Below are 56,629 nucleotides of genomic sequence, written 5' to 3' on the forward strand. Positions count from 1 at the left end.
CCCGCCGCACCCCCTGCCGGGCTGCGGGCCGTCCTTCCGGGCGCCCTCGTCGCGATGGCCGTGTCGGCCCTCTGCCTGGCATTCACCGCCTGGTCGCCGACGTTCCCGGTGCTGCTGGTGGCCATCGGCGCCGGTCTCCTCGCGCGGATGCTGCACCTGGTGCACCCCGTGCTCGAGCCGGGCCTGGCCTGGACGGCGCGCCACGTGCTGCGCGCCGGCGTCGTGCTGCTCGGCTTGCAGGTCTCCGGCGCGGAGGTGCTGTCGCTGGGCGCCGGCGAGTTGCTGGTGCTGGGGGTGACGGTGGCCGTCACGTTCAGCGCCACGCGCTGGCTCGGGCGGCGGTTGGGGGTGGGCCGTGCGCTGAGCCTGCTGATCGCCACCGGCTTCTCCATCTGCGGCGCCGCGGCCGTCGCCGCGATGAGCCCCGTGGCCGACGCGGACGAGGACGACGTGGCCACCGCCGTCGCACTGGTGACCCTCTACGGCAGCCTCGCGATCGTGCTGATCCCCGTGCTGTCCCACCTGGTGGGGCTCGACGAGAGGACTGCGGGGCTGTGGGCGGGCATGTCCGTGCACGAGGTCGCGCAGGTCGTGGCGGCCGCGGGGGCGATCTCCGCCGTCGCGCTCACCGTCGCAGTCGTCGCCAAGCTGGCCCGCGTGGTGCTGCTCGCCCCGCTCGTCGCGGTCGTCGGGCTGCAGCACCGGCGCAGCGGCGCCACGACCACCGGCAAGCGGCCCCCGGTGATCCCCCTGTTCGTCGTGGGCTTCCTCATCGCCGTCGTGATCCGGTCCACCGGGCTGCTGCCCGACGGTGTGGCGTCGATGGCGCGCACCGCGACCACGCTGGCCCTCGGCGCGGCGATGGTGGCGCTCGGCAGCCAGGTGCGCATCGGCAAGCTGGTGCGCGGCGGCGGACGGGCGCTAGCCCTGGGAGGCGTCGCCACGGCGATCGCGATGTCCGTGAGCCTGGGCGGGCTGCTGCTCATCGGCTGAGCCGAGGGGCCGCCGCCCTGGGCAGGCGCCGACGCCGACGCCGACGCGGGCGCTGGCGTCGGCGCAGGCCAGCGGTCTGCGGGGCTCCCGGGGCGCCGCTCGTAGCGCGGGCAGGCGCCGCTGGCTGGCAGAATTCCCGCATGACCTCACCCGCGCTCGTCGTCGCCGCGGCCATCGTCGACGACCTCGACTCGCCCCGGCGCCTCCTCGCCGCGCGCCGCTCGGCGCCGACGAGCCTCGCCGGCCGCTGGGAGTTCCCCGGCGGCAAGGTCGAGCCCGGCGAGTCGCCCGAGAACGGGCTGCACCGCGAGCTGCGCGAGGAGCTCGGGGTCCGGGTCGAGCTCGGGCCCGAGGTGCCCGGCCCGGATGACGGCGCCTGGCCGCTGTCGCCCGCCTACGCGATGCGCCTGTGGCTCGCCGAGGTCACGCACGGCACCCCCGAGCCGCTGATCGAGCATGACGAGCTGCGTTGGCTGCCCATCGGGCAGTGGCTCTCCGTCCCCTGGCTGGACGCCGACGTCCACATCGTGAAGTCGTTGATGTCGGTCATCACCCGCGTCTGACGCGCTGCTGGGCGGCCCACACCTCGCCTCGCGTGGCGCGACGGCCCATCCGGGGTCACTGTCGAAGGACGCCGTCTCCACCCGGCCTGTGGGTGGGCGCGGCGGCCGGCCCCGGGGGGTCCAGGGCCGTGCGATGAGGGGGTGTTCGGCTGTGGCGACTGCATATGACCCGTTCCAGGAGATGGACCGGCTCGTCGGCCAGATGTTCGGCAGTGCCCGGGCAGCGGCGACGATGCCGATGGATCTCTACCACTCCGGTGATCACTACGTGCTGCTCGTCGACCTGCCGGGCGCCGATCCGGGCACCATCGACGTGAGTGTGGAGGACCGGACGCTGACCATCAGGGCGCAGCGCACCCCCCGCACCGACACCGACGTCCAGTGGCTCGCCCGGGAGCGGCCGAGCGGCACCTACGCCCGGCAGCTCACCGTCAGCCGTGGCCTCGACCTGCAGAACATCACGGCGACCTACGCCGACGGCGTGCTCGCGCTCACCATCCCCGTCGCGGAGTCGGCCAAGCCGCGCCGCGTCGAGGTGCAGCGGGGTGGGCATGAGGGGCACCCGACCATCGAGACGTCGACATCGACATCGACGGGCGCCAGCGCCTCCTCAGGCGGCCAGTACCCGTCGTCGACGGAGGGGACGTCCGGATCGGCCTGACGCGCGCCTGGCGATCAACCCGCACGACAGCGTGGGCCCCGTCCGAGGAGGACGGGGCCCACGCCCACGCGTTTCCGGGCTCGCCCGGCCAGTCAGGTCCGCTGGGTCAGAGCGTCGCGCGCACCGTCCGGGTCGCGGCGAGGATGCTCTCCAGGGAGGGCGTGACCTCGGCGTAGCGGCGGGTCTTGAGGCCGCAGTCCGGGTTGACCCACAACTGGTCGACGGCGATGGACTTGACCGCCGCCTCCAGCAGCTCGGTGACCTCTGCCTCGCCGGGAACCCGCGGCGAGTGGATGTCGTAGACGCCCGGGCCCACCGCGCGCGGGTAGCCGGCGTCGGCGATGTCGGCCAGGATCTCCATCTTCGAGCGGGCGGCCTCGATGGACGTCACGTCGGCGTCCAGGCCGTCGATGGCGCCGATGACCTCGCCGAACTCCGAGTAGCACAGGTGCGTGTGGATCTGCGTGTCCGGGCGGACCCCTGAGGTCGCCAGCCGGAACGAGCGCACCGACCAGTCGAGGTACGCGGCGTGGTCGGCCGCGCGCAGCGGGAGCAGCTCGCGCAGCGCCGGCTCGTCGACCTGCACGATGGCGATGCCCGCCGACTCCAGGTCCGCGATCTCGTCCCGCAGGGCCAGCGCGACCTGGTTGGCGGTGTCGCCCAGCGGCTGGTCGTCCCGCACGAACGACCACGCGAGGATCGTCACCGGGCCGGTGAGCATGCCCTTGACCGGCTTGCTCGTGAGCGACTGCGTGTACTGCGTCCAGCCCACCGTGATGGGCGCCGGGCGCGACACGTCGCCCCACAGGATCGACGGGCGCGTGCAGCGTGAGCCGTAGGACTGCACCCAGCCGTTCTGCGTCACGGCGAACCCGTCGAGGTTCTCCGCGAAGTACTGCACCATGTCGTTGCGCTCGGGCTCGCCGTGCACCAGCACGTCCAGGCCGATGGACTCCTGCAGCTCGACGACGCGGCGGATCTCCGCGCGCATCTCCTCCTCGTACTGCTCGGTGCTGAGCTCCCCGCGGTCGTGCGCCGCGCGGGCCTTGCGGATGTCGGGGGTCTGCGGGAACGAGCCGATGGTCGTGGTGGGCAGCGGCGGGAGCTGCAGGCGGTCCGCCTGGGCGGCCTTGCGGTCGGCGAAGTCGCCACGGCGGAACGCGTCCTCGTCGAGGGCCGCCACGCGCTCGCGGACCTCGGGGCGGACGACGCCGGGGGCGTTGCGCCGGGTGGCGAGCGCGGCGTCGGCGGCGAGGATCTGGTCCTTCACCGCGAGGCCGCCCTCGGTGAGGCCGGTGGCGAGCGTCGCGATCTCGGTGACCTTCTGGTCGGCGAAGGCGAGCCACGAGCGCAGCGTCGGGTCGAGCGCCGGCTCGTCCTCGACGTCATGCGGCACGTGGAACAGCGACGTGGACGTGCCGGCGGCGATGGTGGCCTCTGGGCCGACGGCCGCGCGCAGCGCCTCGAGGCGGTCGAGGGCGGCGCCCAGGTCGGCGCGCCACACGTTGTGGCCGTCGATGACGCCGCCGACGACGACCTTGCCCGCCAGGCCCGGCACGTCCTCGGCGGGGAGCCCGCCGCGCACCAGGTCGAGCGCGATGCCGTCGACGTCCGTGGCGGCCAGCAGCGGCAGCGCCTCGTCGAGGTCGCCGTAGGGCGCGGCCACGAGGATCGCGGGGCGCTCGTCGGCGGGGATCTGCGTGGCCAGCGCGCGGTACGCCTCGGCGACCGCAGCGTGCAGCCGCTCGGTGGGGACGTCCACGGAGTCGGAGACGAGGGCGGGCTCGTCGAGCTGCACCCAGGTGGCGCCGGCCGCGCGCAGCTCGCGCAGCAGCGTGGCGTACACGGGCAGCACGTCGGCGAGCCGGTCGATGGGGGAGAAGCCCTCCGGGGAGCCCTCGGTCGCCTTCGCCAGCGCCAGGTAGGTCACCGGGCCGACGATGACGGGCCGGGTCAGCACGCCGTCGGCGAGGCCCTCCGCGAACTCGCGCACCGGGCGGTCGCTCGCGTAGCGGAACTCCGTCTCGGGGCCGATCTCGGGCACCAGGTAGTGGTAGTTCGTGTCGAACCACTTGGTCATCTCGAGCGGCAGGTCCTCGCCGCGGCCGCGCGCCACCGTCGAGTACCCGGCCAGGTCGAGGCGCCCGTCGGCGTCGGCCAGGTCCGCGAACCGGGCCGGCACGGCGCCCAGCAGGGCCGTCGCGTCGAGCACCTGGTCGTAGAACGAGAAGGCGGACGGGATGGCTGGCACGTCGGTGCGCAGCCCCAACTCGGCCAGGCGGGCGCGGGTGCGGCGGCGCAGGTCGGCCGCGACGGCCTCGACCTCGGCGGCGTCGGAGCGTCCGGCCCAGAAGGCCTCGATGGCCCTCTTGAGCTCGCGGCGCGGCCCGATGCGCGGGTAGCCGAGGACGGTGCCGGCCGGGAACTCCGGCGTGGCGGTCGTGTCGTTCGTGGTCATGCTCAGCCCCTCGAGGTCTGGTGATCGGCTTGGGTGGGGGTGACCTGCGGCGCGCCGGCAGCCGGTCGGGCGAGGGGGCCTGGGGTGGCCCCGCCGCCGAGATGTGCGCCCTCGAGCAGGTCGAGCGCGGCGTGGTGGGTGTTGAACGTGTAGATGTGGACGCCCGGCGCCCCGCCGTCGAGCACGGCGTTCACCAGGTCGACGCCCGCGCGGATGCCGATGCGGTGGCGCGCGACCTCGTCGTCGACGGACTCCAGCCGGGCCAGCAGGTCGCGCGGGACCTGCACGCCGGTGAGCGCCTCGAGCCGCATCAGGCGGCCCGGGTCGGTGGTGGGGATGATGCCGGGGATGATCGGGATGGTGACGCCGGCCCGTCGGGCCTCCGCGACCATGCCCAGGTAGGACGCCGGGTCGTAGAACACCTGCGAGATGGCGAAGTCGGCGCCGGCGCACTGCTTGTCGAGCAGCGCGGCGATGTCCTGCTCGCGGGTGCTGCCCACGGGCGCGTTGCCGCGGGGGAACGCCGCGACGGCCACCGACAGCGGGCGGACGGTGGCCCGCACGGCCTGCGCGGGGCTCTGGGCGCGGCGCCGGGCCTCGATCTGCCGCAGCAGCGCGACCAGCTCGGCCGCGGTGCGCAGCCCGTCGGGGTGGGGATGCCAGCCGGACTGGTCGGACGGCGGGTCGCCGCGCAGGGCGAGGAAGGAGCGCACGCCCTCGTCGAGGAACTCCTCGACGACCTCGACGACCTCCGCGCGGGAGGTGCCGACGCAGGTCAGGTGCGCGATGGGGTTCAGGGCCGTCTCGCGGAGCAGGCGGCGCACCAGTCGGCGGGTGGTGTCACGGGTCTTGCCCTCGACGCCGTAGGTCACGGAGACGAAGTCGGGGCGGGCCGAGCTCAGCGCCTGGATGGTCTCCCAGAGCCGGGGCGCGGCGTCGGGGTTGCGCGGCGGGTAGAGCTCGAACGAGACCGTGGGGCGGTCCATGAGCGCGAGGTGCTCGCGCGTCGCGACCTCGATCGGGTCGTCGTTCCAGGCCGCGGCGCTCATCGGGGCCACCGGCGGCCCGGGCGCGGCGCAGCCGCGGGACGACAACGATCCATGCAGGTCATGGTCAGCTCCATCGACCCTGGCGGAAGCACCCACACCCGCGATGAACGAGGGGGGTTGCTGCGGCGTCGTCGAGCCAGGTCTCTCGGCCGCTCTGGATGGTGACGCAATGCTAGGCCCATACCGCCATATGGGCAATAGTTCTCACGGATCGAGATTCAGCGGTAGCGGGCCGGCCGCTTCGGACGAGTCGTCCCGCTACCTCCTGATTATCGCGCGCCACACGGCTTCGCGGCAGGCCCCTGGAATCGATGAAGATCGATGCGCGCCTTGTGCCTGCGCGCTGACCGGCGCGAACATAGAGCCATGTCGATACGTCCCTCTGCCCTGTTCGTCTGCGTGCACAACGCCGGCCGCTCCCAGATGGCCGCCGGATACCTGCGCGCGCTGTCGGGCGGGGCGGTGGAAGTCCGCTCCGCGGGCTCCGCGCCGGCGGACCAGATCAACGCCGTCGCCGTCGAGGCCATGCTCGAAGACGGCGTCGACATCCGCTCCGAGCAGCCCAAGGTCCTCACCACCGACGCGGTGCAGGCCTCCGACGTCGTCATCACCATGGGCTGCGGCGACGCGTGCCCGATCTTCCCCGGCAAGCGTTACGAGGACTGGGCCCTAGCGGACCCGGCCGGCCAGGGCATCGAGGCGGTGCGCCCCATCCGCGACGAGATCCGCGCGCGCGTGCTCACACTGCTCGACGAGTTGGGCGTCGAGCCAGCGCGCTGACGCTCACCGCCGGTCCGTGGACGCGCTCAGGCGCCCCACCGGTCATCCTGGATTGAGGCGTCCTGTGTGAGCTCGGCGTTGGGCTCTGCTGGCGCCGCGGCGGCCTGCTTGTGCGCACGCCTCCCAGCGCGCCCCTGGCCAGGCAGCGTCTCGATGAATGGGGTGACGACCCTGCCGCCGCTGCGCCGAGTGCTCGCAAGACCCTCCCGCGTCTGTTGGGCGACGGCGGCGATGTTCGTCGCGACTGCGCCTGCCAAGAAGTCGGCGTCGGGCGAGTCAGTCTCTTCGGCAGCCTGCGCGAACGCTGGCGGGATCGTCGTGGCGAGGTCGTCGACCCAGTCGACCACCTGCGCGACCGGTAGGCCGAGCGCCCGGGCGAACTTCTCCCAGTTGCCCAGCTCGACGTCTCCGAAGCGGCGCTCCCCTCCGATCGACATGGCCCCCTTGGGGTAGCGGAGGCGGCCTGCCGCGTCGGGGATCAACCCGGTGGCGACGTCGTACAGCGGCGCCAGGGTGGCGCTGCCCCCGATCAGGAGCAGCCCGTAGTTCTTGCCGTGGGCGTCAGGCGCCCCCAGGATCTGGTTGGCGATCACCGCGCGAGCGAACCTCTCGATCGAGGCGGCATCGGCGGCAGTGCGCAGCAGGTCGGCGATCCGCTGCGCGCCCGGACCGCCGTCAGACTCGTACTTGCGGCTGGGGTCCATGCCGTGGGCTTGAACCACGTCCTCCTGGTGAATCCGGATCGTGGCCCCGGACGCTGCGGTGCGCCGGTCGAACCGGGTCACCACGATCGCGTCCTGATCCTCGAAAGCCAGGTAGTGGGTCTCGGCGATCTCCAGCCCGACCAAGGCAAGCGCGCGCATGCTGACGTGCTCGGACAGCGCCTGGGCGCGGATCCTGCCGATTCCGGGCTTGACGATGTGGGTGGAGGGCGCGCTTCCGTCGGCGAAGGCCCATCCGTCCGGAGTGCGAGCGAGGGTGAACTTGGACTGGGCGCCCGCCAGGCTCCAATGCGCATCGTCGTCGTCCTGCCACGCGGCGTCGTCGTGGCGGATGCGGCGCAGCTTGTCGGCGATCGCGGCGTCACTTGCGGGCGTCAGCTCGCCTGGGCGGTTGATGGCGTCGTCAATAGCGTCCTCGGAGGTGAAGACGGCTCCCCCAGGGACGTCCAGCCCCACGTGGGCGATCAAGCCGAGCGTGTTGCCGGTGCGCACCCCCGCCTTGCGTGCCCACCGCTGGCGCACCTCTGCGTGGTCGGGCAGGAGCCCTCTCAGGTACGCCTCGACGGCCCGGCCGCTGTAGGGGGTGGCGCTGACCGGCATGGACAGCGACAGGGGCGTGGGGTTCTCGTGGATGCGGTACTCGGGGAGGTACTCCAGCCTGGTGCGTTCGCCGTCACGGTCGATGACGCCGGCCACCTGCCCGTACAGCGCGAACGCGAGCCTCATGAGTCTTCCAGCAGATCGGACAGGGCCTGCTCGGCGGAGGGTGTGCGGTGGTCGACCAGGCTCAGGGCGGCGTCCAGTGCGCGCATCACGGCCAGCACCCGGTTCAGCTCGGCGCGAGGGCGGCGGCCGCGCTCGATGTCGATCACGAAGCCGCGGGAGACGCCGGCGCGGTCGGCGAGCTGCGCCTGCGTCAGGCCGGCGCGGGCGCGCCGGTCACGCAACGCGGCGCCCAGCTCGATCTCATTCCGGACAGGCCTCATGAATGTCACAGTACTACGACAAGAGCACATGTCGCGGTGCTGCGACAATCCAAGTTGTCGCGGTAGTACGACACAGGATGGCAGGTGTAGTCGTGCCGCGGGCTACCGGGCCAGCACCACCGGGCAGGTTGCCAGGTGGTCGTCCACCAGCCCGCACGCCTGCATCGCCGCGTAGGCGGTGGTCGGGCCGATGAAGCGGAAGCCCAGCGACTTGAGCTCCCGGGCCAGGGCGCGCGACTCAGGCGTCACCGCCGGGACGTCCTCCCACGTGGCGGGCCGCACATGCGCCGAGCGGTCCGGGGCGTGCGACCAGAAGACCTCGTCGAGCGACCGGCCCTGCTCCGCCAGGGCGAGCACCGCCCGTGCGTTGGCGATGGTCGCCTCGACCTTGGCCCGGTTCCGGATGATCCCCGCGTCGGCGAGCAGCCGCGCCACATCGGACTCGTCGTACCGGGCCACAGCCGCCGCGTCGAAGTCGGCGAACGCCGCCCGGAACGCCGGACGCTTGCGCAGCACTGTGATCCATGCCAGGCCGGACTGGAAGCTCTCGAGGGCGATCCGCTCGAACAGGTCCCGGTCGCCGTGCACCGGGCGGCCCCACTCGGTGTCGTGGTACTCCTCGTACAGCGGGTTCCCGTCGCCGAAGCAGCGGGCGGCAGCCGGTGCGAGGGGTGCGGCTGTCAGCGGGGCGGCTTCGGCGTCGGACGGCATGGGGTCATTGTGCTGCTGTCGGCTGACATGCCGGACCGGTCGCTGCGCCCCGCTCAGGACGTCCGGCGGCGGCCGATCTTGGGCGCGGCGGCAGGTGTGCGCTGGCGCGGGACCTCGAACCACGAGTGCGGCGAGCCCGCCGGGACGCTGGCCAGGCCCTGGTGCACCGCGATGAGGATCTCCTCCGTGGGCGGCGCAGAGCTCGCCCCGGTGGCGCCGTCGATCGCCTCGCGGTCCGCGTCGTCGCGGTCGGGCCGGGTGGTCATGCGGGCACTGTAGTGCGGGGCCCTCAGGCGTGGGAGCGCCACCACGCAACCTCACCCGGTGTGTCGTCGAGTTTCGCCCGGTGGCGTGGCGCGGTGCGCCCGGTGGCGTGGCGTGGCCGCCCGAACGGGCCTGTCAGGCCTCGGCGAGGGCCTTGCGGATGCGCTTCTCGCTGACCGGGCCGTCGGTGCCGAGTTGCTGCGCGAACAGGGACACGCGCAGTTCCTCGATCATCCAGCGCACCGCGTCCAGCGCCGCGCGCTGATCGGGGTCGACGGCCTGGGCGTGGGTCGCCGTCGCCTCGGCCCGCGCCACGGCCGTCGCGTGCTCGCGGGTCAGCTCGGCGACCGTCCACGCCATGGACGCGTCACGGTCCGGGTTGGCGGCGGCCTTGGACAGCCGGTGACGGGCCGCGCGCAGGTACCGGGCCAGATGCGGCAGCCGCGAGGCCCCCACCTCGGAGACGAAGCCGACGTGCACCAGCCGGGCCGCCTGCTCGCGGACGTCCTGCAACGTGGCCAGCAGGGCCATGCTCGTCGACGCGCGGACCTCCGCGTCGAGCTCACGCGAGGCGCCCAGCACGGCCACCAGGTCGGTGACGATCCGGTGCACCGTGTCCTCGATCCGGTCCCGCACGAACGCCCGCAGCGCGGCATGGGCGTCTGACGTGCGGATCTCCGTGGCGGGCCGCCCGGCCAGGTGCTCGGCCAGGAGGTGGTCGACGGCGGCGAGCTGCACATCCGCCACCAGCGCCTCCGTGCTCGGATACGGGCTCGCGGCGAGGGTGAGCGCCTGCTGCCCGGACCAGCGCGTGGTCACGCGGGGCGTCGCCAGCCCGACCTCGCGCAGCAAGAGCCGCCGCAGGCCGCGGCGGTGCTCGACGACCTGGGTGGCCGGATCTGCCATGACGCGCAGCGCCACGGCGCCGCCGGGCTCCTCGACCAGCGCCGGGTAGCCGCGCACGCGCAGGCCGCCGGGGCCGGACGTCTCGACGGTCAGCGGCAGGGCGCCGTCGGGCAGGTCGTCGGGCCAGGTCGTCAGGCCGGTGCGCTCGGGGATGCCGGGGGAGAGCGGGGCGGCCGGGGTCGCGGGCGCCCCGGCAGCGGAGCCGGGTGCGGCAGGGGCACGGCCGCCACCGACGGGCGCGGTGTCGGACGCCGCGCTGTGGGAGGTCGCGCTGTCGGCCGGCGCCGCGCCCTTCGCGCCCCGCCGCCCGGCGCCGCCCACCTCGCGCATCGCATCGCGCACCGCGGTGCGCACGGCGCTGCTCACCGCGTCCTGGGTGCGGTGCGCCAACCGGCGCTGCAACCCGATGAGGTCCTTGCCCTCCTCGACCACCTGCCCGCGCTCCGCCTCCACCCGGAACGTCATGCGCAGATGGGCGGGCAGCCGCTCGTCGTCGAACGCGTCCTCGGGCACCTCGACGTCGCGCAGCGCGCGGACCGCCTGGGCGAACGCCTCGTGGAAGGACGGCGCCAGGTCGGCGGCGCGGACCGTGTCCTCCCAGCTCGCCAGATGCTCGTCGAACCACGCGACGACGCCGCGCGCGACGTCCGGCGCCGGCACCAACTGCACGCGCACCGGCTTCGGCAAGGCGCGGATCGTGGCCGTCACCAGCTCCTCGCGCAGGCCCGGCACCATCCAGCCGAAGCCGTCGGGCCGCACGCGGGCCAGCAGCACCAGGGGGATGTGGACGGTGACGCCGTCCGCGTCCGTGCCAGGCTCGAACTGGTAGGTCAGCGGCAGCTCCAGGTCGCCCTGCGGCCACGTCGCGGGGAAGTCCGCCTCGCTGATCACGGCGTCGTCGTCGGCGACGAGCAGCTCACGGGTGAAGGTCAGCAGATCGGGGTCGGAGCGCCGGGCCGTCTTCCACCACGTGTCGAAGTGCCGGGCGGAGACCACGTCGGCGGGGATCCGCTCGTCGTAGAAGGCGAACAGCACCTCGTCGTCCACCACCAGGTCGCGTCGGCGGGCCCGGGCCTCGAGGCTCTCCGCCTCCTTGAGCAGGCGGCGGTTCTCGTGGAAGAACTCGTGGTGCGTGGTCCACTCGCCCTCGACCAGCGCGTGCCGGATGAACAGCTCGCGGGCGTGCTCGGGGTCGTGCTTCGCGTACAGCACGCGGCGCTGGGCCACGATCGGCACGCCGTAGAGCAGCACGCGCTCCATCGCCATCGCCGCGCCCTGCTTGGTGGACCACGACGGCTCGGAGTACACGCGCTTGACCAGGTGCTGCGCGAGCTCCTCAGCCCACTCGGGCTGGATGCGCGCCGCGTCGCGGGCCCACAACCGGGACGTCTCCACGAGCTCGCCGGCCATGATCCACGCCGGGGGGCGTTTGGCCAGGGCCGATCCCGGGAAGATGGCGAACCGGGCGCCGCGCGCGCCGATGTACTCGTTGCGGCCTCGGCGGTCCGGCCGGCCGGCGGGCTTCTTGCCGCGCTGGGCGGCGGGCGGAGTGACCTCGGTGGCCTCCTGCATGCCGATCTGGCTGAGCAGGCCCGCGAGCAGGCTCATGTGGATGCGGTCGGCGTCCCAGTCGAGGCGCAGCGTGCCGGGGCCGTCGGCCGTGTCGGAGTCGAGCACCGTCTGGGCCGCACCGGGGGCGGTGCGACGTCGGGGTCCAGCGGGGGCAGCGGCCTTGCCCGACGACGCGGCGTCGGCGGTCTGGCGCTGCGGCGGCGGGTTCACCACGATGCCCAGCGGCTTGGCCAGCTCGCGGAGCTGCGTCACCACGTCCTGCCACTCGCGGATGCGCAGGTAGTTGAGGTGCTCGGCCTTGCACATGCGGCGGAACGCCGAGCCGGACAGCTCGCGCTGCTGCTCCTTGAGGTACTGCCACAGGTTCAGGTACGTGAGGAAGTCCGACGTGGGGTCGGCGAACCGCGCATGCTGCTGGTCGGCCTGGGCGCGCTGCTCCATCGGGCGCTCGCGCGGGTCCTGGATGGACAGCGCCGCGGCGATGATCATGACCTCGCGGGCGACCCCGCGGCGGCCGGCCTCGACGATCATCCGGCCGAGGCGCGGGTCCATCGGCAACTGGGCCAGGTCGCGGCCCACCTTCGTCAGCCCTGTGCCCGCCTCGTCGCCGGAGCCGAGCGCCCCGAGCTCGGTGAGCAGCTGCGTGCCGTCCCGCACCGCGCGCGTGTCCGGCGGGTCCACGAACGGGAACTTCGCGATGTCGTCGGGCGTGGTCGCGACGCCCACCGCGATCATTTGCAGGATCACCGACGCGAGCGACGTGCGCAGGATCTCCGGCTCGGTGAACTCCGGCCGCGACTCGAAGTCCTCATGCGAGTACAGCCGGATCGCGATGCCGTCCGCGACGCGCCCGCACCGGCCCGAGCGCTGGTTCGCCGACGCCTGCGAGATCGGCTCGATGGGCAGCCGCTGCACCTTCGTGGCCTTCGAGTACCGCGAGATGCGCGCCGTGCCCGGGTCGATCACGTACCGGATGCCCGGCACTGTCAGCGACGTCTCGGCGACGTTCGTGGCCAGCACCACGCGGCGGTTGCCATGCGGCTGGAACACCCGGTGCTGCTCGGCCGACGACAGCCGCCCGTACAGGGGCAGGATCTCCACCGCGTCGGGCCGGCGCAGGTCGGCAGCCCGCTCGCCGAGGTGCGAGCGCAGCGCCTCCTCCGCGTCGCGGATCTCCCGCTCGCCTGAGAAGAACACCAGGATGTCGCCCGGGCCCTCGGCGGCGAGCTCGTCGAAGGCCTCGCAGATGGCGGTGAGCGGGTCGCGGTCCTCGACCTCGCGCTGCTTCTTCCCGCGTCCCTTGGGCGCGCCCTCTCCCGCCTCGGGCTCCGGCTCGGGGTCGGGCGTCAGCGGGCGGTAGCGGACCTCCACCGGGTAGGTGCGGCCCGTGACCTCGATGACCGGGGCCGGCACACCCTCCGGGTGCTCGGGCGTCGGCGGGCCGGCGAAATGCCGCGCGAACCGCTCCGAGTCGATCGTCGCCGACGTGATGATGAGCTTGAGGTCCGGGCGCTGCGGCAGCAGCCGCGTCAGGTACCCCAGCAGGAAGTCGATGTTGAGCGAGCGCTCATGCGCCTCGTCGATGATCAGCGTGTCGTAGCCGCGCAGCATCGGGTCCCGCTGGATCTGCGCCAGCAGGATGCCGTCGGTCATCACCTTGACGAGCGTCCGCTCGCTCGACTCGTCGGTGAACCGCACCTGGTAGCCCACGAGCTCGCCGATCGACGTGCCCAACTCGTCAGCGATCCGCTCCGCGACCGTGCGGGCCGCGATCCGCCGCGGCTGCGTGTGCCCGATCTGCCCCTCGCGACCCCGACCGAGGTCGAGCACGATCTTCGGCAGCTGCGTCGTCTTCCCCGAGCCCGTCTCGCCCGCGACGATCACCACCTGGTGGTCGCGGATCGCGGCCGCGATGTCGTCGCGGCGCGCCGAGACGGGGAGTTGCTCGGGGTACGTGATGGGCGGGACGACGGCGGCACGTCGGGCGGCGGCGCGGCGCTCGCGGCGGCGCGGGTCGTCACGGCGGGGATCGTCACGGCGCGGCTGGTCGTCGCGGGGCTTGTCGGAGCGGGGCTGGTCGGTGCGGGGCTTGTTGGTGCGCCGAGGCTGGTCGGTGCGAGCGCCTGCCTGCGGGGTGTCGCCCTCGGATCCGGCGGTGCGCTTGTCGGGGCCGGGCCGCCGGCGGGGAGGGCGGCGTCGCCGAGCCGGGCGGGAACCGGGGTCGGCGCCCTCAGGCCTCGGCTGGTCCTCTCCGGCGGTGCTCACGACGGCCCATTCTCCCAGGTGAACCTGCGAGCCGTCGCCCACAATCTCCGGGCCAAGGCCCGCCGGGGTCGATTCGCCTGGGCGGGCGGGCGAGGGTCCCAAGGGCGAGGCGCAATTCGGCCCGCCGGACGGCAGCGCTCAGTACGTTGGGGGCGTCGGATGAGCCCCTCCCGTGTGAGGGCCCTGGTGGAGGGAAGACGGCGCGGACATGAACCAGTTGTGGAGCCACTTCAGCCCGCTCGTCCTGGTGGGCGCCATGTTCGCGGCGCCCGTGTTGACGCTCGGCTTCATCTTGGCGTGGCGCCGGCGCGGGTTCGCCCACGATCGCGCGGTGGTCCTCCGTGCGACGGGCGACGCCTTCCTGGCGCTGTGGGGGCTGGCCTTGGTGCTCACCACCCAGGCGACTGTCGCGCCGGGGGTGACGACCCGGCCGCTGCAGCTTGTCCCCTTCGAGGGCCTGGCCCCCTTGATCACGCGATCGGCGTCCTGGGAGGTTCCCACCGCGCAGATCGGCGGGCTCGTCCTGCTCTTCCTCCCTCTGGGCGTCCTGCTCGCGCTCCGCTTCGGGTGGGGGCTGGGCAGGTGCGTGCTGACGGGGGTGGCTGTCGCGGTGTCGGCGGAGGCCTTGCAGTGGATCCTCGGGGCAGGCCGGGTCGCGGCGACGGACGACGTGCTGGTGGCGACGCTCGGGGTCTTCTTGGGGGCGGCATTGGTGGTGGTGGCTCGCGCTGCTCGTGTGCGGGTGCATTCGGGGGCCCGCGTCGCCGTTGGGTGAATGTGCCCCACGGCACATTCGAGGAACGATAATTCCATCGCTTTCCGGCTGGCGTCTCGATATTGTTCGGAGCGTGAACACCATCACCTCGCGAAAGTCGGACGCCACCCCTGTCCGCCGCGCACGCCGCCGTCCATCCGTCCCTTCGAGCCGGGCTCTCACTGCCGCGCAACGCCGCGACATGGCCCATCTGATCGCCCTCTCAGGGATGACGCCGCTGGTGCGCTGACGCACGAGGCCGTCTGACGGGTCGAACGAGACCACCTGTGCCCAGCAGTCTGCGAAGACTGCTGGGCATTGTGCTGGCTGTGGTGGGAGCGCCAGGAGAATGCGGGCCCATTCGTCAACGGATGGAAAAGTCAGGGGATGAATATCACCTCGGTTGACGCAGAAGATATTCGACCCATGAATGCGCCGCCGGTGTCAGGCCCGCGCCGCGAGCCAGGCCATCGCGTCCGGGTAGGCGCCGAGCACCGAGACGTGGCCGTCGTCGGGGCGCCGCCAGGCCTCGGCAGCGGGCAGCGCGGCTGCGAGGAGGTCGACGTGCCGGGTGGGGACCACGCGGTCCTGGCCGCCCTGCACCAGGAGCACAGGCGCGCGGACCTGCGCCACGTCGAACCCCCAGGGCCGCGCGAACGCCACGTCGTCGTCCACCAAGCCGCCCGGCCACGCCTGGCCGGCGTGCGCGGCGTCGTCACCGAGCGCCGCCCACTCCCCGGCTAGCGCCGCCCAGTCGGCCTCGGTGAACGACGCCGGGTCGAACTCCGCGTCCTGCGCATACCGCTCCCGCGCCTCCCGGCCCCCGGCGGCGGCTGCCCGGAGGCCCTCCGGGCTCGCCATCCCGGCGTACCAGTCCTCGTCCCCCGTCGGCGGGGCGATGGCGGCGAGGCAGGCGACGGCGTTGACCCGCTCCGGCAGCAGCGCCGCGCAGGCCAGTGCGTGCGGGCCGCCACCCGAGGCGCCCATCACCGCGAACCGCTCGACACCGAGCGCGTCGGCGAGCTGCGCCACGTCATCGGCCGCCGCGGCGACGTCCCGGCCAGGCGCGGGGGTGGACCCGCCGTAGCCGGGGCGGGCGTAAGACATGAGCCGGACGCCGAGGGCCGCCGCGGCGGTCACGAGCGGGCCGAGCAACTCGCCGCTCTGTGGGGAGCCGTGGTGCCAGACCACAGTCGCGCGGTCGGGGTCGCCGGGCGCCGTGTCATAGGCGCGCAAGGTGCGCCCGTCCCGCAGGTGGATGTCGTGCGCGGACCCGATCGGCGTGGCCATGTCGAGACGCTATGCCCGGATCGCCCCATCCCGCAGGACGCGAGGCTCGTACAGTGGCCGATCACAAGAGGTGCGAATCGCACTGCACACATGGGCGTCGAGCCGCGTCTTCAGAGGGTCAGCACGTTCGCGACACACCTGGAGGATCGATGAACGACACCACCACGACCCCGACGCCCGCCCTCGCCGAGGGCGAGGCCCGCCCGCGCCGCCGCTGGATGACCGTCGGCTTCGTCGCCGCGAGCCTGTCCCTCGCCGGAAGCAGCGTCGCGGTGGCCGCCGGTCTGGGCTCGGGCTCCGACGGCGCACAGCCTGGTGGCGAGACGGTCATCAGCGAGGAGATCGCCGCCGAGCAGTCCGCCTCGACCCTTGAGGACGACCGCTCCGCGGCCTCCGAGGCGTTCTGGGCCGCGGGCTACTCCACGACGGACGTCGCCAGGCTCGGCGATCTGTGGCAGCTCGAGGACACGTTCGAGGTCAAGGCCCGGGCGGGCCAGCTGATCCTGGACGGCAAGCAGGCGGAGCTGGGCGCCCCGACTCCCGAGGTCGAGGACCCGGCGATCACGGCCACCACCGCCTTCTGGGATGCCGGCTACACCTACGAGGACGCCGAGGAGCTCGCCGCGCTGTGGAGCTCGGAGGACACCTACGAGGCCAAGATCGCCGCGGGCGAGAAGCTCCTCGCGGGCGAGGTCCTGCCCGTTCTGCCGAGCGGGCAGCCGGGCGTCGGGCAGTGACCGCAGCCTCCTGACCCCACCCCGGCGCCCCTGAACTGCTCGCGAGGAGATGACATCGACGTGGAAGAACTGCTGTTGCGCACAGGCTTCGAGATCGAGCTGCTGGCGCCCGCCGGATCCGACCGGCAGACGTTGGCGGATGAGCTCGCGGCGCGGTGCGCTGGGCGGGTGCGGCGGTCCTTCCACGTCGACAGCGAGCCGTCGGCGGTGCCGGGCGTGGGGGTGTTCCGGCACCTGTCCCCGGCGTTCGACGTGGTCGACGAGCACGGCCGCCCGGTCGCGCGCCTGGTGGACGACATCACCATCCAGCGGGACCTCGTCCCGGCGCCCGGGCATCAAGGGGCGCTCGGGCGCCGGGACTGGTACCGCATCCTGTGCGACGAGGGGCGACTGCTGCGCCTGATCGAGCGGCACACCGACCCGTACGCGCCGCTGGCCACGGTGCTGGATCCTGTGGCCGAGCTGTTCGGCGCCCGCGTCGACATGCTCTCCGGGGCGGCCCGCGTGAACGACTCCGCCGGCGCCACCGTGGCGGTGGCCATGACCCTGCCCCCCGGTCGTGAGCGGCCCTGCGAGATCGTCACGCCACCGCTCGAGTCCCACCACGCCCAGTCGCTGGAACGGCTGCTCGGCCCCGCGCGCGAGCTCGGCTTCACCGTCCCGCGCGAGGCCGCGGTGCACCTGCACGTGGACGGCGCGCCCTTCCGGCGCGCGGAGTCGTTCGCCAACGTGGTGCGCCTGTTCGGGCACTGGCGTGAGGAGCTGTGGACGGCACTCGACGCGAACCCCGACTGCCGCCGGGTGGCGCCGCTGACGCAGGAGCTGGTGGACCTGGTCGAGCTCCCGTGGCAGGAGGCCGGCGAGCGTGGTGTCTGGGCCCTCATGCGAGACGCGGCACAGGGCGCGGGCGTGACCAAGTTCGCCGACGTGAACCTCAAGCAGCTGCTGACCGACCGGCCGGTGCGCGACACCCTGGAGGTGCGCATCCTGCCCGGTGACCTGGACGGCCACTCCATCGTGCGGCGCGCGGCCCTGGTGGAGGCGCTGCTGACCCGATGCCTCGACCCCCGCCCGATCCCGCGCCCGGACCGCCACGCGGTGCGCGACCCGCTCGGCGCGCTCCATGACCTTCTGGGGGTGCGCCGATGAGCACGTGGACTCAAGCGGCCCGGCCGGACAGCGCGGCGATCCCTCGCCTGCAGCCATGGCGGCCCATGCGGCAGGAGTCAGTCGAGGGTGATGAAGGGCAGGTCGCGGCGAGTTCCGGACAGCGGCTCGACGACGTGGTGCACGCCCACCTCCCCGGGCTGCTCCGCTACGCCACGGTGCTCACCGGGGACGGCCACACCGCCGCCGACCTGGTGCAGGAGGTGCTGCTGCGCGCCCACGTCCGGTGGAACCGCATCGCGATGATGGACCGCCCCGACCTGTACCTGCGGCGGATGGTCACCAACGAGCACCTGTCGTGGCGTCGCCGCTGGCATGTGCGCACCATTCACGTCGCGGCCGACGACGTCCTCGCCGCCCACGCCGACCCGGAGCAGGATCACGCCCGGCGCGTGGTCGAGGACGACTGGATGTGGCGGCGCCTGGCCGCGCTGCCCCCGCGCCAGCGCGCGGTGCTCGTGCTCCGCTTCTACGAGGGCCTCGCCGACCTGGAGATCGCCAGGGTCCTGGGCACCTCCACCGCCACGGTCCGCTCGCACGCCTCCCGGGCTTTGGCCACCCTTCGCGCCACCGATCCCTCGACCACCACGGAGCAGCCATGAGCACCCACCTGCGAGCCATCGACGGCTCAGATGACGGTGACGTCCCCCAGCGTCCCGGTGTGACGTCAGGGCTCCCGAGTCCGCGTCAGGGTCCGGGCCTGGGTCCGGATCCCCACGGGCCGGACGCCGACCTGATGGACCGGATCGACCGAGCCCTGCGCTCGCGCGAGGTCGCGACCCCCGACGCCGCTGTCGTGGCCGCGCGCATCGAGGACCGGCTCGCCACCCTGCCCGCCGGAACGGGCGCCCGTCGCGGCGCCAAGATCGTCGTCGCGGGCGTCGTGACCTCGACCCTGGCCGTGGTGGGCGCGGGCGCCGCCGCCGCCGCCGATCCCTACTCGAACGTCGCGCGGGCGGTCGAGAATGCCGCGCAGGCGGTCGGGGTCAATTGGTCGCCGATGCCCGAGGGATACACCCGGGCGCAGTACGACGCGTTCTGGGGCGCCGGCTACTCCCCGGCTGATGTCGAGGCCTTCAGTGAGTTGTGGAACACCGAGGAGCTGGAGACCAAGGCGCTCGCCGGTCAGAAGATCCTGGACGGCGAGACCCTGCCCGCGCCCGCGCCCATCTCGGACCCGGCCTTGCTTCAGCCCAGTGACCCTCAGGAGGTGGCGGCCAGGGCGTTCTGGGATGCGGGCTACAGCGCCGAGGACATTGACCTGCTGGTGAGCCTGTGGGGCAACGAGGACACCTGGGAGGTCAAGGTGGCCGCGGGCGAGAAGCTCCTCGCGGGGGAGGCCCTGCCGATCACTCCGAGTGGCACGCCGGCACGCGTGAGCCCGACTCCCTGAGGGTGCAGGACACGATCGGGGGATGGCCCAATGTCTCTCTTCTTGCGACGCCGATGTGTTGCGGCTGTCGGTGTCGCAAGAAGAGAGACGTAGGCGGCCCGGCGGTCAGACGAGTGCCAGCAGCCCTGCGGTCAGGACGATGCTGGCGACGACCTCGCCGATGCCGATCCATCGGGCCGTGAGGCCGGGCCACAGCCGCGGCACCAGCGCCGCCCGGATGGTGAAGAGCGCGAACACCACGCCGAGCCACGGCTGGGCGACAGCCGCCGCCACGGTGGCCAGCGCGTGGTACCCGATGGACGCGGCGTAGACGGCCCGGTTGCCGCGCTCGCGGATCAGCGATTTCACGTACAGCACCGTGCCGCCGAAGTAGGCGAGCAGCAGGCCGGTGAGCAGCCAGATCCCCGGCTGATCGGCCCCCGGCAGCCAGGCGTCACTGCCTCCCGCGTTGGCGCCGACGCCCGCCGCGACGACAGTCATCAGGCAGGCCGCGACGATCGTGACGCCGTCGTTGAGGTACGAGCGGTCCTGGCGTCGCCAGGAGCACCACAGGCTGACCACCATCAGCGGCGCGTACACCGGGACCCAGCGCAGCAGCTCGGGCGCGACCGCCACCACCAGCAGCGCGAGCGCCGCAGTCGCGATGCCGTAGGCCCGCACGGGCGGCAGGTAGCGGGCCTTGCGCCGGGACTTCAGCCACAGCCCGGCCGCGAAGAACGCGAAGTACCCGACGAGCCACACCCCCAGCAGCGGGAGCTGCCGCCACGCCAGCCCGGAGTGCAGGGCGCCGACCACGAACGGCACAAGCAGCATCGCCCACGCGCCGTGCTGGTTCGGGACCCACCCCGGCGACCGGCGGCGGGATGCGGGCGCAGGGCGGGCGCGATCGATGGTGGGCACGGATCGACGGTAGCGGCGGGGCCTGAGCGCCCGGCGGGACATGGGTCCTCGCGTGCGTGACCTCCGAGTGTGCTACCGCATGATGTCGGTCGGTAGCATGTGGGGATGGCCACCACGCTCCGTCTCTCGCCCGAGCTCCAGGCGCGCGTCAAGGAGACCGCTGCCCGGGAGCACCGTTCCGAGCACGCGGTGATCGTCGAGGCGGTCGAGCGGTACACGTCCGACCGGGACCGCCGTCGTGACGCCGCCCTCGCGCGGGTGCTCGAGCGCGACAAGGCGATCCTGGACGCCCTCGCGTGATCCCGACATACCTCGAGCTGCAGGATCTCCTGCTCTTCGGGGCGGCGATCCTCGGGCACGACCCCGAGGTGCGGGACTACGGGCTCCTGGAGTCGGCGCTCGCGCGTCCCCGGGCCACAGTGTTCGGAGAGGACGCGTACGCGACTCTCGACGAGAAGGCGGCCGCCCTGCTGCTCTCCGTCGTGCACAACCACGGGCTGGTCGATGGCAACAAGCGGCTCGGCTGGGTGTCGATGGCTGTCTTCTACGAGATGAACGGGTGCCTCATCGAGGCGCCCCATGCCGAGGCGATCGACCTGGTGCTGAGCATCGCCGCCGGGGAGCTCGACGATGTCGCGAAGCTCGCCGAGACGCTCAGAGGCTGGCTCCGGCCGCTGCCCGCGTGAGGGAAAACGCCTGGACGTCGGAGGCGCGGCGTGCCTAAGGTGCCCGACATGCTCCTGTGATCCGCCCCGAGTCCGTTCCCGACTCTCTGCGTCGCGCCAGCCCGGCCGCGGCGCGCTGGTGGTGATCACTTGTCCTCTGCGTCCTTCCCCGCTCGATTCTCCGGTCCCGCTGGGCTCTCCGGCCCTGTGCTGCGGGCCGAGTCCCTGACCCGTTTCTACGGCGCGCATCGCGTGCTGGACGGCGTGAGCCTGTCCGTCGATCCCGGGCGCCGAGTCGGCGTCGTCGGCGAGAACGGCATCGGCAAGTCCACGCTGTTGCGGCTGCTGGCCGGGGTGGAGGAGCCCGACTCGGGGTCCGTCTCCCGCCCGCCCGACCTGGTGTTCCTGGGGCAGGAGCCGTCGTTCGGCCCGTCCGCGACGGTGGCCGAGGTGATGGCCGATGCCCTGGCCGATGTGCGGGCGGTCGAGGCGGCGCTCGAAGCGGCCGCCGCCGCGCTCGCTGACGACCCCGATGGCGTGGGCGCGCGGGCCTACGAGCGTGCCCTGGCCCGCGCCGAGGCCGTGGACGTGTGGGGCGCCGATCGTCGGGCCGAGGTGGTGCTCGCCGGGCTGGGCATGGCCGAGGTGCCACGGGACAGGGCGTCCGGGCGGATGTCGGGCGGTCAGCGGAGCCGGCTCGCGCTCGCGGCGGTGCTGGTGCGGCGCCCGTCGGCAGTGGTGCTCGACGAGCCCACGAACCACCTGGACGACGAGGCCGCCGAGTTCCTGGCCGCCGCGCTGCGGGACCTGCCCGGCGCCGTGGTGCTCGCGAGCCACGACCGCGTGTTCCTCGACGAGGTGTGCACCGAGATCTTCGACCTCGACCCCTCGTTCGACGGCCCCACGCTGTACGGCGGCACGTACAGCAACTACTTCGACGCCCGGCGGATCGAGCGTGAGCGGTGGGAGGAGCGCTGGTTGGCCGAGCGGGAGGAGCGCGCCGCCCTGCGGCAGTCGGTGCGCGTGACGTCCCGCGCCGTCGGGCACAACGCGGCCCGGCGGGACAACAACAAGATGTCCTTCGGCATGATCGGCGATCGCGTGGAGCAGCAGGTGGCCCGCCGGGTCCGCGACGCGCAACGCCGGCTCGACGAGTTGGAGGCCTCGCAGGTGCGACGGCCGCCGACACCGCTGCGGCTTGCCATCCCCGCCCGGCCCGTTGGCGCTGGCGGCGGCTCGCTCGCCGTCCAGGTGAGCGGCGCCGTGGTGCCCGGGCGGTTGCGTGTCGACGCGTTGGACCTGGCGTCTGACGCGCGGCTCTTGGTGACCGGGGCCAACGGGTCCGGCAAGTCCACGCTGTTGCACCTGCTGGCCGGCGACCTCACCCCGGCCGAGGGCGCAGTCCACCGGGCGCGCGGCATGGAGGTCGCCCTGCTGGAGCAGGACGTCGGGCTGGCCGACGACGCCCGGACGCCCCGCCAGGTCTACGAGCTCGTGACAGCCGACCTGCGGGGCGCCCCGCCGCTCACCGACCTGGGGCTGGTGGCGCCGCGCGACCTCGACCGGCCGCTGCGGGAGCTCAGCGTCGGGCAGCGCCGACGCGTCGTGCTCGCGCTGCTGGTGGCCCGGGCGCCCAGGGTGCTGCTGCTCGACGAGCCGACGAACCACATCTCGCTGACCCTCGCCGAGGAGCTCGCCGACGCACTGGGCGACTGGCCCGGGGCCGTGGTCGTCGCCACCCACGACCGGTGGCTGCGGCGCGGCTGGGGCGGCGACACCGTGGCCATCGAGGGTGGGCGCCTGGTGCGCTGATTGCCCGCCCTTGCCCCACCTCGCGTGCTGTCGCCTGCCTGGGCAAGGGAGACGGAGCCCCAGATCCCTTGACCTGCGCGTCGGGCTGCCGACCGGGAGGGTAGGAGTCTCCACCCCCGGGAGCCGTCATGCCGCTGCATCGTCGCCGCACCTCGATCACCCTGCCCGCCGTGCTGGTCGCGGCCTGCCTGACGCTGGGGGTGGGCAGTGCCGCGCAGGCCCCGACGCCTGCCGTCGAGCGCGCGGCCACCGCCTCGGAACTGCTCACCCCCGCGACCGGGATGCTGGTGGGCGCGTTCGTGCAGCCGCGTGATGATCGGGGCTCGGAGGCCGCCGTGTCGGCGTTCGAGGAGGCGACGGGCCGCAAGTTGGACCTGCAGCGCTGGTTCGCGCGGTGGGATGAGCCGATGCCGCCGGCGCAGGTGGTGACGACGCTGCGGCGGGGGCGGACGCCGGTGTTGTCGATCGAGCCGCGACGGCTCGACGGCAGCAAGATCTCGTGGGCGTCGATCGCGGCGGGTGAGCATGACGCGGAGATCGCGGCGCAGGCGGCGGGGATCGCCGGGTTGGCCGAGCCGCTGTTCCTGGTGTTCCACCATGAGGCCGATATCGCCACGGGGCATGGCTCGCCTGCGGAGTTCCGGGCGGCGTGGCGGCATTACGTCGGCGTGATGCGGGATGCCGGGGTGACGAACGTGGCGTGGACGTGGGTGGTCACGCCGGGCAGCTTCGGGTCGGCGCCCTCGACGGCGGGCGCCGACGCGTTCTACCCGGGTGACGACGCGGTCGACTGGCTGGCCCTCGACCCGTACAACTGGCATGGCTGCGCGCCGTCGAAGCCGCCCGCGTGGCGCACCCTCGCCGACGTGGCGGGCCCGTTCCGCCGCTGGTCGCAGGGCCACGGCAAGCCGCTGATGCTCGCCGAGTGGGGCTCGGTCGAGGACCCTGCCGATCCCACGCGCAAGGCCCGCTGGTACACCGAGGCGCTGGCGGCGCTGGCCACGTGGCCGGAGGTCAAGGCGGTGTCGATCTTCCACCAGCACGGCACGTGCGCCTGGTGGGTGGACTCGTCGGCCGAGTCGCTCGCGGGGTACTCGCAGGCGGTCCGGGCGGCAGAGACCCACGGGCGCCCGTCGGCGTGGCTGATGCCGTCCACCACCCACGGCTCGGCGCCGCTGGGCGTCACGTTCGATGGCTCGCGCAGCACCGGCTCGGGGTCGGTGAGCGGCGCCGGGATCACGTCGTGGCGCCTGGACCCGGGTGACGGCTCGCCCGTCGTCCAGGGTGTCGGCGCCCCGCCCGCGGCGCTCGCGCACACCTATGCCGCGGGGAGCTTCGCGGCGCGTCTGACGGTCATGGACGCCACCGGTGCGACGGCCTCCGACGTCCTCACCGTGACCTCGGCGCCCGAGCCGAAGGTCAGCATGGCCGAGGGCGTCGTCGACGCCACGAGCGCGGAACTCAAGGCGTGGGTGTCGCCGCAGGGTTATGAGGCGACGGTGCGCATTGCCTGGGCGCCCACCGCTGGCGGGGACGGCGGCCCGGGCGGGACGGGGGAGGCCTGGCTGACCGTCCCACCCGTCACGTACTCGCGGGCGCTCACCCACAGCCTCGTCGACCTGCTGCCGGGCACGTCGTACACATGGACGGTGACGGCGTCGACAGAGGCCGGGACCTCGACGCTGAGCCGGACGTTCGGCACGGCTGGGCCCCCGACGACATCCTCGACCTGGTGGGAGGACCGCACCTCGACCTCGATCACGCTGCGGGCGCTGGTGCATCCGCACCGGCTTCCCACGCAGGTGTGGTTCGAGTGGGCTCCGACGGGCCAGTGGCCCGCCTGGTCGGGGTGGACGCAGGTCGACGCGACATTCGAGAAGTCGGTGTCCGTCCCTTTGCGCGGCCTGCGACCCGGAACCACGTATGCCTACCGGGTGGTCGCGATGAATGCGATGGGCGTCGTGCGGGGGCCGGAGCGGACCGTGACGATGCCGTTCTGAGGGAGGCGCTCAAGTTGGGCATCTCGATTGTCGATATGCCCATCAAGGAAGCGGCACCCCCACGATCGAGACGGAGCAGGTCGATGACGACAGCACTGGACGCGCCGCCGCGCAGGACGCGGACGCTCACCTCGGCCCTCGGGGTGGGCGCCCTGACGGTGGCCGCGTGGCTGGCCATCACCGTGGGCGTGGTCCTGGCGATCATGGCGATGGGCGGCAGCGTGAGCACGTCCGTGCCGGTGCGCCTCACCGCCGAGGCGCCCGCGCACCAGGACGTCGTCCTGCCCTGCGTCGAGGGATGGGCACTGGATGGCGGCAGTTGCGCCCCGGCAGCGCAGCCGGAGCAGTGGCACGGTGGCGCCGCCCTCCCGGTGCGCAGCGCCGGCGGCCTCCAGGCCGAGGCGCACGACCTCGGCGCGACGGCCTCGCTCCTGGGCTCGATGCCGACCTGGGTGGGCTTCGTCGTCGGGGGCGCGATGGGACTCGTGCTGATCCCGGTGCTGCGCGCGACAGCCCACGGTCGCCCCTTCGCCCGCGGCAACGCGCGCGGACTCGCCGTTGCCGCCGCGCTCGCCCTGGTGGGCGGCCTGCTTGCCACCGCAGGGCCGATGCTGGCTGCGCCCAGTGCCATCGCCGCGATCGAGGCCCTGACGATCCACTCCGCCACCGGCGCCTTCGACATGCCCGACGGCTGGCTCGAGCCGGCACTCCAGGTCGCCTGGTGGCCCGTGGTCATCGCCGCACTCCTCGCCGTCCTGGCCGCCGCCACCCAGCGGGGCGCGCGCCTGGCCGCCGACGTCGAAGGCCTCGTGTGACCGACGACGACGCCGCAGCCCACCGCGTCACCTGCCGCCTCGGCGACCTGCTCGACGCGCGCGGCCTGACCCTGGTCCAGCTCGCCGCCCTGACCGGCGTGACGGTGGCGAACCTGTCGGTGCTGAAGAACGACCGAGCGCGGGCCGTGAGGTTCAGCACCCTCACCGCGATCTGCGACGCGCTCGACTGCCAGCCGGGCGACCTGTTCGCGGTCACGGCGCCCGAGGGCGCCCCTCGACAGGGACATGTGTGACGCTGGCGCCATGAGCGACACAGACGCGCAGCCCGGACCTGTCGACGCGTCAGGCGAGGAGCGGGCCGCCCAGGCGCTCGCGGCCTCGGGGATCGACCACGTCATCGTCCGGCACGGCCGGGTGTCCTCCCTGGTGGAGGCCGCGGCGGCCCGCGGGGTCGAGCCCGGGGCCCTCATCAAGACGATCGTGGTGCGGCGCGGCGAGGGCGACTACCTGTTCGTCCTCGTCCCCGGCGGGCGGGCGATCTCCTGGCCCAAGCTGCGCGCCCTGCTGGGCGTGAACCGGTTGTCGATGCCCGACGCGGCCACTGCCAAGGACGTCACCGGCTACGAGCGCGGCGCCATCACGCCGTTCGGCTCGCTGCGCGACTGGCCGGTGGTGGCCGACGAGCATGTGCTGGGGCAAGAGGTGTCCATCGGCGCCGGTGGCCACGGCGTCGGCGCCACGGTGGACGGGAACGCGCTGGTGGAGGCGCTGGGCGCGCAGGTGGCCGACGTGACGGACCCCGAGCCCGCGGGGTGAGAACCCGCCGCCGGACGAGCGCGCGTCGGACCTGCTCGGTAATGTGATGGACCGGTCCGTGCGGGCCCACAGACCTCCGGCGCGCCGGGGGTGGGCGAGAGACATGGCTGGGGAGAGATGTACCTGATCGAGAAGACCGCCGCAGCGGGCGGGATCGAGGTTGCTGAGGCCGACGGAGTCGTCACGGTACGACTCTGGGGCGAGGTCGACGCGGCACTGCGGGAGCAGGCGAGCCAGTCCATGGCCCACACCCTCACCAGCCCAGCCCGGGTGGTGGTCGATGCCACGGACGTCACGTTCATCGACTCCACGGGGCTCGCGTTCATCCTGCAGGTGCACCTCGCGGCGGGCGAGCAGGGCCGACGGGTCACGTTGCGGGATCCGAACCGCACGGTCACAGGCCTGCTGGACATGATCGGGATGGGCGGGGAGCTCGACCTCGAGGACGAGTCCGTCAGCGCCTGAGCCCTGAGGGCCACGCCTGGTTCCGCACCCGTCGGAGGTCTCGACTAGGTTCGCGACATGCGGCTCCTGCACACCTCCGACTGGCATCTGGGCCGCACCCTGCACGGGGTGGACCTGCTCGACCATCAGGCGGCCCACCTCGACCACCTCGTCGAGGTCGCCCGGGATGAGCAGGTCGACGCGGTGCTCGTCGCCGGCGACGTGTACGACCGCGCCGTGCCGCCCGTCGAGGCCGTGATGCTCCTGTCCGAGACGCTCGCGCGCCTCGCCGAGCACACCACTGTCATCCTCACCCCCGGCAACCACGACTCCGCGGCCCGGCTGGGCTTCGGGGCGGCACTCATGCGGGAGCGCGTGCGGGTCCGCAGCCGCGTGTCGGGCCTGGCCGAGCCGGTCATGCTGCCCGACGAACGCGGGGACGTGCTCGTGTACGCGCTGCCGTATCTGGACCCCGACGTGGTGCGCCGCGACCTCGCGGAGGACGGCGCCGCCGAGCCGTTGGCGCGATCGCATGAGGCGGTGATGGGCGCGGCGATGGACCGCGTGCGGGCCGATCTAGCCCGACGGGTCGCGGACGCCGCGCGCGCCGGGTCCCCGCGGCCGCGCGCGGTCGTGGTCGCGCACGCCTTCGTGGTGGGCGGGCTGCCGAGCGACTCCGAGCGGGACATCCGGGTGGGCGGCGTGGACGTGGTGCCCTCGGGCGTGTTCCGGGGGGTCGACTACGTGGCGCTGGGGCACCTGCACGGGGCGCAGCGCGTCGGGGCCGATCCCGGCCTTGAGGCTGCTGCCAGCCCCGGGCCGAGCCCGCTGCTGCGGTACTCCGGCTCCCCGCTGGCCTACTCGTTCTCCGAGTTGCGGCAGGTGAAGTCCACGGTGCTGCTCGACGTGGACGCCCTGCCCGACGCCTCCGCCGCGCGGCTCATCCCGGCGCCGGTGCCGCGCCGCCTGGCCGAGCTCACCGGGCCGATCGACGAGCTGCTGGGCGCCGCGGGCGAGGCCCACACCGACGACTGGCTGCGGGTGACAGTGACCGACCCGCATCGGCCCGAGGATCTGTACCGCCGGGTCAAGGACCGGTTCCCGCACGCGCTGGTGATCCAGCACCGACCACCCGAGCGGGTGGGTGGCGCCGTGCGCGCCGGAGCCGTCACGCAGGCGCATGACGTGCTGGAGGTCGCGGCGGAGTTCGTCGAGCATGTCAGCGGACAGGCGCCCACGGTGGCCGAGGCCGCGGTGCTGCGCCAGGCGTATGAGCAGGTCACGGCTGCCGAGCGGAGCGCCTGATGTATCTGCGCACACTCGAGCTCCAGGCCATCGGGCCGTTCGCCGGCCGGCATGTCATCGACTTCACGGCGGTGGGCGCCTCCGGGCTGTTCCTGTTGGAGGGCCCCACGGGCGCCGGCAAGTCGACGATCATCGACGCGATCGTGTTCGCGCTGTACGGCAAGGTCGCCTCACCTGCCGCCAGCGAGGAGCGCCTGCGCTCGGCCTTCGCGCCCGAGGACGTGGAGAGCGTCGTCGACCTGGTCTTCGAGACCGGCGCGGGCGCCTTCCGGGTGCGCCGCACCCCGGCCTATGACCGGCCCAAGAAGCGGGGGACCGGCACCGCGCGGCAGCAGTCGACGGTCAAGCTGTGGCGGCTGCCGGTGGAGGCGGTGGACGACGGGGACGTGGCCGAGGGTGAGATCCTCTCCACCCGGCTCGACGAGGCCGGGGCCGAGCTGCAGCGGATCATCGGGCTGGACCGGGCGCAGTTCGTCCAGACGATCGTGCTGCCGCAGGGCGAGTTCGCGAGCTTCCTGCGCGCCGACCCCGAGCATCGGCGCAGCCTGCTGCAGAAGATCGTCGGCACCGAGGTGTACGAGAAGATGCAGCAGCGGCTTGAGGAGATGCGCCGGGAGGCGCAGCGCGCGGTCACCGAGGCCCGGGGATCGTTGCGCAGCGCGGCGGCGCACTTCGCCGGGGCCGCGGCCCTTGACGAAGCGGCCGCCCACGAGCTGGAGGCTGCCGCCGCCGACGAGGCCAGCCAGGCGGTGGCGCTCGCGCAGGGCCACGTGGAGCGGCTCCTGGAGCACTCCCGGCAGGCCCAGGCCGACCAGGCGCGGGGTGAGCTCGGCGCCGCCGAGGCAGCCACAAGGCTCGACAGCCTCACCACAGTGGCGGCCGCACTGGCCCGCCGCAGCATGCTGCGCGCCGAGCGGGACGAGCTGGAGGCCCTGGCCGGCGCCCACGCGCAGGACGTGGAGCGCCGCGATCGGGGGCGCCGGGCGCTTGCCGTCCGCTCGTTGATGAACGGCCTGGACGGCGCCGTGCGCGCGCAGGCCAGCGCCGAGTCCGCCGTGCACGCCGCCGTCGCCGCGGCGCCAGCAGGGCTGTTGCCGGCCACCTCGCGCGTGTTCGGGCTGCTCGGGCGGCATCCGCAGGAGTTGCCCGGCGACGAGCCCGTGGACCCGACGCACCTGGTCGCGCAGCTCACCGCCGCGTTGGACGCCACCCGCCGTCGCGACGAGCAGACTGCGGCGACCCTGACCCGCCTGGTCGCGCTCGAGGCCGAGCTGCCGGAGCGGCGCCGGGAGGCACGGGACCTGCACACGTCGCTGGCCACCGCGCGCAGCGAGGCGAACCGGCTCGCGGAGGTGCTCACCACGCGGCCAGCCGAGCGGGCGGAGATCGTCTCCCAGCTCGCGACGGCCACCGAGTTGATGAGCGAGCTCAGTGGGCGCCGCGCCGAGGAGAAGGCCGCCGAGGCGCTGCTGGCGGCGGCGGGCGTGGCGGAGCGCACCGCCCAGGAGCTCGACGAGGCGACCCGGATCCAGGGCGCGGCGGCCGTCGCCGCGCACCGGGCGGTGGAGCATGAGGCGCAGGCACGCGACGCGCGCATCGCCGGGATCGCCGGGGAACTGGCCGGTGGGCTGGCCTCGGGGGATCCGTGCCCGGTGTGCGGGGCGCGCGAGCATCCCGCCAAGGCGCCGGTCGACGCGGCGGGCGTCACCGCCGAGGACGTCGAGCGCGCGTCGCAGGAGCGGGCCAACGCCGAGACGGTCCTCGCCGAGCAGGCCGCCGAGGTGGCCGCGCTGACCGAGCGGCTCGCCGCCGCGCAGGAGGCAGCCGAGGGGCTGAGCGTCGAGCAGGCCAAGGGCAGGCTGGCCCAGGCGCAGATGCTCGTGGGCATGGCGGAGTCGGGCGAGGCGGACCGCTTGGCAGCGCAGGCGGCCCTGGCCGCGCATGACGAGGAGACGGAGATCGCCCGCGGACGTCGCGGCGAGCTCGAGCAGCTCTGCGCCGCGGAGCAGGCGCGGGCCACAGCGCTCGACGCGGCACTGGTCCGCGACGAGCACGACGTCGACGAGGCCCGCGCCGGCAGCCCCACAGTCCAGGCCCGGCAGGACGCGCTCCGGGCCAGGATCACGGCGGCCACCGCCGTCCTGGACGCCCTCGGGGACGTGGAGCGGGCCACCCGTGACCGCCTGACGCGCACCGCCGAGCTCGAGCAGGGCCTCGCTGAGCATGGCTTCCTCGACGCGGAGGACGCGCGGGCCTCGTTGCTGGCCCCGGAGGCGCTGACCGCGCTGGAACAGGCCGTGCGCGAGCATGAGGCGGCCGTCGAGCGCGTGCGCGCCGAGCTCGCGGACCCGGCTCTCGCGGGCCTGCCCGATCCCGGCCCCGACCCGGCCGAGTTGGAGGCCCGGGTCGCCGCGGCCCGCGCCGAGCACACGGCCCGCGCCGCGGAGGCCACCCGCCTGGCGGGCGCCGCGGCACTCGCCAGCGAGCGCGCAGCCGTGGCGCAGTCCTCCATGGCGCAGGTGGCGGAGGCGGCCAAGGCACTGGAGGGGGCGCTGGCCGACGCGGCGCCCGTGACCCGGGTGGCGGGCCTCGCCGCGGCATCGGGCGGGGACAACGCGCGGGCGCTCACCCTGGCGACGTTCGTGCTGGTCCGACGCTTCGAGGATGTGGTGGCGGCGGCGAACGACCGGCTGGCCGTGATGTCCGACGGCAGGTTCGAGCTGGTGCGCAGCGACGAGCGGGAAGACGTCCGCACCCGGCGCACCGGCCTGTCGATGCGGGTGATCGACCACCGCACCGAGACCACCCGCGACCCGCGGACGCTCTCCGGCGGGGAGACGTTCTACGTGTCGCTGTGCCTGGCCCTGGGCATGGCCGACGTGGTCACCGCCGAGGCGGGCGGCATCGACCTGGGGACGCTGTTCGTCGACGAGGGCTTCGGCTCACTGGACCCGCACACCCTCGACGCGGTGCTCGCCGAGTTGGGCCGGCTGCGGGCCGGTGGCCGCGTGGTGGGCGTGGTCTCGCACGTCGAGGCGCTCAAGGCGTCCATCGCGGAGCGGATCGAGGTGCGGCGGCTGCCCGACGGCGCCAGCACGCTGTCCGTGCGCGCGGGCTGACGGCGCCCTCGGACGGTGGGTTTCACGGCGGATGTCACGGTGGGGCCTGTGCCGGACATTCCTGGGGTACAACCTGCCTGAGGAGGCCCCATGAACCCCGTGAGCCCTGAGCGCGTCGAGCAGTTGCTCAAGGACGCCGCCCCGCGCCCGGTCGGCGCTGAGCCGGACAAGGACGTCGACCGACTGCTGCAGGCCATGGCCGCTGACGTGATGGCCGCGCAGCCCGCCGGGCCGCGCCTGGCGGCGGTCGTCGCGCTCAAGCGCCGGCGCCGCGGCCTGGTCGTCGCGCCGGCCGTCGCCGGTGTCGTCCTGGCCCTCACGGCCGCCACTGCCGTGACGGTGTGGCGCAGCACTGCCGCGCCCGACTTCGCCGAGACCGTCTCCCGCCACACGGAGCAGGTGTCGCTGCCCCCGGGCGCCGATCGCGCCGCCTACGTCGAGTTGCTGCGCGTCCAGGGGATCGAGCACCCCGGCTCGGTCAGCGACGCGGGCGTCCGCGGCTCCGTCGGGTACTACGCGTCCTGTGCGTGGCTGACGTCGTGGGACGCGCGCCACGAGGCGGGCGACATCGCGGGCGAGGCGCAGGCGCTCAGCTCCTACCGTGAGGCGATCGGCTCGCCGTGGCTGTCCGAGACGGACGGCGGGGGCGTCGTGGCGAACCTCGAGGAGGTGGCCGCCGCCGCGGCACGCGGTGACCGGGACCGGGTCGCGCAGGAGCTCGACCGCAACTGCGCCGGCCTCCCGCTCGGCGGTGTCCAGTGACGTCGCCGCGCCACGCGGAGCGGTTCACCGACCTGATGGGCGCGCATGGTCCTGCGGTGCTGGGCTACCTCACGCGCCGCACCGATCCGCCCCAGGACGCCGCAGACCTGATGGCCGAGACGTTCATGGTCGCCTGGCGTCGGCTGGACGCGGCGCCGGCGGAGCCCGACCAGGCGCGGGCATGGCTGATCGGCGTCGCCCGCCACCAGCTCGCGAACCATCGCCGGGGCCGCCTCAGACGGGCCCAACTGGCCGACCGGCTGCGCCAGCACCTGCTGGTCAACGCGCCCCGCGCCGACGCCGGGCCGCACCGAGACGTCCACACGGCCCTGGCCGCGCTCAAGGACGAGGACCGCGAATTGCTGACCCTGGTCACCTGGGAGGACTTGACGCCCGCGCAGGCCGCGACGGTCCTGGGGCTGTCGTCGGCGGCGACCCGCAAGCGGCTCGAGCGCGCCCGAGGGCGGTTGCGCGCGGAGCTCGAGCGGACGGACCGAGCCGGCCACCCCGGCCGGGAGCTGCCGAGCACGGCGCCGAGCACGCCGCCGGGCAGGGTGGCGTCCGCACGTGTGTGACGCCGGGCCGGCCCCGTGAGGGCCGGCCCGGCGTCCAGGCCAACGGCTATGGCGTGGAGCCGCTGACCTCGGCACGGGGTGGGCGGGCGCCCATCTGGGCCACCGCCTCCCGTGCCACCCGGGCCCCCGCCCGGGCAGCCTCAACCGGCTCCGGCTCCCGGGACCAGTGGTCCAGGAACCCGGCGCAGAACGCGTCGCCGGCGCCGGTGGTGTCCACGGCGGCGACCCGGTCCGCCGGGACGTGCACCGGGTCGGACCCGGCGCTCGCCACGACGCAGCCGTCGCCGTCGAGGGTGACCACCGCCGTCGCGTAGTGCTCGGTGAGCCGGGCGGCGCCGAGCATCGGGTCGGAGGTCCCCGTGAGGGCCTCCGCCTCGTCGCGGTTCGGGAAGCAGAGCCGCGCCCCCGCCGTCCAGCGCAGGAACTGCTCGGCCCCCACCTCGCGCAGGAACGCCACCGAGCTCGGGTCCACGGACACCGGGACGCCGAGGCTCCGGGCCCGGTCCATGAGGGTCATCGCGGCGCCGCGCACCCCGATCTCGAAGTACGAGTACCCGGTGAGGTGCAGCATCGACGCCGCGCCGAGCAGATCGGCGGGGACGTCGTCCGCGGTGAGGTTGAGGTTCGCCGCGCGGTCCGTGAGCATCGTCCGCCGGCCCTCGGGGTCGACCATGATGACGATGGTCCCCGTCTCGGCGGCGGAGTCGACGGCGAGGCGCGCGTCAACCCCGAACCCGGTGAGGAAGTCCGTGTGGAACGCGTGGTCGAACGCCCCGACGCGGCCCACGAACGTGACCTGGTTGCCCAGGCTCCCCAGCCAGCACGCCTGGTTGGCGGCGGACCCGCCGGGGCTCCGGACGATCTCCGCACGCGTGTCGGAGTCGGCCGTCACCCCGGCGAGCGGGCGGACCAGGATGTCGTTGATGACGTCCCCGACGACGAGGACCCCTCCCGGCCCGCCCGTCGGGGCGCCGTCAGCGCTGCGCGGCGCCACGACCGGCCCACGCGGTCGCGATCTGGCCACCGAGGGTGATGTTGTTGCTGGCGATGTCGATGTTGACGTCCAGGCTCTTGCCCTCGGTGTGCTGCACCAGGTACGCGAGGAGGAACGGGGTGACCTCCTTGCCGCCCACACCCTGCGCGTCGGCGGCCTCGAACGCGGCGGCGAGGACGCTGTCGTGCAGCTCGGGGTCGAGCTGCTGGCTGACGGGCAGCGGGTTGGCCACGAGCACGGCGTGCGTGGAGCCGATCGAGTCGTGCGCGGCCATGACGCCCGCGATCTCCTCGGGGGTCTCGACCTGCCAGTCGATGGAGTGGCCCGAGTCGGTCAGGTAGAAGCCCGGGTAGCGCTGGGTGCGGTACCCGAGCACCGTGACGCCGAGGGACTCGAGCCGCTCGAGGGTGGCCGGGATGTCGAGGATCGACTTGGCGCCCGCGGAGATCACGGTGATCGGCAGCTTCGACAGCATGGTCAGGTCGGCCGACTCGTCGAAGGACTCCTGGGCGCCGCGGTGCACGCCGCCCAGGCCGCCGGTGGAGAAGACCCGGATGCCCGCGGCGTGCGCGAGCAGGGCCGTCGCCGCGACGGTGGTGGCGCCGGTGACCTTCTTGACCATGGCGATGCCGAGGTCGCGGCTGGACACCTTGATGACCGAGGTGTCCTCGGCGATGCGGACGATGTGCTCGTCCTCGAGGCCGACCCGCAGCACGCCGTCGATCACGGCGATGGTGGCGGGGGTGACGCCGTCGTCGACGAGCAGCTGCTCGAAGTGGCGGGCGGCGCCGAGGTTCCGCGGGCGCGGGAAGCCGTGGCTGATGATCGTCGACTCGAGGGCGACGACCGGGCGGCCCTCGGCGAGGGCGTCGGCGACGGCTTCGGACAGGACGACAGGGGTGGTGCTCATGTGGTGGCTCCTTGGTAGTTCTGGTCGGTCTGGTCGGAAGCCGCGACATTCGGTTTCGCGGTGGGCGCCGGTCCGGCGATCCGGATGGCGCCGAGCGCGAGCAGGGCCGTCACGGGGACGGCCATGAACGCGAGTTGGAGGCCCGCGACGTCGGCGAGGGCGCCGAGCATCAGCGGGAAGGCGATCGAGGTGGCCGAGGTGAGCAGCGACGCCCGCGCGACGGCCGCATCGGGCCGGTGGGGGAATCCGCTGACGACCAGGGCGATCGACGCCGGGTAGAGGTTGGCGGCGGCGAGCCCGCCGAGGCCGGCGGCGAGCACGGCGAGGAACGGGGTGGTCGCGAAGGTGAGGACGGCGGCTGCCGCCAGGCCCACCAGCAGCGAGGCCACCAGCACGGGCGGCGCGCCGAGCACCCCGACGAGCCGGCTGCCGAGCACGCGGCCGGCCACGATGGCCGCCCACATCACCGACGCGGCCCCGGCGGCGGTGGGCGCCGAGAACCCGCCGACGTCCACCAGGTGGGTGGCCGTCCAGAAGATGAAGGACCACTCCACGGCCACGCTCAGGCACATGGCCGCGTAGGCGGCCCGGGGCCGGCGCAGGGCGGTCGCCGCCTGGCGACTGGCGGCCCCGGTGGAGTCGGCGTCCATGGCGGCGCGCCCCCGCAGCAGCAGGGGCACCACCACGACGAGCAGCAGCGCGGCCTGCACGGCGGGGAACCCGCGCCAGCCCAGGGCCGTGGCCGCCACCACCGGGAGGGCGGCGGCGGCGGCCACGGCGCCGATGCTGTAGGCCACGTTGAGCTCGCCGATCATCTGCGCGCCGTGCCGCCCGTGCAGGGCGACCAGCAGCGCCTGGCCCGCGATGAGCGTGGAGCTCATGGCGAACCCGACCAGCACGAGCGCGCCCACGCTCATCACGGCGGTCTGCGCGGTGGAGATCAGCGCGGCCCCCGTGGCGCCGAGCACTGCCGCGCCGATGAGGATCGGCATCCGCCCGTGCCGTCGTCGGACCCGCTCGGCGACGGTCGCCGCGAGCAGCCCGCCCACGGCCAGCGCCGTGATGTGCAGGCTGCCGATGGTGTGCGACATCGGGATGTCCGCCTGGAGGAACGGCATCAGGCCGCCCAGGCTGCCCTGCAGCAGCGCGCTGACCAGGACGAGCACGAAGACAGCGAGGGTCAACCCGTCACGCCGTGGCCCCGGGTGGCGGGGTCCGGCGCGACGGGCTGGCCGCTCGCTGTCGTGGTGGCTCAACGCAGCGTCGCCCCGGCGTCCAGCACCAGCTCGGCGCCGGTCATGTACCTGGCCTCCGAGGAGCACAGCCACCGGACGGCGTGCGCCACGTCGACGGGCTCCATGCGGTGGATGGGCAGCGGCAGCTCCAGGGCGCCGCCGACGCCCTTGGCGGTGGCCTGCCAGTGCTCGGCCGCCGGGTTCTGCGTCATGTCGGTGCCGGTGCCGCCCGGGTGGACGGCGTTGACCCGGATGCTGTCGCCCGCGAGCTCGAGCGCGAGGCTCTTGAGCAGGCCCACCGTCCCGTACTTCGCCGCCGCGTAGTGCCCGATGGTGGGCAGCGGCTTCACGGCGGCTGTGGAGCCGACGAAGACGATGGACCCGCCGCGCCCGCCCTCGAGGATCGCCGGGACGGCGGCCCGCACGGTGTTCCAGGTGCCGGTGAGGACGACGTCGATCATCGTCTGCCACTGCTCGGGGGTGGCCTTCCACGTCAGCTCGGGCCAGCTCGCGACCCCGGCGTTGGCGACGACCATGTCGAGCCGCCCGTAGGAGTCCGTGGCCGTGCGCACCGCGGCCTCGAGCGCCGCGTGGTCGCGGACGTCGGCGTAGACGCTCTCCGCCCGGCCGCCCGCGGCGCGGATGATCCGCACCGTCTCGGCGAGGTCGTCATTCGACGCGAGGTCGTAGGTGAGGCCCTCGACGGGGCGCCCGAGGTCGGTGACGACGACAGCCGCCCCTGCCTCTGCGAGCGACACCGCGATGGACCGGCCGATGCCCCGGCCGGCTCCGGTGACGAGCGCCACCTGGTCTGTCAGATCGATCACTGGGAGGTCTCCTTGTCGAGCGGGATGGCGGAGTCGCCGGCGGCGGCGATGAGCGCGACGACCTGATCGCCGAAGTGCGGGTCGCTCTCCAGCACCACCTGGCAGTGGGCGCCCTCCTGGGCGGGGAAGCCCATGTACTTGCCGCGGGTGTCGCAGACCGTCTGCCCACGGGTGGGGCCGTCGCCGGTGACGACGTAGGCGTTGACGGTGGGCGCGAGGTCCGGCACGAGCGTGCCGGCGGCGATGGCCACGGCCAGCGCGTCGTGCATGCAGCTGCGGCGCTCGCCGAACGCCGCCCCGGCGAAGAACTCGAAGTAGAAGTCGAGGATTCGCGACACGTACTGGCCGACCGTGCCGCCCTGGTCGAGCCGCGCGCGGTGCGAGTCGTCGAGCGTGGTGCGCATCGTGACGTCCAGGCCCACCATCGTCAGCCGCCACGGGGCGTGGAAGACGGCGGCGGCTGCCTCCGGGTCGCACCAGATGTTGGCCTCGGCGACCTCGGTGACGTTGCCGGGGGCGTCGGCGGCGCCGCCCATAATGGTCACGCCCCGCACCAGGCTCGGCAGCTCGGGGCACAGGCCCAGGGCGATCGCCAGGTTGGTGAGCGGGCCCACCGCGACGATCTCCACCTCGCCCGGGTTCGCGGTGACGAGCCGCACGATCTGCTCGGCGGCGCTGCCGGGGACGACGGCGCCGACCTCGCGGCCGGAGCCCGCGTTGCCCTGCCCGTCGTCGCCGTGCACGTGGTACGCGAACACGGCCTCGCCGCCCGCGATGGGGCCCGCGGCGCCGGCGGCCACGGGGACCTCCGGGCGGCCCGCCATATGCACGGTGTGCAGGCAGTTGCGGGTGGCTGTCGCCACGTCCACGTTGCCCCACACCGAGCCGAGGCCGATCAGGTCGATCTCGGGGTGCAGCGAGGCGTAGAGGATCGCGAGGGTGTCGTCGACGCCCGTGTCGCAGTCGAGGATCATCTTCAGTGCCATGTGGTGCTCTCCTGTCGTGCTGGTGGTGCTGGTCCGGGCGTCAGCGCAGGCGGGCGTCTAGCTCCGCGACGCGGGAGACCAGCAGCCGGTTGAAGGCGTCGGCGTCCACCTCGAGGGCCACGTCGGCGTTGGGGGCGGCCTTGGCGACGTTGTCCACGTCCACCACCGTCATGCCGCGCGTGAGGGCCCCGGCGCACTCCACGTCGACGTAGAGGCTGCGAGTCGTCACCAGGCTCGGCTGGATGACAGCCGCCACGGCCAGCGAGTCGTGCTGCGCTGTGGACGGGTTGCCCGACATCGCCAGGTGGTAGGCGGTGTAGAACTCGACCATCCCCAGCACCGCCTGGGCGACGGGCCCGCCGCCGCGCAGGCCGTCCCAGTCGTCGGGGGCGGTGAGCGCGAAGTGCGTGACGTCCAGGCCGACCATCGTCACGGGGATGCCCGCGGCGAAGACCCGCGCCGCGGCGTCCGGGTCGTACCAGATGTTGAACTCGGCGGCGGGCGTCATGTTGCCGATCACCCGGGCGCCGCCGCCCATGAGGACGATGCGCTCGAGCTTCGCGGCGACGTCCGGGAACGCGGCGATCAGCACCGCGACGTTCGTCAGCGGGCCCAGCGCGATGAGCGTCACCGGCTCCGCCGAGCCCTCGATCACGTCGACCATGAGCTGCACGGCCGAGCGGGCGTCCACGCCGCGCGGCGCGGGGTCCAGCCGCACGCCGCCGAACCCGTCCTCGCCGTGGGTGTTCGGGTCGGGGGCGGAGTCGCGGCGCACGAGCGGCACATCGGCGCCCGCGGCCACCGGCACGTCGTCCCGGCCGAGCAGGTGCATGAGCCGCAGCGCGTTCTCGGTGGTGTGGGCCAGGCCGGTGTTGCCGCCGACGGTGGTGACCGCCAGCAGGTCCAGCTCGGGGCTCGCCACGGCGAGCATGAGGGCCAGGGCGTCGTCGATGCCCGGGTCCGTGTCGATGATGACGGGGATGGCCATGGTCACTCCTTCGTCTCGGCGGTGAGGCCGGTCAGGCGGTCAAGCGGTCAGCGGGTCAGGCGCCGAGGGCGCGCAGGAACTTCTCGTGGAAGGCGGGAAGGTCGAGCGTGTCGACGAGGCGCACCACGCAGGGCTCAAGCGGGTCGACCGGGTCGGCCTCGTAGCCGCGCAGGTCCGCGACGACCTGGCCGCGGGTCTTCTCGCCGCGCAGCTCGACGCTGGCCCGCACCAGGCGGTACGTCGCCAGGTCCGGGTCCAGGGCCAGGGCCATGGCCAGCGGGTCGTGCAGCACACACGTCCGCATGCCCACCAGCGGCTCGTACACGTCGATGTAGTGCTGCATCGACTGCCACAGCATCCGGCCGTGCGGGGTGTCGACGGCCTCCAGCCGGGCCACGACCTCGGGCGGCATGGCGGTGCTCATCGTGATCTCGAGGCCCACCAGCACCAGGTCCCACGGCGCGTCGAGGACCAGCTGCGCGGCCTCCGGGTCGTGCCAGATGTTCGCCTCGCCGGTCTCCGACGCGTTCCCGGGCACCCCGGCGGCGCCGCCCATCACCACCACGCGGCGGATCAGGCGCGGCAGCTCGGGCTCGAGCAGCAGCGCCAGCCCGATGTTGGTGAGCGGGCCGACGGCCACGAGCGTGAGCTCGCCGGGGCGGCTGCGGGCCAGCCGGACGATCTCCGCGGCGGCCAGCGTGCCCGCCAGCTCGCGTGACGACGGCGGGTGCCCGGCGTCGCCCAGCCCGTCGTGGCCGTGCACGAACTCGGCGGTGAGCAGCGGCTGCGCCATCGGGCGCGCGGCCCCCTGGTGCACCGGCACGTCGGTGAGGCCCACCGCGTCGAGGATGGTCAGCGTGTTGCGGGCGCCCACGTGCACGGGCACGTTGCCGTGCGTGACGGTGCACGCGACGAACTGCGCGCCGTTGCCGGCGCCGTACATGATCGCCATGGCGTCGTCGACGCCGGTGTCGCAGTCGAAGATGATCTCGGTCATGGTCAGCCGGCCTTCTGGGCGGAGAGCGCGGCGATGGCGTCGACGGTCATGTCCCACAGCAGCGGCTTGTCCAGCTGGACGGCCACGTCGGTGTTGTGCGCCTGGCCCAGCAGGAACTCGAAGTCGGTGACCGTCATACCGGTGGTCCACGTCCCGGTGAGCTCCACGGCGACGAACGCGCTGCGGGTGGTGAACACTTTCGGGTCCACGAGCCAGGCCACACAGCACAGGTCGTGCACGGGCGGGGCGTCGAAGCCCTGGTGCTCGCGGTACGTCTTGCCGAAGAACTTGAGGATCTCCACCACGAACTCCGACAGCGGCGAGTCGATGGCCGCGATCCGCTCGACGACCTCCGCGTCGGCGGTCGCCTGGTGCGTGAGGTCCAGCCCCACCATGACGACCTTCCAGGCCCCCGCGAACACGGCCTGCGCGGCCTCCGGGTCGGCGATGATGTTGAACTCCGCCGCCGGGGTGCGGTTGCCCCGGGTGTAGCCGCCGCCCATGAGGACGACCTGCTTGACCCGCTCGATGATGCGCGGCTCCTTGTTCATCGCCAGGGCGATGTTGGTCAGCGGGCCCGTCGGGACCAGCGTGATGGTGCCGGGCTCGGCGGCCATCACCTCGTCGATGATGAGGTCCACGGCGTGCCGGGGGTCCAGCTCGCGGACCGGCGCGGGGAGCACCGGGCCGTCGAGGCCCGAGTCGCCGTGGATGTCGGGCGCCACCATCTGCGGGCGCACCATCGGGCCCTGGCAGCCGGCCGCGACGGGCACGTCGATGCCCGCGATGGCGCACACCGACAGGGCGTTGCGGGTGACCTTCGCCAGCGTCTGGTTCCCGGCGCAGGTCGTCACGGCGATCAGCTCGATGCCGGGGTTGCCCGCCGCGAGGATCATCGCCAGCGCGTCGTCGTGCCCGGGGTCGCAGTCGAGGATGATGCGTTCGGTCATGGTGTGCTCCTTGCGGGATCTGGGCGCACCGGCCCACAGCGACGGCGTCTGCCGTGCCGTCGCCGTGGGGACGTGCGGTGCGAGGGGTGGGTCAGGCGGTTTGCGGGGCCGGCGTCGCTGACGGCGCCTTGGTGCGGACCTTGTGGAAGCGGATGCCCACGAGGACCAGCGCGATGATCGTGATGACGTACGGGGTCATCAACGCGAGGTTGGAGTTGAACCCGGCGATGCCGAGCTGGTCGGCGATGGCGTCCGCCGCGCCGAAGATGAACGCCGCGACCATCGTCCGCACCGGCTTGCCCAGTCCGAAGGTGAGGGCCGCGACCGCGATGAACCCGCGGCCCGAGGTCATGTTCGCGGTGAAGGAGCCGAGCGTCGCCATCGCGAGCTGCGCGCCGGCGATGCCGCACAGGACGCCCGAGATGAGGATGCTCTGGAACCGGACCTTGCGAACCCCGATGCCGGCGGCCTCGGCGGCGGCCTCGTCCTCGCCCACCGCCCGCAGGTGCACGCCGTACTTGGTGCGGTACAGCACGATCGAGGCGATCGGTACCACCAGCAGCGCGAACCACACGAGCGCTGTCTGGTTGTGCAGCGCGGGGCCGAGCACCGGGATCTCCGCGAGCGGGCCAAGGGAGATGCGCGGCAGCCGGATGCTGGCATGCGGCGGCGTGACGCCCGGGTTGCCGTAGAAGACCTGCAGCAAGAACACCGACAGGCCCGCGGCCAGCAGGTTCACACCGATGCCGACCACGATGAAGTCGGCCTTGAGCCACAGGGTCGCCCCTGCGTAGATCATGGCCAGCACGAGTGCGGCGGCCACTGCCGCGCCGACCCCGACCAGGGCGCTGCCCGTGGCGGAGCCCACGGCGATCGACGTGAACGCGCCGATCAGCATCATGCCCTCGAGCCCGATGTTGAGGATGTTGCCCTGCTGGGTGAACGCGCCGCCGATCGCGGCGAGCAGCAGCGGGGCCACCTTCATCAGGATGACGAAGAGCATGGACGCGGTGAAGATCTGCTCCAGGACGTCCATCAGAGGTCTCCTCGGGACTCGGCGTCGGCGCCGCGGTGCGACGTGGGGGGTGTGCCACCAGGATCTGGCGGTGTGGCGCCGCTGGGGCTGCCAGCCAGCACGGGCTCCTTGTGCGGGGCCGCGTCCACGGCGGCGGAACCGGCTCCGGCGGTGGCCACAGCCGCGCGGCGGCGGCCCGGCAGCATCGCCAGGATCCGGTCACGGGTGCGGCGGTCCACCAGGAACACGGCGGTGATCGACAGGATGATCAGGCCCTGCAGGACGTTGACCAGCGGGAACGGCACTGAGGTGTTGATCTGCATCGCGTTCGAGCCGGCCATCATGTTGGCGTAGAACGCCGCCGCCAGGACGGCCGCCCACGGGTTGAGGCGGGCGAGCAGCGCCACGGTGATGCCGAGGAACCCGTAACCGGGGGAGAACGTCTGGAGGAACCGGCCGCCGTTGGGGCCGAGCACGAACAGCGTCCCGGCGAGCCCGGCGACGGCGCCGGAGATGGCCATCACCTGGATGCTCATCATCTTCGGGTTGACGCCCGTGTACTCCGCGAAGCGGTTCATCTCGCCGAGCTGGCGGACCCGCAGGCCCCACACCGAGCGCGTGAGCACCAGGCCCAGGGCGACCACGATGAGCAGCGCCACCACGAGGTCCATGCCCAGCCCGTACGGCGCGCTGAACATGGGCAATCGCGCGCCCGGGAGGATCTTCGGCGAGGCGGCCAGGCCGGCGCCCGGGTCCCGGAACGGGCCGGTCACCAGGTAGGCGGTGAGCAGCGTCGCGATGGTGCTCATCATGAGCGTCGTGACGATGATGTCCACCCGCCAGAAGGCGAGCAGCGCGCCGGGGATCGCGCCCCAGATCATCGCGCCGAGCATCCCGCACACCATCATCAGCACGGTGAGCAGCGGCGCCGGCAGGTCCGTGAACGTGAAGCCCGCCCAGGCGCCGCAGAACGCGCCGATGAAGAGCTGGCCCTCGCCGCCGATGTTGAAGAAGCCGGCGCGGAACGAGATGATCACCGCCGCCGAGAGCACGGCCAGCGGGATGAACTGCGAGATCAACGAGGCCACCCCGAACGGGGCGCGGAAGTTCGAGAAGAACAGCTCGTTGTAGGCGGCGATCGGGTTCTGCCCGAGCGCCAAGATGACGATGGCGCCGATGAGCAGCGACAACACGATGGCCATCACGGGCTGGGCCGATCCCCGCAGGGCTGCCCCACCTGCTCGGGCCAGGCGCTGCTGGAGGCTCTCCGGCGCCTGCTCCGCGGGCGCCGCCTCATGCGGGGCCGCGGGGGCGTCGCCGCCGGCGGCCAGTGCCGCGGTGGCTGCCGCGTCGGCCTGGGCGCGCTCGGCGGCGATCGCGGCATGCGACGCCTCCGCGCGGGCCATGTCCTGCGGGTCGGGGGCGATGCCCGCCATCGCGAGGCCCACCGCCGCCTCGCTCATGTTCTCCTGCGTGAACTCCGCGACGATCCGGCCGCGGAACATCACCAGCAGGCGGTCGGACAGCGACATGACCTCGTTGAGGTCGGCGGACAGCAGCAGCACGCCGGCGCCCTGGTCGCGCTGCGACACGATCGCGTTGTGCACGAACTCCATGGCGCCGACGTCGACGCCGCGGGTCGGCTGGCTGACCATCAGCAGCTTCGGGTCGCTCTCGAACTCGCGCGCGATGACGACCTTCTGGATGTTCCCGCCGGACAGCGTCTGGATCGGCGTGGACGGCTGGGCGCCGCGCACGTCGAAGTTGGCGATCATCCGCCGCGCGAACGCGTTGGCCCGGCTGCCGCTGATCCAGCCGTGCTTGGCGATCGGCGCGGTGAGGTGGGTGGGGATGAGGTTCTCGGTGACCGACAGCGAGGGGCCGGTGCCGACCTCGTGGCGGTCCTCGGGGATGTAGGCGAGGCCGGCGGCGCGTCGGGCGGCGACCGTGGCGCCGGAGACGTCCTTGCCGGCCAGCGCGATGCGGCCCGCGTCGATGCCCTGCATGCCGGCGACGGCGGCGGCGAGCTCGGACTGCCCGTTGCCCTCCACGCCGGCGATGCCGACGATCTCGCCCGCGCGGACCTGCAGCGACAGGCCGTCGATGACTGTGACGCCGCGGTCGTCGACGACGGTGAGGTTGTCGACTCCCAGCACCGTGTCGCCGGGCTTCGCGGGGGTGTGCGCGATGCGCAGCAGCACCTCGCGGCCCACCATCATCTGCGCGATGTCGGCCTGGGACAGGCCCGCGGCGGGGCGGGTGTCGATGGACTGCCCGTCGCGGATCACCGTGATGGTGTCCGCGATCTCCAGCACCTCGCCCAGCTTGTGCGAGATGAACAGGACGGCGCAGCCCTTCTGGGCCAGCGACCGGATGACGGCGAACATCTCCTCCGACTCACCGGGGGTGAGCACGGCGGTGGGCTCGTCGAGGATGAGCAGCCGGGTGTCGTGGCTGAGCGCCTTGAGGACCTCGACCCGCTGGCGCAGGCCGACGGACAGCGTGGAGACCTTCGCCTGCGGGTCGATCTCCAGGCCGAAGCGCTGGCTCAGCGTGGCGACCTCGGCCTCCATGCGCTTCGCGTCGAGGGTGCCGCCCTTGCTGCGCAGCTCGCGCCCGAGGAAGACGTTGGCGGCGACGGTCAGGGACGGCACGAGCTTGAAGTGCTGGTGCACCATGCCGATGCCCAGGGCCGAGGCCTTCTGGGGGCTGGTGATCCGCACGTCGCGGCCGTCGAAGAGGATCGAGCCGGAGTCGGGCTGTGCCGTCCCGGCGATCATCGTCATCAGTGTCGTCTTGCCGGCGCCGTTCTCGCCGACGAGGGCGTGAATCCGCCCGGGGAGCACGGACAAGGAGATGTCATCGTTCGCCACCTTGGGGCCGAAGGCCTTGGTGATGTGGCGGAGCTCCAGCAGGGGTGTGGCCATGAGGGGACGTCTCTCTTCGGGTCGTGGCCTTCAAGGAGGTGCGGTGGCCGCCGCCCACAGGGGGCGGGGCGGCGGCCACCGTGGGGGCGTCAGTACGCCGTGGGAACCTTGATCTCGCCGTCGACGACCTTCTTCGAGTACGTCGCGATCTCGTCCTGGATGTCCTTCGGGACGATGTCGCCGTTGTCCTCGAAGGTGAGGCTGACACCGTCGTTGTGCAGGCCGTACTCGGTGGTCTCGCCGAACTTGAGCGTGCCGGCCGCGTGGGCGTCAACGGCGCCCTGCAGCGAGACGCCGATGTTCTTCAGCATCGAGCCGAGGATGTGGCCCTTGTGCAGCGGGTTCTGGTTCGAGTCCACGCCGATGGCGTAGCGGCCGCTGTCCTCGGCTGCGCGCAGCACGCCGATGCCGGCGCCGCCCGCGACCTGGAACACGACGTCAGCGCCCTGCTCGTACATGGCGGTGGCCTGGTCGAAGCCGCGGTTCGAGTCCACGAAGTCGCCGACGTAGGAGACCAGCACCTCGATGGCCGGGTCCACGGACTCCGCGCCCTTCTTGAACCCGACGACGAAGTCGTTGATCACCGGGATGTCCATGCCGCCGACGACGCCGACCTTCTTGCTGCCGGTCGCGAGCGGGAACTTGTCCGGGTTGACCGTGGCCTGCGCGGCGAGCACGCCGGCGAGGAACGCGCCCTCGTTCTGGCGGTAGACGATCGAGGCGACGTTCGGCTGCTCCACGACGGAGTCGTAGATGAGGAACTTCTGCTCCGGGTACTTCGGGGCTGTCTCGTCGAGGATGTCGATGAACTGCGAGGTGCCGACGATCACGACGTCCCAGTCGCCACCGGAGACCGACTCGAGGTTGGACCGCCACTGCGCGGGGTTCTCGGCGTCGCTCTGGATGTTCTGGATCTTGCTGCCGGCCTTCTCCATGGCGGCCATGCCACGGGCGGCGTCGTCGAAGAACCCCTGGTCGCCGAGGGGGCCGTTGATGACGTTCACCACGGAAAGCGCGCCGTCGACGCCGCCCGAGCCTTCCTCGGCGGCTTCGCCTCCGCCTCCGCACGCTGCGAGGGTGAGGGTGGCCGCTGCGGCGATCGCCACCCCGCTTATCAGTCGCTGCTTCATGTCGTGCTCCTTTGCACTGGTGTTCATTGCGGGGGATATACGGGTGGTTCAGGGGGCCTCGGCCGACGCGCTGGGCGGCTCCGGGCTCCGTTCGAGCGAGGCGTGGACAGCCTCGGGTCGCGGCATCCCGGTGGTGGCCCCGAGGGAGCCCACCGAGACCGCGCCGGCGTGGGCGGCCCAGCGGGCCGCGGTGACGAGGTCCTCGCCGCGGCTGAGCGCGTCGGCGAGGGCCCCGATGAATGTGTCCCCGGCCCCTGTCGTGTCGACGACTGCGACGCGGGGCGCTGTCACGTGGGTCAGCTCGTGGCCGTCCCAGACGTAGGCGCCGCGCTCGCCGATGGTCACGACGACGGACGCGGTGACGCTGGTGTCGGCGGCGAGCTCGCGGGCGAGGGCGTCGGTGTCGGCGGGCAGCGGGCGCCCGGTGGCTGCCTCGTACTCGATCTCGTTGACCACGAGCACATCGACCTGCTCGAGGATCTCGGCCGGCAGGGCCTGCGCGGGCGCCGGGTTGAGGACGAAGGCGCCACGGGCGGCCCGGCTGGCGGCGAGCACCGCGTCGAGCGGGATCTCGAGCTGGGCGACGACGACTGCGGCGTCGGCGACGGTGTCCCCGGCGGCCTCGACGTGCTGGGCGGAGACGTGCCCGTTGGCGCCGGCCACCACGACGATGCTGTTCTCGGCGGAGGAGTCGACCTGCACCATGGCGCGGCCCGTGGGGGTCTCGGGCTGGGCGCCGAGGTGGCTGAGGTCGATGCCCTCGCGCTGCATGGCGGCGCGGACCTCGGCGGCCTCGGCGTCGTCGCCGGTGAGCCCGACGAACGCGACCCGACGGCCGAGCCGGGCGGCGGCGATGGCCTGGTTGCTGCCCTTGCCGCCGAGGAACTGCGCGTAGCCGGTGGCGGAGACCGTCTCCCCGGGGCGGGGGAGCTCGTCCACGGACGCGACTAGGTCGATGTTGACGCTCCCCACGACGGTGACGTCGAACCGCTCAGGCTTCATTGCCTCGACCCTCTACATCTGAGTCCAACGAGAGATCGTTCTCTCGACGTGGGCTTGATCAAAGGCCCTGTCTGCGCCTTTGTCAAGCCTGCCTCGTGGCGCCGCTCACGTCATTGCGCCGCGCTCTCGGTCTGGTTACAGTTCCGTCTCAGTAATCCATTACTGAGGTGGCGCCACCACCCCGGGACTGGCCCAGGAGGGCTGAAAGGCCGCGAACGCGGCGCCGGTAGCATTCCCGGCATCACAAGCGGCCACACGCAGGGACGAGGAACGCCGATGGCACGCAAAGTCACCGTGCGCGACGTCGCGGCAGCCGCCGGCGTCTCCACAGCGACCGCCTCCCGCGCCCTGACCAACAGCCCGTCCGTCAACCCCGAGATGGCCAGGCGGGTGCTCAAGGCCAGCAGCGACCTCGGCTACAGCGCCAACGTCTTCGCCCGGGCGCTGCGGACCCAGCGCACCGACACCATCGGCATGGTGGTGCCCTCCATCAACAACGACTACTTCACCGCGGCCGTCGAGGCCGTCGAGAAGGAGCTCGCCGACAGCGGGCGCTCGCTCATCCTGTGCGACGCGCGCGAGTCCGTGGAGACCGAGGCCCAGCGCATCGAGCTGCTCGTCCAGCGCATGGTCGACGGCCTGATCGTGGTGCCCGTGACCGCCTTCGACTCCGTGCCCGCCATCGAGCAGGCCGTCCAGCAGGGGCCCGTGGTGCTCCTCGACCGGTGGGCCGACGCCGCGGGGGCGGACTACGTGGGCGGCGACAACGCCGACGGGCTGCGCCAGTGCGTCGTCCACCTGCGCGAGCAGGGCTGCTCGTCGATCGTCTACGTGGGCGCCCAGCCCCGCACCAGCACCGCCTACGAGCGGCACAAGGCGTTCCGCGAGCTCATGGAGCCCGACGGCGGCGCGGACGGCCCCGGCGTCCACGGGTCCGCGCTGCTCGGCGAGTTCAGTTTCGAGTGGGGCGTGGAGGCCACCCGCCAACTCCTGGCCGGCGACGTGCTGCCGCACGGCATCGTCTGCGGCGCCGACATCATCGCCGTCGGGGTGCTCAGCACGTTGCGCGAGGCCGGAGTGGTCGTCCCCGACCAGGTGAAGGTCGTCAGCTATGACGACTCGTTCCTGGGGCGGCTGACCATGCCGCGGCTGTCGTCTGTGCGCCAGCCCATCGACGCGATGGCCGCCGAGGCGGTGCGGCTGCTCGACGACCGCTCCGGCCGGACCGACGCGCCGGTGCGCAAGAGCATCTTCATGCCGTCGCTCGTGGTGCGGGAGTCCACCGGGCGCTGACGGGAGTCCACCGGGCGCTGACGTGCGCTGACGGGCGCCGAGCCGCTCCCGGCCCGGCGCCCGTCCTCGCCGCGTCAGCCAGCGCAGGCCGTGAGCAGCATCTCGACGAAGCGCTCACGATCAGCGGCCAGCACCACCTTCGTGTTGGCCGGCTGCCGCGTGACGCCGAGGTGGTCGACGACTGTCATCCCCAGCGTCTGCGTGCCGGTGGTCTCGACGCGCACATAGGCGTCAATCGAGCGGGTCCCGATCGTCGGGTCGATCGCCACCGCCACCGTGACCGGGTCGGGCAGGTCGAAGCCGTCGATGTGCGTGACGTCGCGGCAGAACTCCACGAGCTGGCGCTGGATGCTGGTGCAGAACTCGCCGAGCGGGCCCGTCGCCGCGAGCCGCGCCGAGTCAGCCGGGGTGATCGTGGCGTCGTTGCGGGACACATCCCAGCCCACCATCTCCAGCGGCATGCCGGAGGTGAAGACAATGTCCGCGGCGTCGGGGTCGACGTAGATGTTGAACTCCGCGGTGGGGGTGACGTTGCCGGTGTGGTCGCCGGTGCCCGCCATCATCACGACGCGGTGGAAGAGCCCGGCGATGTCCGGGGCCTTGCGCAGCGCGAGTGCGATGTTCGTCAGCGGGCCGAGGGTCACCAGGGTGATCTCGCCGGGGTGCTGGCGCGCCAGCTCGATGATGCGGTCCACGGCGTGCCCGTCGGCGGGGGTGCGGCCGGTGAGGGGCAGGCCGATGTCGCCCATGCCGTCGGCGCCGTGGACGTTGTGCGCGAAGACGTGCTCGCGGATCAGCGGACGGTCGGCGCCGAGGTGGACGGGGACGCTCGAGCCGCACTGCTCGAGGGTGTACAGGGCGTTCTGCACGCCCATGTCGAGGGGGACGTTGCCGGAGACGACGGTGATCGCCAGGACGTCCACGCGCGCATCGGTGAGCGCGAGGACGAGGGCGACGGCGTCGTCGGAGGCAGTGTCGGTGTCGATGATCATCTTCTGTGCCATGTGCAGTTCGTAGGCATGTAAGGCCATGTACGCAACGCGCCGCTCCGTGTGCGTTGACCTGGGCTTTCGACTGCTGCTAGACACAGCGCCGTGGGATGTAAACCTTTACATCCCACGGCGACAAGGAGGTCGCACGGTGTCAGCAGGACTTTTCCCCGCAGGTCGGGTGACCGTCGAGGACGTGGCGCGGCGCGCCGGCGTCTCCACGGCCACCGTCTCGCGTGCGGTCAACGGCACGGCCCGCGTCGCCCAGGAGACGCTCGACCGCGTGCAGCACGCCATCGACGAGCTGGGCTTCCGCCCCACCCCCGCCGCGCAGAACCTTCGCCAGCAGCGCACCCGCAACATCGCCCTCGTGGTCCCGACCATCACCAACCCGTTCTTCCCCGAGCTCGTGGCCGGGGTGGCCCCGGAGATCACCCGCCGCGGGTCATCGCTGCTGCTGCTCAGCACCGACGACCCGGAGGGCGAGGCGACGCGGGTCGCGCAGTCGCGGCTCGCCGACGGCATCCTGCTGGTCGGCTCGATGGAGCGGAGCGGCGTCCGGCAGCGCACACCGCATCTGGACCTCCCCGTCGTGGCCTTCGACCGGGCCGCCGCCTCGCTGCGCACCACGGTGGTGCAGTGCGACAACGCGGCGGGCGCCCGGGCCGTCGTCACGCACCTCGCGGGGCTCGGGCACCGGCACATCGCGCACCTGCGCGGCCCCCGCGGGCTCGACGTCGCCGACCAGCGCGCCCGCGGCCATCGTCGGGCGCTGCTCGAGCTCGGGCTCGACGCCCGCCTCGAGGTCGAGGGCGACTTCAGCGAGGAGTCCGGGTACGCCGCCGCGCTGCGCCTGCTCGACGGCCCCGAGCGGCCCACCGCCGTCTTCGCGGCGAACGACCTGATGGCGATCGGCGCGCTCGCCGCGTTCCGCGCCCGTGGCGTGCGCGTGCCCGAGGAGATCAGCGTGGCCGGCTTCGACGGCATCCGCCTCGGCCGTTACCTGCACCCCACCCTGACCACGTACGCGCAGCCCATCGCGGAGATCGCCCAGCGCGCGGTCACCCTGGTGCTCGACGCCGTCGACAGCGGCAGCCCGCTGCCCCGCGGCCGCTCCGCCCCCCATGTCCTGACCCTTGCCGGCGAGCTCGTCGTCGGCGGGTCCACGTCCGCAGTCCCGTCCTGACAGCGTTCTGAGAGGCCCCCCATGTCCCACGTGCTCGTCATCGGAGAGTCCTGGTTCGTCCACTCCATCCACCAGAAGGGCTTCGACACCTTCACCACCTCCGAGTACGAGGAGGGCGGCGGGGCCTTCCTCGGCGCCCTGCGCGAGCGCGGCCACGAGGTGACGTACGTGCCGTCGCACACCATCCACGAGCGGCTGCCCGTGACCGTCGAGGGCTACGCGCCGTACGACGTGGTGGTCATCTCCGACGTCGGCGCGAACAGCTTCCAGCTCCCGCCGCAGACGTTCTCGGCCTCCGTGCCGTCCCCCGACAAGTCGGAGCTGGTGCGCGCGCACGTCGAGCGCGGCGCCGGGCTGCTCATGGTGGGCGGGTACATGACGTTCAGCGGGATCGACGCGAAGGCCCGCTGGGGCAGGTCGCCGCTGGGGGAGGCGCTGCCCGTGAGCGTGCTGGACCGCGACGACCGGGTCGAGCTGCCCTACGGCGCGCAGCCCCGGGTCATCGCCGAGCACGAGGTCGTGGCCGGCCTCCCGCCCACCTGGCCCGCGTTGCTCGGCCTCAACGAGGTCGTCGCCAAGGACGACGCGCAGGTGCTGGCCACCTGCGCCGAGCACCCGCTGCTCGTCGTCGGCGGCTACGGCGCCGGCCGCACCGGCGCGTTCACCTCGGACATCGCCCCGCACTGGGCGCCGCCGGAGTTCCTCGACTGGGACGGCTACGCCGAGCTGTGGGACCGCACCATCACGTGGCTCGCCGGATGAGCGCCGACGTCCTCGCACGCCAGCTCCGGGAGATGCCCAAGGTGGAGCTGCACTGCCACCTGGAGGGCTGCGTCCGCCCGGAGACGTTCATCGACCTGGCCCGGCGCCACGGCGTGGACCTGCCCTCCGACGATCCGGCCCAGGTGTACGCGTACCACGACATGGCCAGCTTCATGGAGGTGTTCGAGCGCCTGTGCGCCGCCGTGGTGACCCGTGACGACGTCGCCCGGATCACCTACGAGGCGCTCGTCGACGCGGCCCGCGGCTCGAACGTCGTCTACCGGGAGATGTTCGTCAACCCGACCCTGCACCCCACGCTCACCTACCCCGAGCTGCTGGAAGGGCTGACCGCTGGCGTCCACGAGGCGCGCGCGGACACCGGCATCGTGGCGCGCCTCATCCCGTCGGTGTACCGGGCGCACAGCCCGGCGCAGGCGGCGGCGATGGCGCGGGACGTCGTGGCCGGTCCCCGCGACCTCGTCGTCGGGCTCGGCATGGACGGCGACGAGCTGGCTGGCCCCCCGGCGGGCTTCGTCGAGGCCTACGCCATCGCCCGGGAGGGCGGTCTGCACGTCACAGCCCACGCGGGCGAGCGGTTCGACGCGCAGGAGGTCGCCGACTGCCTGGACCTGCTGGGCTGCACCCGGCTGGACCACGGCTACGCCCTGACCCGCGACCCCAGTCTCGCGGCCCGGGTCAAGGCCGAGGGGATCCACGTCACCTACGCGTGGCTGTCCACGACGTACAACTTCCACGGCCCGATGGACGAGCACCCGTTCCGCCTGCTGCGGGACGCGGGGCTGTCCCTGTCGATGGGCAGCGACGACCCGGCGATGGGCGGCACCGAACTGGCCGGGGATTACGTCGCCGTCGCGGACGCGCTCGGGTTCACCCTCGCGGACTTCACGGCGCAGAACCGGGCCGCGCTTGAGGCGTCCTGGCTCACCGGGCCCGACCGCGACCTGGTGCGCGACCGCCTCTGGTGAGCGCGGCAGCCCCCTGACCGGGCGGGGGACGGCTGGACCTGGGACGCGGTGGGCGGCGCGTCACCAGGTCCAGCCGCGCTCGGCGAGCTCGACCTCCTTGCGGAAACGCTCCTGCGGGTCGCCCTTGGCCCGGTTGCGGAGCTGCACCCCGGCGAGCTCGCAAGCCTCCGCGAGCAGGTCGTCATAGGCGAGCTGGGTGGCGATGAGCCGCTCGGCGCGCGCCATCGAGCGCGGCTCGTCCTCGATCGTGCGGGCCAGCTCCGCGACCTTGCCCAGCCGGGTCTGCACGCGCAGCGCGAGGAACGGGTCCGGCACGGCGACCTTCCCGTCGCCCACGTCGTCGAGCCGCACCTCGGCGGCGAGGCGTCGTGCCCGGCGCCGGGCGCGACGACGGCGTGGATGGAGCCGCTCGCCGATCCGCCTCAGTGCGGCCCCGAGCCGCCTGCGCCAGCGCGGCGGCTCGTCAGGGCTGGGAAACACGGCCCACAGCACGCAGAAGAACGCTGCGGGGACCAGGAGGACGACCAGAAGCGACCACGGCATCAGCGCTACCTCTTACCCGAGACCAGCGAAAGCCACATCGTCGTGTCCTCTCAGGCTAGGCACGCTCGGCCAGATGGGCCACACGCCAGGGCCCCGAATCCGACGTAGGGGACCAAGGGGCGACCCTCACTCGCCCCCTAGGTGATTCGGGGTGGGATCAGGGCGATAACTGATCGTCCCGCAGGCCTGCGACCAGCAAGGATGTCCCTGGCAAGCACGAATCCAGCCTCACGATGGGAAGTCACATGAGCTCCGCCCCGACAGGCGCCGCGGCTGTTGCGCACGACAACACGGCCAGGCCGATCGCCACTGCACGCGGCCTGGTCAAGACGTACGGCTCCGGCGAGACGGCGGTGCACGCGCTCGCAGGCGTCGACGTGGAGTTCGGGCGTGGGCAGCTCACCGCGATCATGGGCCCGTCGGGATCGGGCAAGTCGACCCTCATGCACTGCATGGCGGGCCTGGACCGTCCCACCGAGGGCACGATCGAGGTGGACGGCGAGCAGGTCGGCCAGATGAACGAGCGCCAGCTCACCAAGCTGCGGCGCACCCGGCTGGGCTTCGTGTTCCAGGCGTTCAACCTGGTGCCCACCCTGACGGCGGCGGAGAACATCACCCTTCCCCTGGACATCGCCCGGCGCCCCGTCGACAAGGCGCACTTCGACGCCGTGGTCGCGGCCGTCGGCCTCGGCGACCGGCTGGGGCACAAGCCGAATGAGCTGTCCGGCGGCCAGCAGCAGCGGGTGGCGTGCGCGCGGGCGCTGGTCTCCCGCCCCGCGGTCGTCTTCGCCGACGAGCCCACCGGCAACCTCGACTCCGCGTCCGCCGCCGAGGTGCTCGGCTTCCTGCGCCGCTCCGTCGACGAGCTGGGCCAGTCCATCGTGATGGTCACGCACGACCCGACGGCCGCGTCCTACGCGCACCGCGTGCTGTTCCTGGCGGACGGCCGCCTGGTCGGCGAGCTGCTGGACCCGACCCCCGCCTCGGTGCTCGAGATGCTCGGCTCGATCACGCCCCGCACCCGCCAGGCCACGTCACCGGCAGCCGTCTGATGGGCCGGCTGGCACTGCGCGCGATCCGCGCGCACCTGGTCCGCTTCTTGATGTCGCTGCTGGCTGTCGCTCTGGGCATCTCGTTCGTCGCCGGCACGTTCTCGCTCAACGGGATGCTCTCGTCGACGTTCACGGGGATCGTCGACGCCACGATGCTGGGCGACGCGTATGTGCGCGGCACTGACGCGTCGATCCGCACCGCCGACGTCGGCACCGAGGTCGGCGACACGCGCAACCGCATCCCGATCTCCCTGGCCGACGAGCTCTCCGAGGTCGACGGCGTCCAGGCAGCGCTTCCCGACGTCTCCGGCCCGATGGTGCTCGTGGGCGCCGACGGCACCGCCGTGCAGTCCACGCAGGCGCCGAGCTTCGCCGTGATGTACAGCCCGGACGACCGCACCAGCACGATCGTCGACGGCCGCGCGCCGGAGGGGATCGACGAGGTCGCCCTGGAGATGGCGACCCTGGCCAGCTCGGGCCTGGAGCTCGGCGACACCACGAACGTGGTCGTCGCCGGCGAGATCCGCAAGGTCGAGGTGGTCGGCGAGATCGACCCCGGCGGCCCGATGGCCGGCGCCACGATCATCTACGTCGACGTCGACACGGCCATCGCCGACTTCGCCCCCGACGGCCAGGTCGCCACGATCGCCGTCTACGGCGAGGACGGCGTGCCGGAGGAGGAGATCGTTGACGGCGTCAACGCCGTGATCGCCGGCTCCGATGCCTCCGCCGAGGTGGTCGGCGGCGCCGACATGCGGGTCGAGGCCCGCGCGGACATCGAGGGCCAGCTCGGCTTCATCTCGACGTTCCTGCTCGTCTTCGCCGGCATCTCGCTCTTCGTGGGCGCGTTCATCATCGCCAACACGTTCTCGATGTCGGTGCGGCAGCGCATGCGCGAGTTCGCGCTGCTGCGGGCCGTGGGCGCCTCGCCCACACAGGTCCTCACGTCGATCCTGGTCCAGGCCGCGGTGGTCGGCGTCATCGGGTCGCTGATCGGCGTCGCCGGCGGCGTGGGGCTGGTCTCCGTGTTGCGTGTGGCCTTCGAGTCCATGGGCATGAGCCTGGCGGGCGACATCCCGCTCGACCCGGCGACTGTGGTCATCTCGGTGCTGGTGGGCACGCTCGTCAGCGTGGGGGCCGCGTTCCTGCCGGCCCGCCGGGCCGCGATGATCCCGCCCGTCGAGGCGATGCGGGACGACGTGGCCAGCGCTGAGCGCTCGCTGAAGGTGCGCGCGATCATCGGCGGCGCCGTGGGCGGCCTCGGTGTCGTCGGCGTCGTGGTCGCCGCGCTCAAGCCCGAGCTGGAGAGCGGGGAGATGCTCATCGGCTTCGGCGCCGCGGCCGTCGTGATCGGCATGCTGCTGCTGGCTCCGGTGATCGCCCGCGGGGCCCTGGGCGTCCTGGCCGCGCCGTTCGTGGCGCTGGTCAAGCCCATCGGGCGGCTCGCGCGCGGCAACGTGGTCCGCAACCCGCGCCGCACCGCCAACACCGCTGGCGCCCTGATGATCGGCATGGCGCTGGTCGGCGCGGCCACCGTCATCGCGGCGACCACGCAGGCCTCGCTGGGCAGCGTGGTGCGGAAGGAGGCAGTGGCGGACTTCATCACGGCCGCCGCCACCAGCGGCTCCATCCCGGAGCAGGCGGTCGAGGAGATGCGGGCATTGCCCGAGGTCGACACCGCCGACGCGCTGTACTTCGGGGTGTTCCTGGCCGACCGGGCCGGCACGACCCCGGCGGCCGACCAGCTGCTGAGCACCACCGGCATCGACCCCCTGGCGTTCGGCCGCAGCCTCGACATCGAGGAGGTGGAGGGCGACCTGACGCAGGTGCTCGCCGACGGGCGGATCGCCCTGCAGCAGAGCGTCGCCGAGGAGAAGGGCTGGAAGGTCGGCGACGAGCTGACGTTCCTGGGCAGCGGCGGTCAGCAGGACGTGACCGTCGGCGCGATCTTCACGTCCAACGCGCTGGGCGTGGCCTCCGCGATGTCACTGGACATGTACGACCAGATGATCGTGCCGAGTGAGCGTCATGTGGCCAACGTGTTCATCTCCACCGCCGACGGCGTGGGGCTCGAGGACGCCCGTGAGGCGCTCACCGAGACGCTCGCGCCGTACGTGGTGATCTCGCTGCTCGACAAGGAGCAGTTCGTCGCGGGAATCGCCGACCAGGTGAACCAGGTGCTGGTGATCCTGTACGCGCTGCTGGGGCTGTCGATCGTCATCGCGGTGCTGGGCATCGTCAACACGTTGGCGTTGTCGGTGATCGAGCGGACCCGGGAGATCGGTCTGCTGCGCGCCGTCGGCCTCGGGCGGCTCCAGCTCTCCGGCACGGTGACCATCGAGTCGGTGCTCACCGCGCTGTTCGGCACCGTGGTGGGGCTGGTCGTGGGGGTGGGGCTCGCCGCTGCGATGCAGCGGGTGTTCACCGATGACGGCCTGACGATCCTGTCGGTCCCGTGGGGCAGCCTCGGGTCGATGCTGGTGCTCGCGCTGGTGGTGGGGGTGCTGGCCGCGCTGTGGCCAGGGCTGCGCGCCGCGCGGATGCCGGTGCTGGACGCCGTCAGCTACGAGTAGCCCGACATCGGGTCGTGAACGCCGCCGGGGCGCGCCATCAGGCGCCCCCGGCGGCGTCATGTCCGGGGTGCTCCTACGCTGACGAGGGGGATCGGCGGCGCGCGCCGGGACGCCCCGCGCGGAGGCCAGATGAGTCACGCCCCACCCGCCGAGCCCGCCCGCTCGGTTGCGGACATCGCCACCGGCCCGATTGCCCGCGCTCGCGGGCTCGTGAAGACCTACGGCTCGGGCGACACAGCCGTCAAGGCGCTGGACGGCATCGACGTGGACTTCGGCCGGGGCGAGCTGACGGCGATCATGGGCCCGTCCGGATCGGGCAAGTCGACGCTCATGCACTGCATGGCGGGCCTGGACCGCCCCACCGCCGGCGCCGTGGAGGTGGACGGCGTCGAGGTCAGCCGCCTGAGCGAGCGCCGGCTCACCAAGCTGCGCCGCACCCGCCTGGGCTTCGTGTTCCAGGCGTACAACCTGGTGCCGACGCTGACCGCGGCGGAGAACATCACGCTGCCGCTCGACATCGCGCGCCAGCCCATCGACCGCGACTTCTTCGACACCGTCGTGGACGCCGTGCGATTGCGCGACCGGCTGCACCACAAGCCCTCCGAGCTCTCCGGCGGGCAGCAGCAACGGGTCGCGTGCGCGCGGGCCCTGATGTCCCGCCCGGCGGTCGTCTTCGCGGACGAGCCGACGGGCAACCTCGACTCGGAGTCCTCCGCGGAGGTGCTGGGCTTCCTGCGCCGGTCCGTGGACGACTTCGGCCAGTCGGTGGTCATGGTCACCCATGAGCCGACCGCCGCGTCCTACGCGCACCGCGTGCTGTTCCTCGCCGACGGCCGGCT

Annotated in this window: 51 protein-coding genes and 1 riboswitch (1 of these 52 cut by a window edge); of the genes, 28 read left to right on the forward strand and 23 right to left on the reverse strand. The window is 73.1% G+C overall.

Annotated features, from left to right (window positions below):
• From QUV83_RS10535 to QUV83_RS10545, 3 genes are all read left to right on the forward strand, one after another.
• On the forward strand, window positions 1-993 hold a 993-nt coding region (locus QUV83_RS10535), incomplete at its 5' end, for a YeiH family protein (protein ID WP_289564480.1).
• A gap of 140 nt (window positions 994-1,133) precedes the next feature.
• Window positions 1,134-1,556 carry a (deoxy)nucleoside triphosphate pyrophosphohydrolase gene (locus QUV83_RS10540; RefSeq protein WP_289564481.1) on the forward strand — a complete coding sequence of 141 codons (423 nt, stop codon included), beginning with the start codon at window positions 1,134-1,136 and terminating at the stop codon, window positions 1,554-1,556.
• A gap of 151 nt (window positions 1,557-1,707) precedes the next feature.
• Window positions 1,708-2,217 carry an Hsp20/alpha crystallin family protein gene (locus tag QUV83_RS10545; protein ID WP_289564482.1) on the forward strand — a complete coding sequence of 170 codons (510 nt, stop codon included), beginning with the start codon at window positions 1,708-1,710 and terminating at the stop codon, window positions 2,215-2,217.
• A gap of 106 nt (window positions 2,218-2,323) precedes the next feature.
• On the opposite strand, the gene metE is transcribed toward QUV83_RS10545, so the two are convergent.
• Both metE and QUV83_RS10555 read right to left on the reverse strand, forming a co-directional pair.
• A complete protein-coding gene (gene metE, locus QUV83_RS10550) occupies window positions 2,324-4,675 on the reverse strand; it encodes a 5-methyltetrahydropteroyltriglutamate--homocysteine S-methyltransferase (RefSeq protein WP_289564483.1) in 2,352 nt (783 codons plus the stop codon).
• Between the two features lie 2 nt (window positions 4,676-4,677).
• Window positions 4,678-5,724, reverse strand: a complete 1,047-nt coding sequence (locus QUV83_RS10555; RefSeq protein WP_289564484.1) for a methylenetetrahydrofolate reductase — start codon at window positions 5,722-5,724, stop codon at window positions 4,678-4,680.
• Between the two features lie 67 nt (window positions 5,725-5,791).
• Window positions 5,792-5,889, reverse strand: a riboswitch (SAM riboswitch).
• Between the two features lie 201 nt (window positions 5,890-6,090).
• Here QUV83_RS10555 and QUV83_RS10560 point away from each other — a divergent pair.
• The gene (locus tag QUV83_RS10560; RefSeq protein WP_289564485.1) at window positions 6,091-6,504 is read left to right on the forward strand and encodes an arsenate reductase ArsC; all 414 of its coding nucleotides are present in this window, start codon (window positions 6,091-6,093) and stop codon (window positions 6,502-6,504) included.
• Between the two features lie 26 nt (window positions 6,505-6,530).
• Here the strand turns inward: QUV83_RS10560 and QUV83_RS10565 are convergent, their stop codons facing one another.
• From QUV83_RS10565 to hrpA, 5 genes are all read right to left on the reverse strand, one after another.
• Window positions 6,531-7,952 carry a type II toxin-antitoxin system HipA family toxin gene (locus tag QUV83_RS10565; RefSeq protein WP_289564486.1) on the reverse strand — a complete coding sequence of 474 codons (1,422 nt, stop codon included), beginning with the start codon at window positions 7,950-7,952 and terminating at the stop codon, window positions 6,531-6,533.
• On the reverse strand, window positions 7,949-8,212 hold the full coding sequence (locus tag QUV83_RS10570) for a helix-turn-helix domain-containing protein (protein ID WP_289564487.1): 264 nt from the start codon (window positions 8,210-8,212) through the stop codon (window positions 7,949-7,951). Before QUV83_RS10570 ends, QUV83_RS10565 begins: the two co-directional genes overlap by 4 nt.
• A gap of 102 nt (window positions 8,213-8,314) precedes the next feature.
• The gene (locus QUV83_RS10575; RefSeq protein WP_289564488.1) at window positions 8,315-8,923 is read right to left on the reverse strand and encodes a DNA-3-methyladenine glycosylase I; all 609 of its coding nucleotides are present in this window, start codon (window positions 8,921-8,923) and stop codon (window positions 8,315-8,317) included.
• 53 nt (window positions 8,924-8,976) lie between these two features.
• Window positions 8,977-9,189, reverse strand: a complete 213-nt coding sequence (locus QUV83_RS10580) for a hypothetical protein (RefSeq protein ID WP_289564489.1) — start codon at window positions 9,187-9,189, stop codon at window positions 8,977-8,979.
• 133 nt (window positions 9,190-9,322) lie between these two features.
• The gene (hrpA, locus tag QUV83_RS10585) at window positions 9,323-13,930 is read right to left on the reverse strand and encodes an ATP-dependent RNA helicase HrpA (protein WP_289564490.1); all 4,608 of its coding nucleotides are present in this window, start codon (window positions 13,928-13,930) and stop codon (window positions 9,323-9,325) included.
• Between the two features lie 208 nt (window positions 13,931-14,138).
• On the opposite strand from hrpA, the gene QUV83_RS10590 reads away from it, so the two are divergent.
• Entirely contained in the window at window positions 14,139-14,705 is a 567-nt protein-coding gene (locus tag QUV83_RS10590; RefSeq protein WP_289564491.1) for a VanZ family protein, read from the forward strand.
• A 423-nt stretch (window positions 14,706-15,128) separates the two neighbouring features.
• On the opposite strand, the gene QUV83_RS10595 is transcribed toward QUV83_RS10590, so the two are convergent.
• Entirely contained in the window at window positions 15,129-15,974 is an 846-nt protein-coding gene (locus tag QUV83_RS10595) for an alpha/beta fold hydrolase (RefSeq protein ID WP_289564492.1), read from the reverse strand.
• 149 nt (window positions 15,975-16,123) lie between these two features.
• On the opposite strand from QUV83_RS10595, the gene QUV83_RS10600 reads away from it, so the two are divergent.
• From QUV83_RS10600 to QUV83_RS10615, 4 genes are all read left to right on the forward strand, one after another.
• Window positions 16,124-16,711 (forward strand): hypothetical protein, encoded by a 588-nt coding sequence (locus QUV83_RS10600; RefSeq protein ID WP_289564493.1) that lies wholly within the window; start codon window positions 16,124-16,126, stop codon window positions 16,709-16,711.
• 60 nt (window positions 16,712-16,771) lie between these two features.
• Complete coding sequence (locus tag QUV83_RS10605) at window positions 16,772-17,860, forward strand: amidoligase family protein (protein WP_289564494.1); 1,089 nt, start codon at window positions 16,772-16,774, stop codon at window positions 17,858-17,860.
• Window positions 17,857-18,480: a SigE family RNA polymerase sigma factor gene (locus QUV83_RS10610; RefSeq protein ID WP_289564495.1), complete on the forward strand. Its 624-nt coding sequence runs from the start codon at window positions 17,857-17,859 to the stop codon at window positions 18,478-18,480. Before QUV83_RS10605 ends, QUV83_RS10610 begins: the two co-directional genes overlap by 4 nt.
• Window positions 18,481-18,614: 134 nt before the next feature.
• A complete protein-coding gene (locus QUV83_RS10615) occupies window positions 18,615-19,271 on the forward strand; it encodes a hypothetical protein (RefSeq protein WP_289564496.1) in 657 nt (218 codons plus the stop codon).
• A gap of 105 nt (window positions 19,272-19,376) precedes the next feature.
• Here QUV83_RS10615 and QUV83_RS10620 read toward each other — a convergent pair whose 3' ends face one another.
• Window positions 19,377-20,171, reverse strand: a complete 795-nt coding sequence (locus QUV83_RS10620; protein ID WP_289564497.1) for a YwiC-like family protein — start codon at window positions 20,169-20,171, stop codon at window positions 19,377-19,379.
• A 105-nt stretch (window positions 20,172-20,276) separates the two neighbouring features.
• Between QUV83_RS10620 and QUV83_RS10625 the strand changes: the two genes are divergently transcribed.
• The 12 genes from QUV83_RS10625 to QUV83_RS10680 all read left to right on the forward strand — a co-directional run bounded on the left by QUV83_RS10625 (window position 20,277) and on the right by QUV83_RS10680 (window position 32,445).
• Window positions 20,277-20,471, forward strand: a complete 195-nt coding sequence (locus QUV83_RS10625) for a hypothetical protein (protein ID WP_066583027.1) — start codon at window positions 20,277-20,279, stop codon at window positions 20,469-20,471.
• Window positions 20,468-20,857, forward strand: coding sequence for a type II toxin-antitoxin system death-on-curing family toxin (locus QUV83_RS10630; protein WP_354003937.1), 390 nt, complete (start codon window positions 20,468-20,470; stop codon window positions 20,855-20,857). The genes QUV83_RS10625 and QUV83_RS10630 overlap by 4 nt, the downstream gene beginning before the upstream one ends.
• A gap of 129 nt (window positions 20,858-20,986) precedes the next feature.
• Window positions 20,987-22,648 carry an ABC-F family ATP-binding cassette domain-containing protein gene (locus tag QUV83_RS10635; protein ID WP_289564498.1) on the forward strand — a complete coding sequence of 554 codons (1,662 nt, stop codon included), beginning with the start codon at window positions 20,987-20,989 and terminating at the stop codon, window positions 22,646-22,648.
• 128 nt (window positions 22,649-22,776) lie between these two features.
• Window positions 22,777-24,648 carry a hypothetical protein gene (locus QUV83_RS10640; protein ID WP_289564499.1) on the forward strand — a complete coding sequence of 624 codons (1,872 nt, stop codon included), beginning with the start codon at window positions 22,777-22,779 and terminating at the stop codon, window positions 24,646-24,648.
• Between the two features lie 83 nt (window positions 24,649-24,731).
• Window positions 24,732-25,463 carry a hypothetical protein gene (locus QUV83_RS10645; RefSeq protein ID WP_289564500.1) on the forward strand — a complete coding sequence of 244 codons (732 nt, stop codon included), beginning with the start codon at window positions 24,732-24,734 and terminating at the stop codon, window positions 25,461-25,463.
• Window positions 25,460-25,717, forward strand: coding sequence for a helix-turn-helix domain-containing protein (locus tag QUV83_RS10650; protein ID WP_289564501.1), 258 nt, complete (start codon window positions 25,460-25,462; stop codon window positions 25,715-25,717). Before QUV83_RS10645 ends, QUV83_RS10650 begins: the two co-directional genes overlap by 4 nt.
• A gap of 10 nt (window positions 25,718-25,727) precedes the next feature.
• Complete coding sequence (locus QUV83_RS10655) at window positions 25,728-26,240, forward strand: aminoacyl-tRNA deacylase (RefSeq protein WP_289564502.1); 513 nt, start codon at window positions 25,728-25,730, stop codon at window positions 26,238-26,240.
• Between the two features lie 117 nt (window positions 26,241-26,357).
• Window positions 26,358-26,705 carry an STAS domain-containing protein gene (locus QUV83_RS10660; protein ID WP_066583009.1) on the forward strand — a complete coding sequence of 116 codons (348 nt, stop codon included), beginning with the start codon at window positions 26,358-26,360 and terminating at the stop codon, window positions 26,703-26,705.
• 57 nt (window positions 26,706-26,762) lie between these two features.
• Window positions 26,763-27,989 (forward strand): exonuclease SbcCD subunit D, encoded by a 1,227-nt coding sequence (locus tag QUV83_RS10665; RefSeq protein ID WP_289564503.1) that lies wholly within the window; start codon window positions 26,763-26,765, stop codon window positions 27,987-27,989.
• Window positions 27,989-31,108: an AAA family ATPase gene (locus QUV83_RS10670; protein WP_289564504.1), complete on the forward strand. Its 3,120-nt coding sequence runs from the start codon at window positions 27,989-27,991 to the stop codon at window positions 31,106-31,108. The genes QUV83_RS10665 and QUV83_RS10670 overlap by 1 nt, the downstream gene beginning before the upstream one ends.
• A gap of 90 nt (window positions 31,109-31,198) precedes the next feature.
• On the forward strand, window positions 31,199-31,870 hold the full coding sequence (locus tag QUV83_RS10675) for a hypothetical protein (RefSeq protein ID WP_289564505.1): 672 nt from the start codon (window positions 31,199-31,201) through the stop codon (window positions 31,868-31,870).
• Window positions 31,867-32,445, forward strand: a complete 579-nt coding sequence (locus tag QUV83_RS10680; RefSeq protein WP_289564506.1) for an RNA polymerase sigma factor — start codon at window positions 31,867-31,869, stop codon at window positions 32,443-32,445. Before QUV83_RS10675 ends, QUV83_RS10680 begins: the two co-directional genes overlap by 4 nt.
• A 46-nt stretch (window positions 32,446-32,491) precedes the next feature.
• On the opposite strand, the gene QUV83_RS10685 is transcribed toward QUV83_RS10680, so the two are convergent.
• From QUV83_RS10685 to QUV83_RS10740, 12 genes are all read right to left on the reverse strand, one after another.
• The gene (locus QUV83_RS10685) at window positions 32,492-33,439 is read right to left on the reverse strand and encodes a carbohydrate kinase family protein (RefSeq protein ID WP_289564507.1); all 948 of its coding nucleotides are present in this window, start codon (window positions 33,437-33,439) and stop codon (window positions 32,492-32,494) included.
• Window positions 33,420-34,349, reverse strand: coding sequence for a pseudouridine-5'-phosphate glycosidase (locus QUV83_RS10690; RefSeq protein ID WP_289564508.1), 930 nt, complete (start codon window positions 34,347-34,349; stop codon window positions 33,420-33,422). Before QUV83_RS10690 ends, QUV83_RS10685 begins: the two co-directional genes overlap by 20 nt.
• A complete protein-coding gene (locus QUV83_RS10695) occupies window positions 34,346-35,533 on the reverse strand; it encodes an MFS transporter (RefSeq protein WP_289564509.1) in 1,188 nt (395 codons plus the stop codon). Before QUV83_RS10695 ends, QUV83_RS10690 begins: the two co-directional genes overlap by 4 nt.
• Window positions 35,534-35,601: 68 nt before the next feature.
• A complete protein-coding gene (locus tag QUV83_RS10700) occupies window positions 35,602-36,411 on the reverse strand; it encodes a mycofactocin-coupled SDR family oxidoreductase (protein ID WP_289564510.1) in 810 nt (269 codons plus the stop codon).
• On the reverse strand, window positions 36,408-37,397 hold the full coding sequence (locus QUV83_RS10705; RefSeq protein ID WP_289564511.1) for a nucleoside hydrolase: 990 nt from the start codon (window positions 37,395-37,397) through the stop codon (window positions 36,408-36,410). Before QUV83_RS10705 ends, QUV83_RS10700 begins: the two co-directional genes overlap by 4 nt.
• Before the next feature lie 40 nt (window positions 37,398-37,437).
• The gene (locus QUV83_RS10710; protein WP_289564512.1) at window positions 37,438-38,385 is read right to left on the reverse strand and encodes a nucleoside hydrolase; all 948 of its coding nucleotides are present in this window, start codon (window positions 38,383-38,385) and stop codon (window positions 37,438-37,440) included.
• A 55-nt stretch (window positions 38,386-38,440) separates the two neighbouring features.
• Window positions 38,441-39,382 carry a nucleoside hydrolase gene (locus QUV83_RS10715; RefSeq protein ID WP_289564513.1) on the reverse strand — a complete coding sequence of 314 codons (942 nt, stop codon included), beginning with the start codon at window positions 39,380-39,382 and terminating at the stop codon, window positions 38,441-38,443.
• 2 nt (window positions 39,383-39,384) lie between these two features.
• Entirely contained in the window at window positions 39,385-40,332 is a 948-nt protein-coding gene (locus QUV83_RS10720; RefSeq protein ID WP_289564514.1) for a nucleoside hydrolase, read from the reverse strand.
• Window positions 40,333-40,423: 91 nt separating this feature from the next.
• Entirely contained in the window at window positions 40,424-41,368 is a 945-nt protein-coding gene (locus tag QUV83_RS10725) for an ABC transporter permease (RefSeq protein ID WP_066582991.1), read from the reverse strand.
• Window positions 41,368-44,274 carry an ATP-binding cassette domain-containing protein gene (locus QUV83_RS10730; RefSeq protein ID WP_289564515.1) on the reverse strand — a complete coding sequence of 969 codons (2,907 nt, stop codon included), beginning with the start codon at window positions 44,272-44,274 and terminating at the stop codon, window positions 41,368-41,370. Before QUV83_RS10730 ends, QUV83_RS10725 begins: the two co-directional genes overlap by 1 nt.
• Window positions 44,275-44,363: 89 nt before the next feature.
• The gene (locus QUV83_RS10735) at window positions 44,364-45,404 is read right to left on the reverse strand and encodes a BMP family lipoprotein (RefSeq protein ID WP_289564516.1); all 1,041 of its coding nucleotides are present in this window, start codon (window positions 45,402-45,404) and stop codon (window positions 44,364-44,366) included.
• 48 nt (window positions 45,405-45,452) lie between these two features.
• Window positions 45,453-46,406, reverse strand: a complete 954-nt coding sequence (locus QUV83_RS10740; RefSeq protein WP_289564517.1) for a ribokinase — start codon at window positions 46,404-46,406, stop codon at window positions 45,453-45,455.
• A gap of 276 nt (window positions 46,407-46,682) precedes the next feature.
• Between QUV83_RS10740 and QUV83_RS10745 the strand changes: the two genes are divergently transcribed.
• The gene (locus QUV83_RS10745; RefSeq protein ID WP_289564518.1) at window positions 46,683-47,699 is read left to right on the forward strand and encodes a LacI family DNA-binding transcriptional regulator; all 1,017 of its coding nucleotides are present in this window, start codon (window positions 46,683-46,685) and stop codon (window positions 47,697-47,699) included.
• A 74-nt stretch (window positions 47,700-47,773) separates the two neighbouring features.
• Here QUV83_RS10745 and QUV83_RS10750 read toward each other — a convergent pair whose 3' ends face one another.
• Window positions 47,774-48,703: a nucleoside hydrolase gene (locus tag QUV83_RS10750; RefSeq protein ID WP_289564519.1), complete on the reverse strand. Its 930-nt coding sequence runs from the start codon at window positions 48,701-48,703 to the stop codon at window positions 47,774-47,776.
• A 136-nt stretch (window positions 48,704-48,839) separates the two neighbouring features.
• Here QUV83_RS10750 and QUV83_RS10755 point away from each other — a divergent pair, with 136 nt between their 5' ends.
• From QUV83_RS10755 to add, 3 genes are read left to right on the forward strand one after another with little or no spacing between them, the layout of a single operon-like run.
• Window positions 48,840-49,874: a LacI family DNA-binding transcriptional regulator gene (locus QUV83_RS10755; protein ID WP_289564520.1), complete on the forward strand. Its 1,035-nt coding sequence runs from the start codon at window positions 48,840-48,842 to the stop codon at window positions 49,872-49,874.
• Between the two features lie 21 nt (window positions 49,875-49,895).
• A complete protein-coding gene (locus QUV83_RS10760; RefSeq protein ID WP_289564521.1) occupies window positions 49,896-50,636 on the forward strand; it encodes a glutamine amidotransferase in 741 nt (246 codons plus the stop codon).
• A complete protein-coding gene (gene add, locus QUV83_RS10765) occupies window positions 50,633-51,622 on the forward strand; it encodes an adenosine deaminase (protein WP_289564522.1) in 990 nt (329 codons plus the stop codon). The genes QUV83_RS10760 and add overlap by 4 nt, the downstream gene beginning before the upstream one ends.
• Before the next feature lie 60 nt (window positions 51,623-51,682).
• On the opposite strand, the gene QUV83_RS10770 is transcribed toward add, so the two are convergent.
• A complete protein-coding gene (locus tag QUV83_RS10770; protein ID WP_289564523.1) occupies window positions 51,683-52,165 on the reverse strand; it encodes a hypothetical protein in 483 nt (160 codons plus the stop codon).
• A gap of 245 nt (window positions 52,166-52,410) precedes the next feature.
• On the opposite strand from QUV83_RS10770, the gene QUV83_RS10775 reads away from it, so the two are divergent.
• The 3 genes from QUV83_RS10775 to QUV83_RS10785 form a co-directional block, all read left to right on the forward strand.
• Window positions 52,411-53,217, forward strand: coding sequence for an ABC transporter ATP-binding protein (locus tag QUV83_RS10775; protein WP_289564524.1), 807 nt, complete (start codon window positions 52,411-52,413; stop codon window positions 53,215-53,217).
• The gene (locus QUV83_RS10780; protein ID WP_289564525.1) at window positions 53,217-55,790 is read left to right on the forward strand and encodes an ABC transporter permease; all 2,574 of its coding nucleotides are present in this window, start codon (window positions 53,217-53,219) and stop codon (window positions 55,788-55,790) included. The genes QUV83_RS10775 and QUV83_RS10780 overlap by 1 nt, the downstream gene beginning before the upstream one ends.
• A 129-nt stretch (window positions 55,791-55,919) precedes the next feature.
• Window positions 55,920-56,629, forward strand: the 5' portion of a protein-coding gene (locus QUV83_RS10785) for an ABC transporter ATP-binding protein (protein ID WP_289564526.1). It continues 73 nt past the right edge of the window; 710 of the gene's 783 nt are visible here — the first part of the coding sequence; the start codon lies at window positions 55,920-55,922; the stop codon falls past the right edge of the window.

Origin of the sequence: Cellulomonas cellasea (assembly GCF_030372105.1) — a bacterium.
Classification (GTDB): Bacteria; Actinomycetota; Actinomycetes; order Actinomycetales; family Cellulomonadaceae; genus Cellulomonas_A; species Cellulomonas_A cellasea_A.

Bases quoted from the DNA above. Each gene is read 5' to 3' on its own strand.
- QUV83_RS10570 (WP_289564487.1), bottom strand. From the start codon at position 8,212: ATGAGGCCTGTCCGGAATGAGATCGAGCTGGGCGCCGCGTTGCGTGAC.
- QUV83_RS10715 (WP_289564513.1), bottom strand. From the start codon at position 39,382: ATGACCGAGATCATCTTCGACTGCGACACCGGCGTCGACGACGCCATG.
- metE (WP_289564483.1), bottom strand. From the start codon at position 4,675: ATGACCACGAACGACACGACCGCCACGCCGGAGTTCCCGGCCGGCACC.
- QUV83_RS10625 (WP_066583027.1), top strand. From the start codon at position 20,277: ATGGCCACCACGCTCCGTCTCTCGCCCGAGCTCCAGGCGCGCGTCAAG.
- QUV83_RS10740 (WP_289564517.1), bottom strand. From the start codon at position 46,406: ATGAAGCCTGAGCGGTTCGACGTCACCGTCGTGGGGAGCGTCAACATC.
- QUV83_RS10575 (WP_289564488.1), bottom strand. From the start codon at position 8,923: ATGCCGTCCGACGCCGAAGCCGCCCCGCTGACAGCCGCACCCCTCGCA.
- add (WP_289564522.1), top strand. From the start codon at position 50,633: ATGAGCGCCGACGTCCTCGCACGCCAGCTCCGGGAGATGCCCAAGGTG.
- QUV83_RS10610 (WP_289564495.1), top strand. From the start codon at position 17,857: ATGAGCACGTGGACTCAAGCGGCCCGGCCGGACAGCGCGGCGATCCCT.
- QUV83_RS10745 (WP_289564518.1), top strand. From the start codon at position 46,683: ATGGCACGCAAAGTCACCGTGCGCGACGTCGCGGCAGCCGCCGGCGTC.
- QUV83_RS10640 (WP_289564499.1), top strand. From the start codon at position 22,777: ATGCCGCTGCATCGTCGCCGCACCTCGATCACCCTGCCCGCCGTGCTG.
- QUV83_RS10670 (WP_289564504.1), top strand. From the start codon at position 27,989: ATGTATCTGCGCACACTCGAGCTCCAGGCCATCGGGCCGTTCGCCGGC.
- QUV83_RS10590 (WP_289564491.1), top strand. From the start codon at position 14,139: ATGAACCAGTTGTGGAGCCACTTCAGCCCGCTCGTCCTGGTGGGCGCC.
- QUV83_RS10780 (WP_289564525.1), top strand. From the start codon at position 53,217: ATGGGCCGGCTGGCACTGCGCGCGATCCGCGCGCACCTGGTCCGCTTC.
- QUV83_RS10675 (WP_289564505.1), top strand. From the start codon at position 31,199: ATGAACCCCGTGAGCCCTGAGCGCGTCGAGCAGTTGCTCAAGGACGCC.
- QUV83_RS10775 (WP_289564524.1), top strand. From the start codon at position 52,411: ATGAGCTCCGCCCCGACAGGCGCCGCGGCTGTTGCGCACGACAACACG.
- QUV83_RS10645 (WP_289564500.1), top strand. From the start codon at position 24,732: ATGACGACAGCACTGGACGCGCCGCCGCGCAGGACGCGGACGCTCACC.
- QUV83_RS10565 (WP_289564486.1), bottom strand. From the start codon at position 7,952: ATGAGGCTCGCGTTCGCGCTGTACGGGCAGGTGGCCGGCGTCATCGAC.
- QUV83_RS10735 (WP_289564516.1), bottom strand. From the start codon at position 45,404: ATGAAGCAGCGACTGATAAGCGGGGTGGCGATCGCCGCAGCGGCCACC.
- QUV83_RS10655 (WP_289564502.1), top strand. From the start codon at position 25,728: ATGAGCGACACAGACGCGCAGCCCGGACCTGTCGACGCGTCAGGCGAG.
- QUV83_RS10760 (WP_289564521.1), top strand. From the start codon at position 49,896: ATGTCCCACGTGCTCGTCATCGGAGAGTCCTGGTTCGTCCACTCCATC.
- QUV83_RS10730 (WP_289564515.1), bottom strand. From the start codon at position 44,274: ATGGCCACACCCCTGCTGGAGCTCCGCCACATCACCAAGGCCTTCGGC.
- QUV83_RS10660 (WP_066583009.1), top strand. From the start codon at position 26,358: ATGTACCTGATCGAGAAGACCGCCGCAGCGGGCGGGATCGAGGTTGCT.
- QUV83_RS10710 (WP_289564512.1), bottom strand. From the start codon at position 38,385: ATGGCCATCCCCGTCATCATCGACACGGACCCGGGCATCGACGACGCC.
- QUV83_RS10770 (WP_289564523.1), bottom strand. From the start codon at position 52,165: ATGCCGTGGTCGCTTCTGGTCGTCCTCCTGGTCCCCGCAGCGTTCTTC.
- QUV83_RS10600 (WP_289564493.1), top strand. From the start codon at position 16,124: ATGAACGACACCACCACGACCCCGACGCCCGCCCTCGCCGAGGGCGAG.
- QUV83_RS10540 (WP_289564481.1), top strand. From the start codon at position 1,134: ATGACCTCACCCGCGCTCGTCGTCGCCGCGGCCATCGTCGACGACCTC.
- QUV83_RS10615 (WP_289564496.1), top strand. From the start codon at position 18,615: ATGGACCGGATCGACCGAGCCCTGCGCTCGCGCGAGGTCGCGACCCCC.
- QUV83_RS10555 (WP_289564484.1), bottom strand. From the start codon at position 5,724: ATGAGCGCCGCGGCCTGGAACGACGACCCGATCGAGGTCGCGACGCGC.
- QUV83_RS10595 (WP_289564492.1), bottom strand. From the start codon at position 15,974: ATGGCCACGCCGATCGGGTCCGCGCACGACATCCACCTGCGGGACGGG.
- QUV83_RS10705 (WP_289564511.1), bottom strand. From the start codon at position 37,397: ATGGCACTGAAGATGATCCTCGACTGCGACACGGGCGTCGACGACACC.
- QUV83_RS10560 (WP_289564485.1), top strand. From the start codon at position 6,091: ATGTCGATACGTCCCTCTGCCCTGTTCGTCTGCGTGCACAACGCCGGC.
- QUV83_RS10690 (WP_289564508.1), bottom strand. From the start codon at position 34,349: ATGAGCACCACCCCTGTCGTCCTGTCCGAAGCCGTCGCCGACGCCCTC.
- QUV83_RS10580 (WP_289564489.1), bottom strand. From the start codon at position 9,189: ATGACCACCCGGCCCGACCGCGACGACGCGGACCGCGAGGCGATCGAC.
- QUV83_RS10720 (WP_289564514.1), bottom strand. From the start codon at position 40,332: ATGACCGAACGCATCATCCTCGACTGCGACCCCGGGCACGACGACGCG.
- QUV83_RS10725 (WP_066582991.1), bottom strand. From the start codon at position 41,368: ATGGACGTCCTGGAGCAGATCTTCACCGCGTCCATGCTCTTCGTCATC.
- QUV83_RS10750 (WP_289564519.1), bottom strand. From the start codon at position 48,703: ATGGCACAGAAGATGATCATCGACACCGACACTGCCTCCGACGACGCC.
- QUV83_RS10665 (WP_289564503.1), top strand. From the start codon at position 26,763: ATGCGGCTCCTGCACACCTCCGACTGGCATCTGGGCCGCACCCTGCAC.